The sequence below is a fragment of the Enterobacter chuandaensis genome, assembly GCF_039718975.1.
Classification (GTDB): domain Bacteria; phylum Pseudomonadota; class Gammaproteobacteria; order Enterobacterales; family Enterobacteriaceae; genus Enterobacter; species Enterobacter chuandaensis.
The window spans coordinates 4,108,651-4,166,321 of record NZ_CP097173.1; the positions used below are offsets into that span (position 1 = coordinate 4,108,651).

Below are 57,671 nucleotides of genomic sequence, written 5' to 3' on the forward strand. Positions count from 1 at the left end.
CCTAAACACAGCATTTTTACAGAATATTAGCCGTCGAGGTTAGCGAAAGCTGGCATTTGTTTTACTTTTCCGGCGCATAAAGTCAAAATTAGGAATTCGTTACGCCTCAGACCGTATGCAGTCCAGCCATTCCCGCGCGATGGACCGACAAGTATACCTGAAGAAAGGACTTTTGATGCTTTTAGCAACAGCACTGTTAATAATTGGTTTACTTCTGGTGGTCTACAGTGCTGACCGTTTAGTGTTTGCTGCATCTATCCTGTGTCGCCTGACGGGCGTCCCCCCTGTTGTCATTGGGATGACCGTTGTTAGCGTTGGCACCTCACTTCCTGAAATCATCGTCTCTGTCTCGGCGTCGCTGCATGGTCAGTTAGACCTGGCGATAGGCACTGCGATTGGCTCTAACATCGTCAATATCTTACTGATTTTAGGTCTGGCGGCACTGCTCCATCCATTTCGCGTGCATTCTGATGTTCTGCGCCGTGAATTGCCGCTAATGTTAATCGTAAGCCTGCTGGCAGGCTGCGTATTTTATGATGGCGTACTGAGCTACAGCGACGGCATTTTCCTGCTGGCGCTGGCCGTCATCTGGCTGCTGTATAGTGTTAAAATCGCCCGCCTGGCCGAAAAGCAGGGTCAGGATAGCCTGACGCGTGAGCAGGTCGCCGAACTTCCGCGCGAAGGCACGCTGCCTGTCGCTCTGCTTTGGCTTGGCGTTGCGCTGATCATTATGCCGATGGCCACGCGCATGGTTGTGGATAACGCGACGGTGCTGGCAAACTATTTCGCCATCAGTGAACTGACCATTGGCCTGACAGTGATTGCTATCGGCACCAGCCTGCCGGAGCTGGCCACCGCAATTGCCGGGGCACGTAAAGGGGAAGATGACATCGCCATTGGCAATATCATCGGGTCCAACATATTTAATATCGCCATTGTAATGGGCCTCCCAGCTCTGATAACGCCAGGACCTTTCAATCCCCTGGCGTTCTCGCGCGATTACGGGGTGATGTTGCTGGTCAGCGTGATATTTGCCCTGCTCTGCTGGCGGCGGCAACGCCAGATCGGCAAAGGCGCAGGCGCGCTGCTGACGGGTGGATTTATCGTATGGATGGCGATGCTGTACTGGCTCTCGCCTCTTCTCTCTGGGTAAACGGAAACGCATTATGTCGCAAATAGAATTGCAGCCGGGTTTTGACTTTCAGAAAGCAGGCAAAGAGGTTCTGGAGATTGAACGTGAAGGTCTGGCGCAGTTAGATCAGTATATTAATCAGGATTTTAGTCTGGCATGTGAGAAGATATTCTACTGTGCCGGTAAAGTCGTGGTGATGGGAATGGGCAAGTCCGGCCACATTGGGCGCAAAATGGCGGCAACGTTTGCCAGCACCGGAACCTCTTCCTTCTTTGTTCATCCGGGGGAAGCCGCGCACGGCGATCTGGGTATGGTCACGCCGCAGGATGTTGTCATCGCCCTGTCAAATTCTGGTGAGTCCAATGAGATCCTGGCGCTGATCCCGGTACTGAAGCGGCTGCAGGTACCGCTGATTTGCATGACCAGCCGTCCGGAAAGCAGCATGGCGCGTGCGGCCGATATTCACCTGTGCGTTAAAGTACCGAAAGAAGCCTGTCCGCTGGGTCTGGCCCCTACCTCCAGCACCACCGCCGCGCTGGTCATGGGTGATGCGCTTGCCGTCGCGTTGCTCGAAGCCCGCGGTTTTACGCCGGAAGATTTTGCGCTCTCCCACCCGGGCGGCGCGCTGGGGCGCAAGCTGCTGCTGCGGGTAAACGATATTATGCACACCGGGGATGAGATCCCTCACGTCAGTAAAGAAGCCTCTCTGCGTGATGCGCTGCTGGAAATCACCCGCAAGAATCTGGGTATGACAGTCGTGTGCGACGATCTGATGAAAATTCAGGGGATCTTCACCGATGGCGACCTGCGTCGCGTGTTCGACATGGGTGTAGATGTCCGCACGCTCGGCATTGCCGATGTGATGACGCCGGGCGGTATCCGCGTGCGTCCGGGCACGTTAGCCGTGGATGTGCTGAACCTGATGCAGTCCCGTCATATCACCTCCGTTATGGTTGCCGATGGCGACCAGTTGCTGGGTGTGGTACATATGCATGATCTGCTGCGCGCAGGCGTAGTGTAATGAAGGATAAGACAATGAGTAATGCGGGTGCATCCCTTGCAACCTGTTATGGTCCGGTCAGTACCCAGATGATGGCTAAGGCGGAAACAATTCGTCTGTTGATTCTGGATGTGGATGGGGTACTTTCCGATGGCCTGATTTACATGGGCAATAATGGCGAAGAGCTGAAAGCGTTTAACGTTCGCGACGGCTACGGTATCCGCTGTGCGCTCACCTCGGGTATTGAGGTTGCTATCATCACCGGACGGAAAGCTAAACTGGTAGAAGACCGCTGTGAAACCTTAGGCATTACCCACCTGTATCAGGGTCAATCCGATAAGATGGCGGCGTTCAACGATTTACTGGGTAAACTGGCTATCGCCCCGGAAAACGTGGCCTACGTTGGGGACGATCTGATCGACTGGCCGGTGATGGCAGAAGTGGGTCTCAGCATCGCGGTTGCCGATGCGCACCCGCTGCTGATCCCACGCGCAGACTACGTTACCCACATCAACGGTGGCCGGGGTGCTGTACGTGAAGTCTGCGATCTGCTTCTGCTGGCGCAGGGCAAGCTTGATGAGGCCAAAGGGCAATCAATATGAGTAAAACCAGACGTTGGGTTATCATTTTGCTTTCGCTTGTCGCACTGGTATTGATTGGCATGAATCTTGCCGATCGCGACGATACGCAAACGGAAGTGGTCAATAATAACGATCCAACCTATAAAAGCGATCACAGCGACACCGTGGTCTACAGCCCGGAAGGTGCGCTTAACTATCGCCTGATCGCTCAGCACGTGGAATATTTTTCTGATGATGGCGTGTCGTGGTTTACCCAACCTGTGATGACCACGTTCGATAAAGACAAAGTCCCGACGTGGTCGATTAAGTCAGATCGGGCAAAACTCACAAATGACCGTATGCTTTATCTGTATGGCCACGTTGAAGTCAACGCCCTGACCGCTGACTCGCAACTGCGGAAAATTACGACGGATAATGCCCAGATTAACCTGGTAACCCAGGACGTGACCTCGCAGGATCTGGTCACACTGTATGGCACAACATTTAATTCCAGCGGTTTAAGAATGCGCGGGAACTTACGCAGCAAGAACGCCGAGCTGATTGAAAAGGTTAGAACCTCCTATGAAATTCAAAACAAACAAACTCAGCCTTAAAGTAATTATCGCCAGCGCGATGCTGGCGGCCAGTCTCCCCGCGCTTGCTGTAACGGGCGATACCGACCAGCCGATCCATATCGAGTCCGACACCCAGTCTCTCGACATGCAGGGTAACGTCGTCACCTTCACGGGTAACGTTGTCGTGACGCAGGGCACCATCAAAATCAACGCCGATAAAGTGGTCGTGACCCGTCCGGGCGGCGAGCAGGGCAAAGAGATCATTGATGGTTATGGCAATCCGGCAACCTTCTACCAGATGCAGGACAATGGCAAGCCAGTGAAAGGCCGCGCCTCGCATATGCACTATGAGCTGGCGAAGGACCTGGTCATCCTGACCGGGAAAGCGTATCTGGAACAGCTGGACAGCAATATCACCGGTGACCAGATTACCTATCTGGTGAAAGAGCAGAAAATGCAGGCCTCCAGCGAGAAAGGCAAACGCGTAACCACCGTACTGGTTCCGTCGCAGCTGCAGGACAAAGGCAAGGGCCAGGCCCCGGCACAGAAGAAGAGTAACTAATCCGTTATGGCAACATTAACTGCAAAAAATCTCGCGAAGGCCTATAAGGGCCGCCGTGTCGTAGAAGATGTCAGTCTGACCGTCAACTCCGGCGAAATTGTTGGCCTGCTTGGCCCGAACGGTGCGGGTAAAACCACCACCTTCTACATGGTCGTAGGCATTGTGCCGCGCGATGCCGGCAACATTGTCATCGACGATGAAGACATTAGCCTGCTGCCGCTGCACGCGCGCGCGCGTCGTGGCATCGGCTATCTGCCGCAGGAAGCCTCTATTTTCCGTCGTCTGAGCGTTTTTGATAACCTGATGGCGGTCCTGCAAATTCGCGACGACCTGACCAGCGAACAGCGTCAGGATCGCGCCAACGAGCTGCTGGAAGAGTTCCACATTGAGCATCTGCGCGACAGCCTCGGTCAGGCATTGTCCGGGGGTGAACGCCGTCGTGTTGAGATTGCGCGCGCGCTGGCCGCAAACCCGAAATTTATCCTTCTGGATGAACCGTTTGCGGGCGTGGACCCGATCTCCGTTATCGATATTAAACGTATTATTGAGCATCTGCGTGACAGCGGGCTTGGCGTGTTGATCACCGACCACAACGTGCGTGAAACGCTGGCCGTATGTGAACGCGCGTATATTGTGAGCCAGGGCAATCTGATCGCCCACGGTACGCCGCAGCAGATCCTCGAAGACGATCATGTTAAGCGCGTCTATCTTGGGGAAGACTTCAGACTCTGATAGGGTAGAGGTAACGTAACGCCGAACCGGAGAAAAATGCTCTGAACATGAAGCAAGGTTTGCAATTAAGGCTCAGCCAACAACTGGCGATGACGCCGCAGCTACAGCAGGCCATTCGTCTGCTGCAACTGTCCACCTTAGAACTCCAGCAGGAGCTCCAGCAGGCGCTGGACAGCAATCCCCTGCTGGAGCAAGCCGATCTTCATGATGAGGTAGATACTCAGCAGTCACAGGATACAGAAGCGCTCGACACCGCAGATGCTCTCGAACAAAAAGAGATGCCGGACGAGCTACCGCTGGATGCCAGCTGGGATGAAATCTATACCGCTGGCACCCCTTCCGGTACGCATGCAGACTACCAGGACGATGAGCTACCGGTCTATCAGGGCGAAACCACCCAGTCGCTGCAGGATTACCTGATGTGGCAGGTAGAGCTTACCCCCTTCTCCGATACCGACCGCGCGATCGCCACGTCGATTGTCGACGCCGTTGACGACACCGGCTACTTGACCGTCACGCTGGACGACATTCTGGAAAGCATGGGCGACGAAGAGATTGAGCTTGAAGAGATTGAAGCCGTTCTTAAGCGTATCCAGCGTTTTGATCCAGTCGGCGTGGCCGCGAAAGATCTGCGCGACTGCCTGCTGATCCAGCTTTCTCAGTTCAGCAAAGAGACGCCATGGCTTGAGGAGGCGCGCTTAATCATCAGCGATCATCTGGATCTTCTCGCCAACCACGATTTCCGCTCTTTGATGCGCGTTACGCGCCTGAAAGAAGAGGTGCTGAAAGAGGCGGTGAATCTGATCCAGTCACTCGATCCGCGCCCCGGTCAGTCGATCCAGACCAGCGAACCCGAGTACGTGATCCCGGACGTGCTGGTCAGAAAACACAATGACCGCTGGATCGTTGAACTGAACTCTGACAGCATCCCTCGCCTGCAAATCAACCAGCAGTATGCCTCCATGTGCACCAGCGTGCGCAACGATTCCGACAATCAATATATTCGTAGCAATCTTCAGGAAGCGCGATGGTTGATCAAGAGTCTGGAGAGCCGAAATGATACCCTGCTCCGCGTGAGCCGCTGCATCGTCGAACAGCAGCAGGCGTTCTTTGAGCAGGGTGAAGAGTATATGAAACCGATGGTGCTGGCGGATATCGCCCAGGCCGTCGAAATGCATGAATCCACGATTTCCCGCGTCACGACGCAGAAGTATCTGCACAGTCCGCGCGGTATTTTTGAGCTTAAGTATTTCTTCTCCAGCCACGTGAATACCGAGGGTGGCGGCGAAGCCTCCTCAACGGCGATTCGTGCCCTGGTGAAGAAGTTAATCGCCGCGGAGAACCCCGCGAAGCCACTAAGTGACAGTAAGTTAACCACCATACTGTCCGATCAGGGTATTATGGTGGCACGTCGTACTGTTGCGAAGTATCGAGAGTCTTTATCCATTCCGCCGTCTAACCAGCGTAAACAACTGGTCTGACACAACCGATAAGGAAGACACTATGCAGCTCAATATCACAGGACACAACGTCGAGATTACTGAGGCCTTACGTGACTTCGTGAACGCTAAGTTCGCGAAACTCGAGCAGTATTTCGAAAGGATCAACCAGGTCTACGTTGTGTTGAAAGTGGAGAAAGTGACTCATATCTCGGATGCAACCCTGCATGTAAACGGGGGTGAACTCCATGCCAGTGCGGAAGGGCAAGACATGTACGCGGCTATCGACGGCTTGATTGATAAGCTTGCGCGACAGCTCAATAAACATAAAGATAAACTGAAACAACACTAATTGTCCGGGCAGTTAACGGGTGCAGGACGGCCTGTTGTGAAACACAACAGGCCATTTGTACAGTTAGCGCTTAGGTGAAATTATGATGAACAACGATTCCGCTCTTCAACTGAGCAATGTCCTTAACCAGGAATGTACCCGCAGTGCCGTTCACTGCCAGAGCAAAAAACGTGCGCTGGAGATCATCAGTGAACTGGCCGCAAAACAGCTGGGCCTGCCGCCGCAGGTGGTGTTCGAAGCAATTCTGACCCGTGAAAAGATGGGCAGTACCGGTATCGGCAACGGCATCGCGATCCCGCACGGCAAGCTGGAAGAGGACACCCTGCGTGCCGTCGGTGTGTTTGTGCAGCTGGAAACGCCAATTGCCTTTGATGCCATCGATAACCAGCCCGTCGATCTCCTCTTCGCGCTGCTGGTACCTGCCGACCAGACCAAGACCCATCTGCATACGCTTTCGCTGGTTGCTAAACGTCTGGCGGATAAAACCATCTGCCGTCGACTGCGCTCAGCCCAAAGTGATGAAGAGCTTTATCAAATTATCACTGAAGCAGAAGGCAATCAGGATGACGCATAACCAGGTGATGGCCTTCACATCTGTTGTCCTGAGGAGAAACGGAACATGGTGCTGATGATTGTCAGCGGACGTTCAGGGTCGGGGAAATCCGTTGCCCTGCGCGCGCTGGAAGACATGGGTTTTTACTGCGTCGATAACCTGCCGGTCGTGTTATTACCCGATCTGGCACGCACGTTAGCGGAGAGACAAACCTCTGCCGCCGTCAGTATTGACGTTCGTAACATGCCTGAATCGCCAGAGATCTTCGAACAGGCTATGAGCAACCTGCCTGACACGTTCTCGCCTCAGCTGCTGTTCCTTGATGCCGATCGCAATACGCTGATCCGCCGCTACAGCGACACCCGTCGTTTGCACCCGCTTTCCAGCAAGAATCTCTCGCTGGAGAGCGCCATCGATGAAGAGAGCGATCTGCTGGAGCCGCTGCGCTCCCGTGCTGACCTGATTGTCGACACCTCTGAGATGTCCGTTCACGAGCTGGCGGAAATGCTGCGCACCCGGCTGCTGGGCAAACGCGAGCGCGAACTGACCATGGTGTTCGAATCCTTCGGCTTTAAGCACGGTATTCCGATTGATGCGGACTATGTTTTCGACGTGCGCTTCCTGCCGAACCCGCACTGGGATCCAAAACTGCGCCCAATGACCGGTCTGGATAAGCCCGTCGCGGCGTTCCTCGACAGGCACACAGAAGTTCACAATTTTATCTACCAGACGCGAAGCTACCTTGAGCTATGGTTACCTATGCTGGAGACAAACAATCGAAGCTACCTGACGGTGGCGATTGGCTGTACCGGCGGTAAACATCGTTCGGTCTACATCGCCGAACAGCTGGCCGATTATTTCCGCTCGCGCGGGAAGAACGTTCAGTCCCGTCATCGCACGCTGGAAAAACGTAAAACATGACCGTAAAACAAACCGTTGAGATCACCAATAAACTGGGCATGCATGCGCGCCCGGCGATGAAGCTGTTTGAGCTGATGCAGGGTTTCGATGCAGAAGTGCTGCTGCGTAATGACGAAGGCACCGAAGCGGAAGCCAACAGCGTGATTGCGCTGCTGATGCTGGACTCCGCTAAAGGGCGTCAGATTGAGGTAGAAGCCACCGGTCCTCAGGAAGAGGAAGCCCTGGCGGCGGTGATTGCCCTGTTTAACGCCGGATTCGACGAAGATTAGGCCTGCTGTTCTGGCGGGTGGCGCTGCGCTTACCCGCCCTACATTAACGCATTTCTCTCCATAAACCCTTCCCCACCCAGCTGGCGCATCTGGCGCATGATCCACGCCTGACGGCTCCGCACGTACCCTGATGGGGCGCTGGCTTTAAAACGGATGGGATTCGGTAAAACAGCGGCCAATAGCGCTGCTTCTGACATGCTCAGACGGCTGGCTGGCTTATTGAAATAACGCTGCGCGGCCGCTTCCACGCCAAAAACACCGTCGCCAAACTCAGCAACGTTGAGATAAACGGTCAGAATACGCTTTTTGCTCCAGACCGTTTCCATTCCCAGGGTCAGGCCCGCTTCCAGCCCTTTTCGCACCCAGCTTCGTCCATCCCACAGGAACAGGTTCTTAGCCGTCTGCTGCGACAGCGTTGACGCACCGCGAACGCGGTTTTCGTGACGTTCGTTATGGGCCAGCGCCTTTTCAATGGCGGCCACATCAAACCCCCAGTGCTCCGGGAATTTCTGATCCTCCGCCGCGATAACCGCCAGTCCCATGAAAGGAGAAATGTCATCCATGCTCACCCAGTCAGAATGGGCGACATAGCCGAAATCACCGGAGAACCATGCGCTGAGCTGACGCTCAACCATAACGGCTGAAAACGGTACCGGCAAAATGCTGAACACGGCAAGCCCGCCTCCCCAGAACACCGCCAGGACGAGCACGATGCGCAAGAGAAGGCATTTCACCCATGCGCCTGCTGAAAACTGACGCCTCATTCCGTCAGCACCAGCACCCGGGCGACCAGCTTTTCAATGCCCACGGCAGCCTCTGCGATATTCTTCGCCAGCATATACGCGGGCGTGGTGACAATCTTGTTATCTTCATCCACCACAATGTCATCGACCGGACACGGTACGTGTTCACCGCCCATATCTTCGATAACCTCTGCGGTATCAATATCGGTCCCGATAGTCAGGCGCAGCGGGAAATCAAAAATCCTGGGCAGCATTGCCGGCGCGATGCAGATAAAGCCCAGCGGTTTTCCTGCCGCATGCATGGCCTGCGACAGCGATTTTAGATGAGGATCGATTTGACACTCCGCGCCCTGCGTAGCAAAGGTGCTGAGATTTTTGGCCGCGCCAAATCCCCCTGGCACAATGAGCGCATCAAGCTCTGAAGGGTCTGCCTGAATAAGAGGATGGATATCACCTCGCGCAATACGCGCGGCCTCAATCAGCACATTGCGCGTTTCGGCCATCGGCTCGCCGGTCAGATGGTTAATCACATCAGCCTGATTTTTGTCGGGCGCAAAACAGATAACCTCTGCTCCCTGTTTTACCAGGGCCAGCAGCGTGATTACGGCTTCATGTATTTCTGAACCATCAAAAACACCGCATCCGCTCAGGACGACACCAATCTTTTTCATCATGACAATCCTTTTCTACAACTCGCTGAAGCACATTAATAATTTTGATTAAAACGCTATGCTTCACACATTTCACTGATTCATGTAACAAACTATTTAAGATTTGCTATCTTATCTGCGTGCGGCCTAAATTTTTCAGGCGGCGCCCATTAGAAAATTACTTTAAAAAACAGGCGCAGCCACGATTTCCCTGGTGTTGGCGCAGTATTCGCGCACCCCGGTCAAGCCGGGGTCATTTTTTTCTGCCGTCCACCCAGGCTTTCAGCACCGCAACATCGTTCTGCCACTCTTGTTTCATCTCTTCAACCCAATCACCCACGTTATCTTCCCATGCTGGTAAATCAGGTGACTGAATCTGTTGGCCCAGCTGCTGCAGGTGGCGTAGCCCGACCGAACCAGCTGCACCTTTGATTTTATGCCCTTCTTCCACGATGCCCTTCTGGTCCCGCGCCGTCAGGTTTGACTCCAGCACGCTCAGATAGCCCGGCATCATTTTTTCGAACACCGCCAGACCGTCGGTAATCAGTTTCGGGCCGACCAGATCGATGTACTGCTCCAGCATCGCAGTGTCGAGTATCGTTTGGGCTTTTGCGCTATCAACAGACGTCATGGTGCTCTCCTCCTCATCCTGGGTATCCCAGAATTTCTTGATCATGGCGGTCAGAGCAGGCACCGCCAGCGGCTTACTGAGTACGTCGTCCATACCGGCATCGAGATACTCTTTTTTATCTTTCAGCACGTTTGCCGTCAGCGCCACCAGCGGCGGCAGCTCGTCGGCTGCGTACTGACGCGTCAGTTCACGCGAAATATCCAGCCCGGTCATATCCGGTAGCTGAATATCCAGCAGAACGAGGTCATATTCGCCCGGTTTAAACATCTCGAGCGCGGCCTTGCCGGTCATCGCAACATCCACGCTGTTGCCCAGTTTTTCCAGCACCGAGCGCGCGACAATCACGTTCAGCTCAATATCTTCCACCAGCAGGACGTGCAGTGCAGGCAGCGGCATATCGTCGTTTTCAAAGGTATCCTCTACCTCTTCCGCCACCGCCGGCGCATGCACCGTCAGCGTGAAGGTTGATCCTTTGCCCGGCTGGCTGGCAACGGTGATATCTCCCCCCATGCTCTTCGCCAGCCGTTTCGACACCGCCAGGCCGATGCCCGTGCCGGTAGCCGGTTTCCCGCCGTTGCTGTCCTTAACCTGGTAGTACATTGCGAAAATCTTGTCCTGCTCTTCCTGCGGAATACCAATCCCGGAGTCTTCCACCTCGAAGTGCAGCATATCGCCTTCGTCATAGCGAATACGCACCGCGACCTGTCCCTTCTGGGTAAATTTCACCGCGTTGCTGATGAGGTTCCACAAGATCTGGCGCAGGCGCGTGCCGTCAGTCACCACCTTATGCGGCAGCGGCAGGGTAGGCTCCATAACAAAACTCAGCCCCTTCTGCTGCGCCTGAAGGCCAGACAGGTTTTCCAGATCGGCAAGGAAGCTGGTGAAATCAACCGGCTGGTTATCAAGCTGAACCTTACGGCGCTCCATCTTATCCATATCAATAATATCGTTGAAGATATTACCCAACGTCACCGCCGAGACATGGATCGTTTTGAGGTATTTTTCCTGCTCTGCGGTCAGGTCGGTGTCCAGCAGAATGCGGCTCAGCCCCACAATGCCATTGAGCGGCGTACGCAGCTCGTGGCTAATGGTGGAGATAAAGGTGGTCTTGTCACGGCTGGCGCGCTCCAGCGCATCCTGATAGCGCTTACGCTCGGTGATATCGCGGCCAAAGCCCATCAGGCCGTGGCGCTTCCCGACACGGTCATAGTACGGCACCTTGCGGATCTCAAAGCAGGCTTTGCGCCCGTCCGGGTAATCCAGCCACTGTTCGTAGGTCAGCGAGACGTTATGGCGGAACACTTTTTCGTCCGTTTCCATAACCTTGGCGGCCGCCTCTTCGGAGTAAACGTCCTGCGGCTTCAGGTGAATCAACTGTTTCTCGCTTTTCCCGGTCAGCAGTTCCATCGCCCGGTTACAGCCGGAAAACTCTTTATCTTCGTTGCGGTAGAACACCAGATCCGGTGACGCATCCAGAAACGAGCGCAGGAAGGAGGATTGCTGCTCAAGCTGGATCTGCGTGACCTCGCGCTCTTTCATTTCGATTTTCAGCTGCTCCAGCGTGGCCTGACGCTCGGCTTCCGCCTTCTCACGGTCTGAAATTTCCTGGTTCAGCTGCGCAATGTTGTCTTTAAGCTGAACGTTGAGCTTCAGGTCGCGCTCGCGCATCTCCTCCAGCTTATCAACCAGTTTAGACAGACGCTGCCGGGACTCCTCCAGCTGTTCGACCACCACGGAAAGGAAATAGACCGCCCAGGGAGTAATGAGCAGGCCGAAGAAGATGGAGCGGATGACGTCGATACTCTCGACCTGACCATGCAGAACCATGGTGACGGCCATCTGCACAACAATGGCCAGCACGACCAGCGCCAGCGCAAGCAGCATGGAGAAACGCACCAGCCCAAGCTTCATCATCAGGTCGACGTAGTACTGGGCCAGCATTCGAATTTGCTTCATAGAGGATCCCTTCACGACTTTATCGCTCAATAATACTCAAATTCGAGGCGGGACGTTGAAGGTTGTGAGAAAAAGTGCGGGGTGAAACAGGAGATTAGCCTCGCTTCCGGCTAGCCGGAAGCGAGGAGAGGTCAATCAGGAGCGTTTCAGCAGCAGCCAGAGGCTGATCAGGAAGAAGCTGGCGCTCGGCAGCAGCGCACCGATAATCGGCGGGATGCCATAAACCAGCGTCAGCGGACCGAAGATCTGATCGAGCACATAGAACACAAAGCCGAAGCTAATACCGGTCACGACGCGCACACCCATCGGCACGCTACGCAGCGGGCCGAAGATAAACGACAGCGCCATCAGCATCATTACCGCCACGGACATCGGCTGGAAGATTTTGCTCCACATGTTGAGCTGATAGCGCCCGGCATCCTGCCCGCTCGACTTCAGGTACTTCACATAGTTGTGCAAGCCGCTGATGGAGAGCGCGTCAGGATCCAGCGCGACAACCCCGAGCTTATCCGGCGTGAGGTTGGTCTTCCAGGTGCCGGTCACCGTCTGTGACCCGGCGATCTGTTTTGGATCGGTCAGGTCAGATTCATCCACCTGCGACAAACGCCACTGTTTATGTTCCGCGTCAAATTTCGCAGAAGAGGCGTGTCGGACTGACTCCAGACGGCGCTGGTCGTTGAAGGCATAGATGCTCACCCCGCCCAGTTCATCATTGCCCTTTACCCGTTCGATGTAGACGAAGTTTTTACCGTCTTTCGCCCATAAACCTTGTTGAGTCGAGAGCAGTGAACCGCCGTACATTGCCTGAGCACGATAGTTACGCGCCATCTGCTCGCCCTGCGGGGCCACCCACTCGCCAATCGCCATGGTTAACAGCACCAGCGGGATCGCGGTTTTCATTACCGACAGCGCAACCTGCATGCGGGTAAAGCCCGATGCCTGCATCACCACCAGCTCGCTGCGCTGCGCTAGCATCCCCAGCCCCAGCAGCGCACCCAGCAGGGCCGCCATCGGGAAGAAGATCTGCACATCTTTCGGCACGCTGAGCAGGGTATACATCCCCGCGCCCAACGCGTCATAGCTGCCCTGCCCGGCTTTTTTCAGCTGATCGACAAATTTGATAATGCCGGATAGCGACACCAGCATGAACAACGTCATCATGATGGTGGTAAAAATGGTTTTACCGATATAGCGATCAAGAACGCCAAACGCCTGCATTAGATGGCTCCTTTACGCGAGAATCGGGCACGTATGCGGCGCACAGGCACCGTATCCCACAGGTTTAATCCCAGCGCCAGTAAGATGTACAGGCTGTTGACGAACCACGTCCAGACCATAGGATCCAGCTTACCCTTCGCGCCGTTGGAGCGAATCGAGGTTTGCAGCAGGAAGTAGACCAGGTAAAGCAGCATCGCCGGCAGCATGGAGAGCACGCGACCCTGACGCGGGTTCACCACGCTCAGCGGCACGACAATCAATGCCATCATAAACACAGTGAATACGAGCGTAATACGCCAGTGGAACTCAGCACGCGCTCTGTCGGTATCGGTGTTCCACAGCGTGCGCATATCCATTTGCTCGGTATCCGTAGGATCGAGCGCCACCGCCTGATGACCAATAATAGCCTGATAGTTCTGGAAATCCGTAATACGGAAATCGCGCAGCATCGCGGTGCCTTCAAAGCGGGTGCCTTTATTCAGCGTGACAATCTGCGACCCGTCTTTGCGCTGAGAAAGTTGGCCAGAGTCGGCAACCACCACGGACGGACGCGCGTTACCTTTAGGACGCAGCTGCGCCAAGAATACGTCGTTGAATTTACTGCCGTCAACGCTTTCAATAAACAGCACGGAGTTCCCGTCGGTCGCCTGCTGGAACTGGCCCTGCGCGAGCGCCGCCATGCCGGGGTTCGCTTTCGCTTCGGCCAGCACCTCGTCCTGGTGACGAGACGACATCGGGCCCGCCCACATCACATTCACCGCCGCAACGATGCCCGTGAAGAGCGCCAGTATCATCGCCGCCTTCACCAGTACCGCTTTGCTCAGGCCACAGGCGTGCATCACCGTGATTTCACTTTCGGTGTATAGCTTACCAAGCGTCATGAGCAGGCCGAGGAATAGACTCAGCGGCAGAATAAGCTGCGCCATTTCCGGGATCCCCAAACCAAGCAGGGAAAGCACCAGATTCGTTGGAATTTCGCCGTCAACGGCCGCACCGAGGATCTTCACCAGCTTCTGACAGAAAAAAATCAGCAGCAGGATGAAGAGGATCGCCAGTTGGCTTTTGAGCGTCTCCCGCACCAGATATCTTATGATTATCACTTTAAATACGCCCGTAAAAACCCGTCTCTTTGCTGGAAAATCGCTTGTTTCATGGCTTAAACGTCATTTATTCTCTTGAGTCGTCGAAATCATCGCTAAGATTAAAATATCCGGCGGATTCACGCTTCAGGACTTTTTCTGACGTGTCGAAACCGTAGTAACGTAAGATTAACACGAAGTCACCACAACAGCGGACATGAGTTACGAAAGGTTTCAATTCTATCTGTAGCAGCCGCCGTTGTCTTTAAGATTCAGGAGCGTAGTGCATGGAGTTCAGTGTAAAAAGCGGTAGCCCGGAGAAACAGCGGAGTGCCTGCATCGTTGTGGGCGTCTTTGAACCGCGCCGACTCTCCCCGATCGCCGAGCAACTCGATAAAATCAGTGACGGCTATATCAGCGCCCTGCTGCGCCGTGGCGAACTGGAAGGCAAACCTGGGCAGACGCTGTTACTGCACCATGTTCCAAACGTCCTGTCAGAGCGAATTTTGCTGATTGGCTGCGGTAAAGAGCGCGAGCTGGACGAGCGTCAGTATAAGCAGGTCATTCAGAAAACCATTAATACGCTGAATGATACCGGTTCAATGGAAGCCGTCTGCTTCCTGACCGAGCTGCACGTCAAAGGCCGTAACACCTACTGGAAAGTGCGTCAGGCCGTCGAAACGGCAAAAGAGAGCCTGTACAGCTTCGATCAGCTGAAGACCAACAAAAGCGAGCCGCGTCGCCCGCTGCGTAAAATGGTTTTCAACGTGCCAACCCGTCGCGAACTGACCAGCGGTGAACGTGCCATTCAGCATGGTCTGGCGATTGCCGCCGGTATTAAAGCGGCAAAAGATCTCGGCAATATGCCGCCTAACATCTGTAACGCGGCCTACCTCGCCTCTCAGGCGCGCCAGCTGGCAGATTCCTACAGCAAAAACGTCATCACCCGCGTCATCGGCGAACAGCAGATGAAAGAGCTGGGCATGCACTCGTATCTGGCTGTGGGTAACGGCTCGCAGAACGAATCCCTGATGTCGGTTATCGAGTACAAAGGCAACCCGTCCGAAGATGCGCGTCCGATTGTGCTGGTGGGTAAAGGCCTGACCTTCGATTCCGGCGGTATCTCCATCAAGCCTGCCGAAGGCATGGACGAGATGAAATACGACATGTGCGGCGCAGCGGCGGTTTACGGCGTAATGCGCATGGTCGCGGAGCTTCAGTTGCCCATCAACGTGATCGGCGTCCTGGCGGGCTGCGAAAACATGCCTGGCGGTCGCGCGTATCGTCCGGGCGACGTCCTGACCACCATGTCCGGGCAGACCGTTGAGGTGCTGAACACCGACGCCGAAGGCCGTCTGGTGCTGTGCGACGTGCTGACCTACGTTGAGCGCTTCGAGCCTGAAGCGGTGATTGACGTGGCAACGCTGACCGGTGCCTGTGTGATTGCGCTGGGCCACCACATCACCGGCCTGATGTCGAACCACAACCCGCTGGCGCACGAGCTGATCGGCGCGTCCGAACAGGCCGGTGACCGCGCGTGGCGTCTGCCGCTGGGCGATGAGTTCCAGGAACAGCTGGAGTCTAACTTTGCGGATATGGCGAACATCGGCGGTCGTCCTGGCGGGGCTATCACCGCAGGCTGCTTCCTGGCGCGCTTCACCCGCAAGTACAACTGGGCGCACCTGGACATCGCCGGCACCGCATGGCGTTCCGGTAAAGCGAAAGGCGCAACCGGTCGTCCGGTGGCGCTGCTGTCGCAGTTCCTGCTCAATCGTGCGGGTTTTAACGGCGACGAGTAAGCCAAAACGGCAGTAAACCGTAGGCCGGGTAAGGCGAAGCCGCCACCCGGCTTAAGCATTTAAAGTGAGCACAAGAAGCCCCATATATGAAGAATGCAACGTTCTACCTTCTGGACAACGACACCCATCAGGATGGCCTCAGCGCCGTTGAACAGCTGGTGTGTGAAATTGCCGCAGAACGTTGGCGCGCTGGCAAACGCGTGTTGATAGCCTGTGAAGATGAGCAGCAGGCGATTCGCCTTGATGAAGCGCTGTGGGCCCGCCCGCCGGAGAGTTTTGTGCCGCATAACCTGTCGGGCGAAGGTCCGCGCGGCGGTGCACCGGTCGAAATTGCCTGGCCGCAAAAGCGCAACAGCAGCGCGCGCGATATTCTGATTAGCCTGCGGATAGATTTTGCAGATTTTGCCACCGCTTTCACAGAAGTGGTAGACTTTGTCCCTTACGAAGAATCCTTGAAACAACTGGCGCGCGAACGCTATAAAGCGTACCGCCTGGCTGGTTTTAACCTGAATACGGCAACCTGGAAATAATGGAAAAGACATATAACCCACGCGATATCGAACAGCCGCTTTACGAGCACTGGGAACAGCAGGGCTATTTCAAGCCTAACGGCGACGAAAGCAAAGAGTCCTTCTGCATCATGATCCCGCCGCCGAACGTCACCGGCAGTTTGCATATGGGGCATGCTTTCCAGCAGACCATCATGGACACCATGATCCGCTACCAGCGCATGCAGGGCAAAAACACCCTGTGGCAGGCGGGGACTGACCACGCGGGTATCGCGACCCAGATGGTGGTTGAGCGTAAAATTGCCGCTGAAGAGGGTAAAACCCGTCACGACTACGGTCGCGAGGCGTTCATCGACAAAATCTGGCAGTGGAAGGCAGAATCCGGCGGCACCATTACCCGTCAGATGCGCCGTCTCGGCAACTCCGTGGACTGGGAGCGCGAGCGCTTCACCATGGACGAAGGCCTGTCCAACGCAGTGAAAGAAGTCTTCGTGCGCCTGTACAAAGAAGACCTGATTTACCGCGGCAAACGCCTGGTAAACTGGGACCCGAAACTGCGCACCGCCATCTCTGACCTGGAAGTGGAAAACCGCGAGTCCAAAGGCTCTATGTGGCACATCCGCTACCCGCTGGCCGACGGCGCAAAAACCGCAGACGGTAAAGATTACCTCGTGGTCGCGACTACCCGTCCGGAAACCCTGTTGGGCGATACCGGCGTGGCCGTGAACCCGGAAGATCCGCGCTATAAAGATCTGATCGGCAAATTTGTGGTGCTGCCGCTGGTGAACCGCCGTATTCCCATTGTGGGCGACGAACACGCCGACATGGAAAAAGGCACCGGCTGCGTGAAAATCACCCCTGCGCACGACTTCAACGACTATGAAGTCGGTCGTCGTCACGCCCTGCCGATGATCAACATTCTGACCTTCGACGGCGATATCCGCGAAAGCGCAGAAGTGTACGACACCAAAGGTAACGAATCCGACGTCTATTCCAGCGAGATCCCGGCGGAGTTCCAGAAGCTGGAGCGCTTTGCCGCGCGTAAAGCCATCGTAGCTGCCGTTGACGCGCTCGGCCTGCTGGAAGAGATTAAGCCTCACGATCTGACCGTGCCGTACGGCGACCGTGGCGGCGTGGTTATTGAGCCAATGCTGACCGACCAGTGGTACGTGCGTGCCGACGTGCTGGCCAAACCGGCTGTTGAAGCGGTTGAAAACGGCAGTATTCAGTTCGTGCCGAAGCAGTACGAAAACATGTACTTCTCCTGGATGCGCGACATTCAGGACTGGTGTATCTCCCGTCAGCTGTGGTGGGGTCACCGCATCCCGGCATGGTACGACAACGAAGGCAACGTCTACGTTGGCCGTAGCGAAGACGAAGTGCGTCAGGAAAACAACCTGAGCGCTGAGGTTGCCCTGCGTCAGGACGAAGATGTACTGGACACCTGGTTCTCCTCCGCGCTGTGGACCTTCTCCACCCTCGGCTGGCCAGAAAACACCGACGCGCTGCGTCAGTTCCACCCTACCAGCGTGATGGTGTCCGGCTTCGATATCATCTTCTTCTGGATTGCCCGCATGATCATGATGACCATGCACTTCATCAAAGACGAAGACGGCAAGCAGCAGGTTCCGTTCCATACCGTTTACATGACGGGGCTTATCCGCGACGACGAAGGTCAGAAGATGTCCAAGTCCAAGGGCAACGTGATCGACCCGCTGGACATGGTTGACGGTATCTCTCTGGAAGATCTGCTGGAAAAACGTACCGGCAACATGATGCAGCCGCAGCTGGCTGAGAAAATCCGCAAGCGTACCGAGAAGCAGTTCCCGAACGGGATCGAGTCTCACGGTACCGATGCCCTGCGCTTCACCCTGGCGGCGCTGGCCTCTACCGGCCGCGACATCAACTGGGACATGAAGCGTCTGGAAGGTTACCGTAACTTCTGTAACAAGCTGTGGAACGCCAGCCGCTTCGTACTGATGAACACCGAAGATCAGGACTGCGGCTTCAACGGCGGCGAGATGACCCTGTCTCTGGCGGACCGCTGGATCCTGGCGGAATTCAACCAGACGGTGAAAGCCTTCCGCGACGCGCTGGACAGCTACCGCTTCGATATTGCAGCGGGCATCCTGTACGAATTCACCTGGAACCAGTTCTGCGACTGGTACCTGGAGCTGGCGAAGCCGGTGATGAACGGCGGTTCTGAAGCGGAACTGCGCGGCACGCGCAACACACTGATTACCGTTCTGGAAGGCCTGCTGCGCCTGGCGCATCCGGTCATTCCATTCATTACCGAAACCATCTGGCAGCGCGTGAAGGTCATTGCGGGCATCAATGCCGATACCATCATGCTGCAGCCGTTCCCGGAATTCGATGCGGCTAAGGTTGATGAAGCGGCGTCCGCGGATACCGAGTGGCTGAAACAGGCGATCGTTGCGGTCCGTAACATCCGTGCTGAAATGAACATCGCCCCAGGTAAACCGCTTGAGCTGCTGCTGCGCGGCTGCAGCGATGCAGCGGTTCGTCGCGTCACCGAGAACAACACGTTCCTGAAAACCATGGCGCGTCTGGAGAGCATCACCGTGCTGCCTGCGGATGACAAAGGTCCGGTTTCCGTGACCAAAATCATCGACGGCGCCGAGCTGCTGATCCCGATGGCGGGCCTGATCGACAAAGACGCCGAGCTGGCGCGTCTGGCGAAAGAAGTGGCGAAAGTCGACGTGGAAATTGGCAAAATCGAAAGCAAGCTGGCGAACGAAGGCTTTGTTGCCCGCGCGCCGGAAGCGGTCATCGCCAAAGAGCGTGAGCGCCTGGTTGCCTTTGCCGATGCCAGGACCAAGCTAATTGAGCAGCAGGCGGTTATTGCAGCCCTGTAATGCTTTTACCCCTTACGCTTCAGGGCGTAAGGGGTTACCTTCCTGAAAACTCCTCGCTTGCACTCCCCTTTCTGCGGTGCTATTAACAGCAACAATGTGTCAATTTTTGTAATGAGTAATGCTATGAGCGTGATTACCCCGGTCGCGACGACGATGCGTCGGATCGTTGAACAGGACAACCCGGCTATCGCCGCCGTTATCCGCACCGTCTCTGCGGAGTATGGCCTGACCGCCGATAAAGGCTATACGGTTGCCGACCCAAACCTGGACGAACTTTTTCAGCTCTACAGCCAGCCGGGCCATGCCTACTGGGTCATCGAACAGGACGGTAATGTCGTGGGCGGCGGCGGCATAGCGCCACTGAGCTGCAGCGAGCCGGATATCTGCGAACTGCAGAAAATGTATTTTCTGCCGTCAGTACGCGGGCAAGGTCTGGCGAAGAAGCTGGCGCTGGTTGCCCTGGAGCACGCGCGCGATCAGGGTTTTAAACGCTGTTACCTCGAAACAACCGCCTTCCTCAAAGAGGCCATTGGCCTTTATGAACATCTGGGTTTTGAGCATATTGATGCGCCGCTGGGCTGTACCGGCCACGTTGATTGCGAAGTCAGAATGCTGAAAAGTCTGTAAGTTTTGTTCCTGCCCTCTTCTGTTAAGCGGCTGTAAACTGAATGCTCTACACTCTCAGTTCACACCACAACGGGGGAAACACGATGTCGAAGATAAAAAGCTACGCCGCACCGCAGGCGGGTGCAGAACTTGAGCTGTACGAGTACGATGCGGGCGAACTAAAAGCAGAAGACGTCGAAGTACAGGTTGATTACTGCGGGATCTGCCACTCAGATCTCTCGATGATCGACAACGAATGGGGCTTTTCCAGCTATCCGCTGGTTGCCGGGCACGAAGTGATTGGCCGTGTCGTGGCGCTCGGCAGCGCTGCGCAGGACAAAGGGCTGAAGGTTGGCCAGCGCGTGGGCATTGGCTGGACGGCACGCAGCTGCGGCCACTGTGACGCGTGTATCAGCGGCAACCAGATCAACTGCCTTGAAGGCGCGGTGCCCACCATCCTGAACAAGGGCGGTTTCGCCGACAAGCTGCGCGCCGACTGGCAATGGGTCATTCCGCTGCCGGATAGCATTGATATCGAATCAGCCGGTCCGCTGCTGTGCGGCGGGATCACCGTCTTTAAACCGCTGTTGATGCACCACGTCACCGCCACCAGCCGCGTGGGCGTGATTGGTATTGGCGGTCTGGGCCATATCGCCATCAAGCTGCTGCACGCAATGGGCTGTGAAGTCACGGCGTTCAGCTCGAACCCGGCGAAAGAGAAAGAAGTGCTGGCCATGGGTGCGGACAAAGTGGTGAACAGCCGCGATCCGGACGCACTGAACGCACTGGCTGGGCAGTTTGATCTGATTATCAACACCGTGAACGTCGATCTCGACTGGCAGCCGTACTTTGAAGCACTGGCCTACGGCGGTAACTTCCACACCGTAGGTGCCGTGATGAAGCCGCTGCCTGTTCCGGCGTTTACGCTGATCGGTGGGGATCGCAGCGTGTCAGGCTCCGCGACCGGTACACCGTACGAGCTGCGCAAGCTGATGAAGTTTGCCGGACGCACCAAAGTGGCGCCAACCACCGAGCTGTATCCGATGTCGAAAATCAACGAAGCGATCCAGCACGTGCGCGACGGCAAAGCCCGTTACCGCGTGGTGTTGAAAGCGGATTTCTGATGTGACATTGCCGGGTGGCGGCTTCGCCTTACCCGGCCTACTTTTGCTACTGCGCCAATATGTTAAACACTTCCGCTACCGCGACCGCCCCTGGGTCCATTACCCCATCCAGATTCTCTTTATTCACATACGATGAGCGCCCTGCTCCTGCTTTCGCCATTTTCGCCGTTGCTTCAGCCCCTTGCTGCGCAGCCTGTGCCGCTGACTGAAGATCGCCTTTCTGTAACGCCTCAAGCGCCGGTTGCAGCGCATCAATCAACGTACGATCGCCGAGATCTGCACCGCCATACTGCTTCATCTGCGCAAGTCCGCTCAGTAACGCATCTGGCAGAGGCTGCCCGTCTTGCAATTTTTGTCCCGCCGCCGTGAAGAAGATCGACATCAACACCCCACTCGATCCGCCCATCACCGTCGCCAGGCGCTCGCCCACCAGCAACAGCAGCTTAGACACGTCATTCAGCGGGAGAGTGCTCTCTTCCAGGCGCCGCGCAATATCCCGTGCACCTTGCGCAAACGTGGAGCCAGTATCCCCATCGCCCACTTTGGCATCCAGCGCATTCAGGCGGTTTTCAAGCTGTATGAGCGTCTTCGTCACCCGGGAAACAGACTCCTTCACCTGCGGATTGTCGGACGCGGTATATTCCACGCTATCGTGAATAGCGCTTTGCGGAACGGTACGCAGAGGGGCAAACGCCACGGGCTTCTGCCAGCCCAGCGTTTCCACCTCTTCATGCAGCGCTTTCTCGAACAGATCGTTGAGCTTTAGCAGCGTCAGAGAAAAGCCCTTCATATCCAGCGCGCTCACCAGCGGCGCAGGGCCAATCAGGTACGCAATATTCTCTTTCAGCGCCGAGTGCGCCAGCTCTTTGGTCAACAGCGCCATTTCCAGTGCCGAGACGCCGCCGAGGTTGTTAATCAGCACCGCGAAACGCCCCTCGCCCGCCTGTGCTTTGAGCGGCGTCACCAGCGTGTCGATAATGGCTTTGCTGTTTTGCGTATCAACCACCGAGGCACCCGGCTCCCCGTGGATCCCCAGCCCCAGCTCGACATGGCCCTGCTTAATGCGCCCCTCTTCATCGTCGCTGCCCGGCAGGTTACAGGTTTGCATCGCAACGCCCAGGCTCCAGAGGTTATCGCAGGCCTGTTGCGCAATATCACGCACTTCGCTCAGCGATTTACCGTGCTCTGCGGCATAACCCGCGATCTTATGCACCAGCGCCGTACCGGCAATGCCGCGCGGCTGCTTGTTGTCGGGCAGCGCAATATCATCCGCGACTATCACCATCTCTACCTTCAGGCCGTAGCGTTTGGCCTTTTCTGCCGCCAGACCAAAGTTCAGGCGATCCCCGGTGTAGTTTTTCACAATCAGCAGGCAGCCGCGGTCGCCCGTCACCGCAACGATAGCGTTCAGTACCGCATCCACGCTCGGCGAGGCGAACAGATCGCCACACACTGCCGCCGTCAGCATGCCTTTGCCGACAAACCCCGCGTGCGCCGGCTCATGGCCTGAGCCACCACCGGAGATCACCGCCACGCGGCTTTTATCCCAGTCACCGCGGGCGACGACCCTGATGGCCGGATCAATATCAAGTTTGACGAGATTCGCATGTGGCGCAGAAAGCAGTATGCCTTCAATGGCGTCGTTGACCAGCTGTTTGCGATCGTTAAAGAAGAATCTGGACATTGTTTTCCACTTTTTTATGAACCGTATGCAAAAGCATAGTCCGCGCTGGACAATGCGCCGCAAAGTCAGCAATTTACTCAACCATTTTGCCGTCAGGTTGCCTATACTCCACCCAGGACTAAGAGAGGAAGCGCATCATGAGTACACCATTGTTAATTGCCCGGACGCTGGAAAAAGAGCTGTATTTACTGCCCGCGATGGCGAACCGCCACGGTCTGATTACCGGTGCCACCGGCACAGGGAAAACAGTCACTCTGCAGAAACTGGCGGAGTCGCTTTCAGATATTGGCGTGCCGGTCTTTATGGCTGACGTAAAAGGCGATTTAACCGGTGTGGCTCAGGAGGGTACCGCTTCTGAAAAACTGCTCGAACGCCTGAAGAATATTGGCATTACGGACTGGACGCCGCACGGCAACCCGGTAGTCGTCTGGGATATCTTTGGCGAGAAAGGCCACCCGGTGCGCGCCACCGTCTCCGATCTCGGCCCGCTGCTGCTGGCTCGCCTGCTTAACCTCAACGACGTGCAGTCCGGCGTGCTGAATATTATCTTCCGTATCGCCGACGATCAGGGGCTACTGCTGCTTGATTTCAAAGATCTGCGCGCCATTACCCAGTACATCGGCGATAACGCCAAATCTTTCCAGAACCAGTACGGCAATATCAGCAGCGCTTCTGTCGGGGCCATTCAACGCGGGTTACTGACGCTGGAGCAGCAGGGCGCCGAACACTTCTTCGGTGAGCCGATGCTGGATATCAAGGACTGGATGCGCACCGACAGCAGTGGCAAAGGCATCATCAACATTCTGAGTTCAGAAAAGCTCTACCAGATGCCGAAACTCTACGCCGCCAGCCTGCTGTGGATGCTCTCCGAGCTGTACGAGCAGTTGCCGGAAGCGGGCGATCTGGAAAAACCGAAGCTGGTCTTCTTCTTTGACGAAGCACATCTGCTGTTTAACGACGCGCCGCAGGTGCTGCTGGATAAAATTGAACAGGTCATTCGTCTGATCCGCTCCAAAGGGGTTGGCGTCTGGTTTGTGTCGCAAAACCCGTCGGATATTCCGGACAACGTGCTGGGCCAGCTCGGTAACCGCGTGCAGCACGCCCTGCGCGCCTTTACGCCGAAAGATCAGAAAGCGGTAAAAGCCGCCGCGCAAACCATGCGCGCCAATCCTGCCTTTGATACCGAAGCGGCGATTCAGGCGTTAGGCACCGGTGAAGCGCTGATCTCGTTCCTGGATGCGAAAGGCAGCCCCTCCATCGTGGAGCGCGCCATGGTGATCGCACCCTGCTCGCGCATGGGGCCCGTTACCGACGATGAGCGCAACGGCCTGATTAACCACTCTCCGGTGTACGGCAAGTATGAAGACGAGGTGGATCGGGAGTCTGCGTTCGAGATGCTGCAAAAAGGGGTACAGGCGACCACCGAATCGCAGGATGCGCCACTCGCGAAGGGTCAGTCAGTCGCGGTGGATGACGGCATTCTGGGCGGGCTAAAAGACATTTTGTTTGGCACCACCGGGCCACGCGGCGGGAAACGCGACGGCGTAGTGCAGACCATGGCGAAAAGCGCCGCACGGCAGGTCACCAATCAGATTGTGCGCGGCATGCTGGGGAGTTTGCTAGGCGGCCGTCGTCGGTAGACGGGGAACCCACGGACGGCCCAGCGCCGAACCCTGTACGCCGTTTTCCTGAAGATAGCGGTCGATTTCCACCATCCCCGTCCAGCGGTTCTCGCACCAGAGCGGTGCCAGAAGCGTTGGGCGGCGGGCGCTGGCGGAGATGCGGTGGTAGACAATTTCCGGCGGCGTGTGGCGAATCATCTCCCCTGCCGTTACCGTATATTCCTCAAGCTCAATACCGCTAAACCGCCCGGCTTCCCAGGCTTTGGCCATAATGCTTCCCGTAACGATATGAAGGGGATGCAGCTTAATACCGTCCACGCCGGTTTCAACGACTTTTTCCAGCGTCTCCAGGCCGTGCTGCTGCCCTTCGCCAGGCAATCCGACAATCAGATGCGAGCAGACTTTTAACCCACGCTCGCGGGCCAGCCGCGTGGTGCGCTGGTAGCAGGCGAAATCATGGCCGCGGTTGATGCGGTGCAGGGTTTTGTCATGTGCGGTCTGCAGGCCCAGCTCCAGCCAAATCTCGTAGCCCTGCTCTTTGTACTCGCTGAGCAGATCCAGCACCGCCTCCGGCACGCAGTCCGGGCGCGTACCGACGCATAGCCCGACAATATTGGCCTGGGTGACCGCCTGCTGGTACATGGAACGCAGCACCTGCACCTCCGCCCACGTGCTGGTGTAGGCCTGGAAATAGGCCAGATACTGCTTCGCGCGGTTCACCAGGCTGGCCTGATGGGCGAGCTGTTCCACGATGGATTTATGCTGCTGGGCTTCGTCAGCAAACGACGCAACGTTACAGAAGGTGCAGCCGCCGCGCCCGATGGTGCCGTCGCGATTCGGGCAGCTAAAGCCACCGTGCAGCGTCAGCTTATGAACCTTTTGCCCGTACCGCTGCAAAAGATCCCCACCAAACATATTGACTAATTTCTGTAACTGCATAATCTGATAGACCGTCCCGAAGAAAGGGGACAAGCCTGCCATTTTTAGCCTCTGTCGGCGATGACCTGGATCAATCGCCCTGGACGGCCTTTATCTATATGAATAAATACTCAGGATTACTGCAATTTCATTCACGCTACCGGTGATTACTTTTCCTTATGTTCTGATTGTTTTTTTCATTTATAGCGGCAACACTGAAAAACAGTGATTTTATGCGGGCTTGAATACATAACCAGATTATTATTCTGCTATAAATCAGCATTTCAGCATGCTGCATCGATAATACCGCTTTCAGATAGTGAGTCAGATCACACTCCTTCACGGCTCCCCTGGCCTTTCGATGGTTATAAAAATAGTTAAATATCTTTTTAAAACAAATAGATGCCACCTCTTTAGCACATATTTGTATAAATAAGATTGCCATTTGACCTGTGTACCAATTCCCGATAAGTTGGAAATCCGCTGGAAGCTTTCTGGATGAGCGGCCTGCTCATCATATTTATGCAGTAATTGAGATTCCCTCTGAAGCAAGTCCTCAAACTTGTTTACCTGCGCGAAAGGATGAAAAAGAGGGCGAATGCGAGGTCCGCGTATGAAACGCAAACCCCGTCGCCATGCTCTTTCTGTGCCTGTGCGCCACGGTAAAGTTCAGTGGGAAGCCCGACGAGCCTGGGGAGGTTCACTGATATGTTGTACGATAAATCCCTTGAGAAGGATAACTGTGGTTTCGGCCTGATCGCCCACATAGAAGGCGAACCTAGCCACAAGGTAGTGCGTACTGCTATTCACGCACTGGCCCGTATGCAGCACCGTGGCGCTATTCTTGCCGATGGTAAAACCGGCGACGGTTGCGGCCTGCTGCTGCAAAAACCGGATCGTTTCTTCCGCATCGTGGCGGAAGAGCGCGGCTGGCGTTTAGCCAAAAACTACGCTGTCGGCATGCTGTTCCTGAATCAGGATCCTGAAAAAGCTGCCGCCTCACGCCGCATCGTTGAAGAAGAACTTCAGCGCGAAACCCTGTCGATTGTCGGCTGGCGCGATGTGCCAACTAACGAAGGGGTGCTCGGTGAAATCGCCCTCTCCTCGCTGCCTCGTATTGAACAGATTTTTGTTAACGCGCCTGCGGGCTGGCGTCCGCGCGATATGGAACGCCGTCTGTTTATTGCCCGTCGCCGCATTGAAAAACGCCTTCAGGACGATAAAGAGTTCTACGTCTGTAGCCTCTCTAACCTGGTGAACATCTATAAAGGTCTGTGTATGCCGGCTGACCTGCCGCGCTTCTACCTGGACCTGGCTGACCTGCGTCTGGAATCGGCCATTTGCCTGTTCCACCAGCGCTTTTCCACCAACACCGTGCCACGCTGGCCGCTGGCGCAGCCGTTCCGCTACCTGGCGCACAACGGCGAGATCAACACCATCACCGGTAACCGCCAGTGGGCACGCGCCCGTACCTATAAGTTCCAGACTCCGCTGATCCCTGACCTGCACGATGCCGCGCCGTTCGTGAACGAAACCGGCTCTGACTCCAGCTCCATGGATAACATGCTGGAACTGCTGCTGGCGGGCGGTATGGACATCGTGCGCGCCATGCGTCTGCTCGTGCCACCAGCATGGCAGAACAACCCGGACATGGACCCTGAACTGCGCGCGTTCTTCGACTTTAACTCCATGCACATGGAACCGTGGGACGGCCCGGCGGGTATCGTCATGTCCGACGGTCGCTTCGCTGCCTGTAACCTGGACCGTAACGGCCTGCGTCCGGCGCGCTACGTCATCACCAAAGACAAACTCATCACCTGCGCCTCTGAAGTTGGGATCTGGGATTACCAGCCTGACGAAGTGGTTGAGAAAGGCCGCGTTGGCCCGGGCGAGCTGATGGTTATCGACACCCGCGGCGGCCGTATTCTGCATTCCGCTGAAACCGACAACGATCTGAAGAGCCGCCATCCGTATAAAGAATGGATGGCGAAAAACGTGCGTCGTCTGGTGCCGTTTGAGGATCTGCCGGACGAAGAAGTGGGCAGCCGCGAGATGGACGACGATACGCTTGCAAGCTTCCAGAAACAGTTTAACTACAGCGCGGAAGAGCTGGACTCGGTTATTCGCGTACTGGGTGAAAACGGCCAGGAAGCGGTCGGCTCGATGGGTGACGATACCCCGTTTGCCGTGCTCTCCAGCCAGCCGCGCATTATTTACGACTACTTCCGCCAGCAGTTCGCGCAGGTCACTAACCCGCCAATCGATCCGCTGCGTGAAGCCCACGTAATGTCGCTGGCAACCAGCATCGGCCGCGAGATGAACGTCTTCTGCGAAGCCGAAGGCCAGGCGCACCGTCTGACCTTTAAATCGCCGATCCTGCTGTACTCTGATTTCAAACAGCTCACCACCATGACCGAGGAGCACTACCGCGCCGACACGCTCGACATTACGTTCGACGTGACCGAAGCGAGCCTCGAAGAGACGGTGAATGCGCTGTGCGACAAAGCCGAGCAGATGGTGCGTAACGGTACCGTGCTGCTGGTGCTGTCCGACCGTAATATCGCGAAAAACCGTCTGCCGGTACCTGCCCCGATGGCGGTTGGCGCTATCCAGACGCGTCTGGTCGATAAGAGCCTGCGCTGCGACGCCAACATCATTGTGGAAACCGCCAGCGCCCGCGACCCGCACCACTTCGCCGTGCTGTTAGGCTTTGGTGCGACGGCGATCTACCCGTACCTGGCCTACGAAACGCTGGCCCGTCTGGTGGACACCCGCGCCATCGACAAAGACTACCGTGCCGTGATGCTGAACTACCGTAACGGCATCAACAAAGGCCTGTACAAGATCATGTCCAAAATGGGCATCTCGACCATTGCCTCCTACCGCTGCTCGAAGCTGTTTGAAGCGGTCGGCCTGCACGACGACGTGGCGAACCTCTGCTTCCAGGGCGTGGTCAGCCGCATAGGCGGGGCCGGTTTTGCTGACTTCCAGCAGGATCTGGTGAACCTGTCAAAACGCGCCTGGCTGGCACGTAAGCCGCTGGATCAGGGCGGTCTGCTGAAATACGTTCATGGTGGCGAGTATCACGCCTACAACCCGGACGTGGTGCGCACGCTGCAGCAGGCGGTGCAGAGCGGCGAATACAGTGATTACCAGCAGTACGCAGAGCTGGTGAACAACCGTCCGGCGGCGACGCTGCGCGACCTTATTGCCCTCAATCCGGGCGATGAAGCGGTCAGCATTGACGACGTTGAGCCTGCGTCCGAACTGTTCAAACGCTTCGATACCGCAGCGATGTCCATCGGCGCGTTGAGCCCGGAAGCCCACGAAGCGCTGGCGGAAGCCATGAACAGCATCGGCGGTAATTCCAACTCCGGCGAAGGCGGCGAAGATCCGGCACGTTACGGCACCAACAAAGTGTCCCGTATCAAGCAGGTGGCATCCGGTCGCTTTGGCGTAACGCCTGCGTACCTGGTCAACGCCGACGTGATTCAGATTAAAGTCGCTCAGGGTGCTAAACCGGGCGAAGGCGGTCAGTTGCCGGGTGATAAAGTTACCCCATACATCGCCAAACTGCGCTACTCCGTACCGGGCGTGACGCTGATCTCCCCGCCGCCGCACCACGATATCTACTCTATCGAGGATCTGGCGCAGCTGATTTTCGACCTGAAACAGGTCAACCCGAAAGCGATGATCTCCGTGAAGCTGGTTTCCGAACCGGGCGTCGGCACTATCGCTACCGGCGTAGCGAAAGCCTATGCGGATCTCATCACCATCGCCGGCTACGACGGCGGCACCGGCGCAAGCCCGCTCTCGTCCGTGAAATACGCGGGCTGCCCGTGGGAGCTTGGCCTGGTGGAAACCCAGCAGGCGCTGGTCGCTAACGGTCTGCGCCACAAGATCCGTCTGCAGGTGGACGGCGGCCTGAAAACCGGCCTCGACATCATCAAGGCAGCGATCCTCGGCGCGGAAAGCTTCGGCTTCGGTACCGGCCCGATGGTTGCGCTCGGCTGTAAATACCTGCGTATTTGCCACCTGAACAACTGCGCAACCGGCGTTGCAACCCAGGACGAGAAGCTGCGTAAGAACCACTATCATGGCCTGCCGTTCAAGGTGACCAACTACTTTGACTTCATCGCCCGTGAAACCCGCGAGCTGATGGCGCAGCTGGGCGTGAAGCGTCTGGTAGACCTGATTGGCCGCACCGACCTGCTGAAAGAGCTGGAAGGCTTCACGGCGAAGCAGCAGAAGCTGGAGCTGAGCAAGCTGCTGGAAACCGCGCAGCCGCATCCTGGCAAAGCGGTCTACTGCACCGAAAACAACCCGCCGTTCGATAACGGCGTGTTGAACGCGCAGCTGCTGCAGCAGGCGAAGCCGTACGTGGACGACAAGCAGAGCAAAACGTTCTGGTTTGATATCCGCAACACCGACCGTTCCGTGGGCGCGTCGCTCTCTGGCTACATCGCGCAGACGCACGGTGACCAGGGGCTGGCAGCGGATCCGATTACCGCGCACTTCAGCGGTACCGCGGGTCAGAGCTTCGGCGTATGGAACGCAGGTGGCGTTGAGCTGTATCTTACCGGCGATGCCAACGACTACGTCGGCAAAGGCATGGCGGGCGGTTTGCTGGCGGTGCGTCCTCCGGTCGGCTCAGCCTTCCGCAGCCATGAAGCGAGCATTATCGGTAACACCTGTCTCTACGGCGCGACCGGTGGTCGTCTGTTCGCCGCAGGTCGTGCGGGCGAGCGTTTTGCGGTGCGTAACTCCGGTGCGATCACCGTGGTGGAAGGCATTGGCGATAACGGCTGTGAATACATGACGGGCGGGATTGTTTGCGTTCTGGGTAAAACCGGCGTGAACTTTGGCGCAGGCATGACGGGCGGTTTTGCGTACGTCCTGGATGAAGACGGTGAGTTCCGCAAACGCGTGAACCCGGAGTTGGTGGAAGTGCTGGACGTTGATACGCTGGCCATCCACGAAGAACACCTGCGCGGTTTGATTACCGAACACGTGCAGCATACCGGTTCTTCGCGCGGCGAAGAGATCCTGGCGAACTGGCCGGCGTTCTCTGCGAAATTCGCGCTGGTTAAGCCGAAGTCCAGCGATGTTAAAGCCCTGTTGGGTCACCGTAGTCGTAGCGCAGCAGAGCTGCGCGTGCAGGCGCAGTAAGGAATTCAGATGAGCCAGAACGTATACCAGTTTATCGACCTGCAGCGTGTTGATCCGCCAAAGAAACCGCTGAAGATCCGCAAAATTGAATTTGTTGAAATCTACGAGCCGTTTTCAGAAGGCCAGGCCAAGGCACAGGCAGACCGCTGCCTGTCCTGCGGTAACCCTTACTGCGAATGGAAATGTCCGGTACATAACTACATCCCGAACTGGCTGAAGCTCGCCAACGAGGGGCGTATTTTTGAAGCCGCCGAGCTGTCTCACCAGACCAACACCCTGCCGGAAGTGTGTGGCCGCGTGTGCCCTCAGGACCGTCTGTGCGAAGGCTCCTGTACGCTGAACGACGAGTTCGGCGCGGTGACCATCGGCAACATCGAGCGCTATATCAATGATAAAGCGTTCGAGATGGGATGGCGTCCGGATATGACCGGCGTGCGTCAAACCGACAAACGCGTGGCCATCATCGGTGCGGGCCCGGCGGGCCTGGCCTGTGCTGACGTGCTGACCCGCAACGGCGTGAAGGCGGTGGTTTTTGACCGTCATCCGGAAATCGGCGGTCTGCTGACCTTCGGCATCCCGGCGTTCAAGCTGGAAAAAGAGGTCATGACCCGTCGCCGTGAAATCTTCACCGGCATGGGCATTGAGTTCAAACTGAACGTGGAAGTGGGCCGCGACGTGCAGCTCGACGACCTGCTGAAGGATTACGACGCCGTGTTCCTGGGCGTTGGCACCTATCAGTCCATGCGCGGCGGTCTGGAGAACGAAGACGCGCCGGGCGTTTATGATGCCCTGCCGTTCCTGATTGCCAACACCAAGCAGATCATGGGCTATGGCGAAACGGCCGATGAGCCATACGTCAGCATGGAAGGCAAACGCGTGGTGGTGCTGGGCGGCGGTGATACCGCGATGGACTGCGTGCGTACGTCCATTCGTCAGAATGCGGCGCACGTCATCTGCGCCTACCGTCGTGACGAAGAGAACATGCCGGGCTCTAAGCGCGAAGTGAAAAACGCGCGTGAAGAGGGCGTGGAGTTCCAGTTCAACATCCAGCCTCTGGGTATTGAAGTGAATGCCAACGGTAAAGTGAGCGGCGTGAAGATGGCGCGCACGGAGATGGGCGCGCCGGATGCAAAAGGCCGTCGTCGCGCGGAGATCGTCGCAGGCTCTGAGCATGTGATCCCGGCCGATGCCGTGGTGATGGCGTTTGGTTTCCGCCCTCACAGCATGGAGTGGCTGGCGAAGCACAGCGTGGAGCTGGATTCACAGGGCCGCGTAATCGCGCCAGAGGGCAGCGATAACGCATTCCAGACCAGCAACCCGAAAATCTTTGCCGGTGGCGATATCGTTCGCGGTTCTGACCTGGTGGTGACGGCGATTGCCGAAGGGCGCAAAGCCGCAGATGGTATACTGAACTACCTGGAAGTATAAAAAAACAGGCCCGATTGGGCCTGTTTTTTATTTCACGACGCGAAGAGCCGGACGGCCACCGCGCGGTGGCGGATCGTCATCAGGATCGTTGTCGTCCTCACGATCGGGCTTGTCGCCATCAATTACAGACATTACCGTTTCGCTTTCGCTGGCGGTGATGCCTTCATCATCATTCAGGCTGGCAACATCTTCATCGTATGCCGCTTCCGGCTCAAACATGGTACCCGCACCGTTTTCACGCGCGTAGATTGCCAGCACCGCAGCCAGTGGTACGGAAACCTGACGCGGCACGCCGCCGAAACGCGCGTTAAAGCGCACTTCGTCGTTTGCCAGTTCCAGGTTGCCCACCGCACGCGGTGCAATGTTCAGTACGATCTGTCCGTCACGCGCGTATTCCATCGGCACCAGCACGCCCGGCAACGTCACATCCACAACCAGGTGCGGCGTGAGCTGGTTATCCAGCAGCCATTCATAGAAGGCGCGCAGCAGATACGGACGGCGTGGGGTAAGTTGTGACATTTCCACAGTCATTAGCCTCGGCCGAGACGCATTTCACGTTCCGGTTCAGTTAAAGATGCCAGGAAAGAGTCGCGCTCAAATACGCGAGTCATGTAGCCTTTCAGCTCTTTCGCGCCTGGGCCGCTGAACTCTACGCCCAGGGTTGGCAGACGCCACAGCAGCGGAGCCAGGTAGCAATCAACCAGGCTGAACTCATCGCTCAGGAAGAACGGTTTCTGACCAAACACAGGGGCAATTGCCAGCAGCTCTTCACGCAGTTGCTTACGCGCAGCGTCGGCTTCGGAAGCGGAGCCGCTGGTGATGACGTTCATCAGCGAGTACCAGTCTTTTTCGATACGCTGCATGTACAGGCGGCTTTCACCACGCGCAACAGGGTAAACAGGCATCAGCGGCGGATGCGGGAAACGCTCATCCAGGTATTCCATAATGATACGGGATTCCCACAGGGTCAGCTCGCGATCCACCAGCGTCGGTACGCTTTGGCTCGGGTTGAGATCGATCAGATCCTGAGGCGGGTTATCCTTTTCCACATGCTCGATCTCAAAACTGACACCCTTCTCGGCCAGCACGATACGAACCTGATGGCTATAAATGTCAGTAGGACCAGAAAACAGCGTCATTACCGAACGTTTGTTGGCAGCGACAGCCATGAAAACCTCCAGGTATATTCAGAATTTTTACTGCTACCAGCCCAACAGGGGCCAGCCAGATGTTGTATCGCCCATCCCAGAGAAGACACATTGTTCAAGAATCGAACAAAAAGCGAGTATTCACCGATATTTGGGCAGAAAATTGGATGATAGTTTACCAGATTTTGATGGCTTTGTGGTGAGGGGATTCTGGAAATGTGGAAAAAGAGAAGATATATGAAATGTTACTGTGGATAACCTGCGCATTATCCATAAAAAAACCCGCCGAAGCGGGTTTTTCGCCAATCGTTCTGCGTAAGCAGAATGGATTAACGTTTGGAGAACTGTGGACGACGACGTGCTTTACGCAGACCCACTTTCTTACGTTCAACTTGACGAGCGTCACGAGTAACGAAGCCAGCTTTACGCAGTTCAGAACGCAGGGATTCGTCGTACTCCATCAGAGCGCGGGTGATACCGTGACGGATCGCACCTGCCTGACCGGAGATACCACCACCTTTAACGGTGATGTACAGATCCAGTTTTTCTACCATATCAACCAGTTCCAGCGGCTGGCGAACTACCATGCGGGCAGTTTCGCGACCGAAGTATTGTTCCAGAGAACGCTGGTTGATTACGATTTTACCACTGCCCGGTTTGATGAAAACGCGAGCTGCGGAACTTTTGCGGCGACCAGTGCCGTAGTATTGATTTTCAGCCATTGCCTATAATCCCGATTAGATGTCAAGAACTTGCGGTTGCTGTGCCGCGTGGTTGTGCTCGTTGCCTGCGTAAACTTTCAGTTTACGGAACATAGCACGACCCAGCGGGCCTTTTGGCAGCATGCCTTTAACCGCGATTTCAATCACACGCTCAGGACGGCGGGCAATCATCTCTTCAAAGGTCGCTTCTTTGATACCACCGATGTGGCCGGTGTGGTGGTAGTACATTTTGTCAGTACGCTTGTTGCCGGTAACAGCAACTTTGTCAGCGTTCAGAACGATGATGTAATCACCGGTATCAACGTGCGGAGTGTATTCCGCTTTATGCTTACCGCGCAGGCGACGAGCCAGTTCAGTAGCCAGACGGCCCAGAGTTTTACCGGTCGCGTCAACAACATACCAGTCGCGCTGTACGGTTTCTGGTTTAGCTGTAAAAGTTTTCATTAAAAGCTTACCCAAATAATAAGTTACACGTTGGTGAACACCCAAACGTTTAGTCAGTTGAGGTTCACACGACAAAGTCCGGCAAACCTACCCCTTCGAATAGCACATGCCGACACATAGAAAGTTTCGGGAAAAAAACCTTCTCGTAACGTGGGGTCGCAAGATTATAGAGAAGTTGAGGTCAAAGATCGACCCTTAAATGTGATTTGGAATGGGTTTTTCGGGGGACGAGTTTGTGCGGTCTGATGCCCTCCCCCCCAGCCCCTCTCCCACAGGGAGAGGGGGGCATTTATCGCATATGTTCCAGCTTCAGGTATTCCTCGCTCTGCATCTCCTGCAGGCGCGAGAGGCAGCGCTGGAACTCAAACTTCAGCCGCTCGCCCTGGTAGATCTCGTATAAAGGCACCTCGGCGCTGACCACCAGCTTGACGTGGCGCTCGTAAAACTCATCCACCAGCGCAATGAAGCGCCGCGCTTCACTTTCCATCAGCCGCGTCATCACCGGCACATCCAGCATCATCACGGTGTGGAACAGGCGTGAAAGCGCAATGTAGTCATGCTGGCTGCGGGCATCCACGCAGAGCGTCGCAAAAGAGACCGCCAGCGTTTGGTTTTCTACACCAAGGGTGGGCAACGGACGATGGTTAATCTCCAGCGTCGGTGCGTTATCCCGTTTTGCGCCCGCCAGCGCCAGCCAGAGTTTATCCATCTCGCGGGTGGTGTCGGCGTTTAACGGCGAAAGCCACAGGTGCGCCTGCGTTAACGTGCGCAGACGGTAATCAACACCCGCGTCGACATTCATGATGTCGCAGTGCTGCTTGATGGCATCGATGGCGGGCAGGAAGCGCGCCCGCTGCAGGCCGTTGCGATAGAGTTCATCTGGCGGGATATTCGACGTGGCAACGAGCGTGATCCCGCGGGCAAACAACGCCTTCATCAGGCCGCCTAACAGCATGGCGTCGGTGATATCAGAAACAAAAAACTCATCGAAGCAGAGCACGTCCGTTTCCGCCTTGAACCTGTCGGCCACAATCTCCAGCGGATCGCTTTTGCCCTGCAGCGCGGTTAGCTCCTCATGCACCCGGAGCATAAACCGATGGAAGTGCAGGCGCTGTTTACGCGCGCCCGGCAGGCTGAGATAAAAGAGATCCATCAGCCAGGTTTTTCCGCGCCCGACGCCGCCCCACATATATAAACCGTGCACCGGCGCGTGGGCCTGCGGTGCTTTTTTGCCGAGCAAGCGTCCAAATACGGCCTTGAGCCCACCACTTTGTTCTATTTCATCGGGTTTTGCCGTGAGTTCCTGATAAATCGTCTCCAGACGGTTTACCGCCTCACGTTGAACGTCATCCGGTTGGTGCGTACCCTCGCTAAGGGCCAGTTGATATCGCGATGCAGGGGACAGGTTTTGCATAATCTTATTGTTATTCCTTCAATTAACGCTCACCGGCAGGCGTGACTGGTGAAAAAAAGGCCGTTCTACACTACGCGATGATACGTCAGGATTCCACTTCTGCGGAAATAGCGGTTATAGTGGCATTATCAGGCACAGGCAGGAGCCGAGCCAACACCCTACGGAACAACAAGACAACGGGAGAAGTTCATGACCTGGGAATATGCGCTAATCGGTTTAGTCGTCGGCATCGTGATCGGTGCTGTGGCCATGCGTTTCGGTAACCGCAAATTGCGTCAGCAGCAGTCACTGCAGTACGAACTGGAAAAGAATAAAGCAGAGCTGGAAGAGTATCGCGAAGAGCTGGTCAGCCACTTTGCCCGTAGCGCCGAGCTGCTGGACAACATGGCGACCGACTACCGTCAGCTGTATCAGCATATGGCGAAAAGCTCCAGCAGCCTGCTGCCGGAAATGACAGCGGAAACTAACCCGTTCCGTAACCGTCTGGCAGACTCAGAGGCCGGTAACGATCAGGCGCCGGTCCAGATGCCACGCGACTACTCTGACGGCGCGTCCGGCCTGCTGCGCGGTGGCGCAAAACGCGATTAATCGCACAACGTGAATATATTTTACGGGCGCATCTCTTGCGCCCGTCCTTTCTTCCCGTCCCCAGCTATTATTTAGTCAAACACCTCATTGTTCAGCGTTATAAAATTCAATAACATCATCATGATTGTGGGTCGTTCTTCTTTCATTCCAGGATACGAGAGTCAGCATCAATGAAGAAAAAAAACCAGCTGTTGAGCGCTTTAGCGTTAAGTGTCGGGTTATCTCTCTCGGCATCCTACCCTGCCGGTGCGGCGCTACCTTCGCAGGTGCCGGGACAGGCAGCCATTCCAAGCCTCGCGCCAATGCTGGAAAAAGTGTTGCCCGCGGTCGTGAGCGTTCAGGTAGAAGGCACGGCGGTGCAAAGCCAGCGCGTACCGGAAGAACTGAAAAAATATTTTGGCGATGAGTCCCCCAACCAGCAGGCTCAGCCTTTTGAAGGCCTGGGTTCTGGCGTCATCATTGATGCGGCTAAAGGCTATATTCTGACCAACAATCATGTCATCAGCCAGGCCGATAAAATCAGCGTTCAGCTGAACGATGGCCGCGAATTTGACGCTAAACTGATTGGCGGCGATGACCAGAGCGACATTGCGCTGTTGCAGGTGCAGAACCCAAGCAACCTGACCCAGATTGCCATTGCGGATTCCGACAAACTGCGCGTCGGTGATTTTGCCGTTGCCGTGGGCAACCCCTTTGGTTTAGGGCAAACCGCCACCTCCGGTATTATCTCGGCGCTGGGGCGTAGCGGCCTGAATCTGGAAGGGCTGGAAAACTTCATCCAGACCGATGCCTCAATCAACCGTGGGAACTCTGGCGGAGCGTTACTCAACCTTAACGGCGAGCTGATCGGCATTAACACGGCGATTCTGGCGCCGGGCGGCGGCAGCGTTGGGATCGGCTTTGCTATCCCGAGCAATATGGCACAAACGCTGGCGCAGCAGCTTATCCAGTTCGGCGAAGTCAAGCGTGGGTTGTTGGGTATTAAAGGCATGGAGATGAGCGCGGATATCGCGAAAGCGTTCAATATCAACGTGCAACGCGGTGCGTTTGTCAGCGAAGTGCTGCCAAACTCCGGCTCGGCAAAAGCAGGCATCAAATCGGGCGATGTGATCGTCAGCCTTAACGACAAGCCGCTGAGCAGCTTTGCTGAGCTGCGTTCGCGTATCGCCACCACCGAACCGGGGGCCAAAGTGAAGCTGGGCCTGATCCGTGACGGTAAGCCGCTGAACGTCGAAGTAACGCTCGACAAGAGCACCTCGTCCTCTGCCAGTGCGGAGCTTATCGCCCCGGCGCTGCAGGGAGCAACGCTAAGCGACGGGCAGTTGAAAGACGGTACGAAAGGCATTCGCATCGACACCGTCGAGAAGAGCAGCCCTGCCGCTCAGGCCGGATTGCATCAGGAAGATGTGATCATTGGCGTGAACCGCAATCGCGTGCAGTCCATTGCCGAACTGCGCAAGGTGCTGGAGAGTAAACCGGCGGTCATTGCCCTGCAGGTCATGCGTGGCAATGAGTCAATCTACATTCTGTTGCGCTAAGCATTTGCGATCCCGGACATCACCGCTGCGTGTGATGTCCGGATAACTCATGTTATGCTGCAAATCGTTCCTTTTTTCACGACACGCGCATCATGCTTTTAAAGCTCTTACGTTCCATTGTCATCGGTTTGATTGTCGCTGGCCTGCTGCTGCTGGCGATGCCGTCTTTGCGTCAGTTTAATAAGCTGTCAGCACCCCAGTTCGACAGCACGGATGAAACGCCAGCGACCTATAACCAGGCCGTTCGCCGCGCCGCCCCTGCCGTGGTTAACGTGTATAACCGCGGCCTCAATAGCTCAGCGCATAACCAGCTGGAGATCCGCACCCTCGGTTCCGGGGTGATTATGGACGAGCGCGGCTACATTATTACGAACAAACACGTGATCAACGATGCCGACCAGATCATCGTCGCCCTGCAGGATGGCCGCGTGTTTGAGGCGTTGCTTGTAGGTTCAGACAGCCTGACCGACCTGGCCGTCCTGAAGATTAACGCCACGGGCGGCTTGCCGGTCATTCCGATCAACCGTAAACGCACGCCTCATATTGGTGATGTCGTCCTGGCAATCGGTAACCCTTATAACCTCGGCCAGACGATTACCCAGGGGATTATCAGCGCAACCGGCCGCATTGGCCTCAACCCGTCAGGGCGGCAGAACTTCCTGCAGACGGATGCGTCAATCAACCACGGTAACTCCGGTGGCGCGCTGGTCAACTCGTTGGGCGAACTGATGGGCATTAATACCCTCTCGTTCGATAAAAGTAACGATGGCGAGACACCGGAAGGAATCGGCTTTGCTATTCCGTTCCAGCTGGCGACCAAGATTATGGATAAGCTGATCCGCGACGGACGCGTGATCCGCGGCTATATCGGTATCGGCGGGCGCGAAATTGCACCGATGCATACTCAGGGCGGCGGTATCGATCAGATTCAGGGTATTGTGGTCAACGAGGTGGCACCGGGCGGTCCGGCGGCAAACGCGGGGATTCAGGTCAACGATGTCATTGTGTCGGTCAACGGCACGCCAGCGGTCTCTGCGCTGGAGACAATGGACCAGGTGGCCGAAATTCGCCCTGGCTCTATCATCCCTGTTGAGGTCATGCGCAACGATAAGAAAATGACGCTGCATGTGACGATTCAGGAATACCCGGCAACAAACTAACAGCCATAAAAAAACCGAAGCCAGTAAGTGCTTCGGTTTTTTTTGCCGGGTGGCGCTTCGTTTTACTTGTTAACGAACTCTTCGCCCAGGGTGATATCTTTCTTCAGCGTGTCCAGCATGCCTTCCATCGCGTTTTGTTCAAACGCGCTCAGCGTACCGATAGACTTACGCTCTTCGATACCGTTTTTGCCCAGCAGCAGCGGCTGAGAGAAGAAGCGGGCATGTTCGCCGTCGCCTTCAACGTAAGCGCATTCAACAACGCCTTTCTCGCCCTGCAGGGCGCGAACCAGTGACAGACCGAAACGTGCAGCCGCCTGGCCCATAGACAGGGTTGCAGAACCGCCACCCGCCTTCGCTTCCACCACTTCGGTGCCCGCGTTCTGGATACGTTTGGTCAGGTCAGCCACTTCCTGCTCGGTGAAGCTCACGCCCGGGATCTGCGACAGCAGAGGCAGAATGGTCACACCAGAGTGGCCACCGATAACCGGCACTTCCACTTCTGTTGGCTGTTTGCCTTTCAGCTCAGCAACGAAGGTGTTGGAACGGATGATATCCAGCGTGGTCACGCCGAACAGTTTGTTTTTGTCGTACACACCCGCTTTCTTCAGCACTTCTGCTGCGATAGCAACGGTGGTGTTCACCGGGTTAGTGATGATACCGATGCATGCTTTCGGGCACACTTCAGCGATCTGCTGCACCAGGTTTTTCACGATGCCCGCGTTGACGTTGAACAGGTCTGAACGATCCATGCCTGGCTTACGCGCCACGCCTGCAGAAATCAGCACCACATCAGCGCCCTGCAGCGCAGGACGTGCATCTTCACCGGAGAAACCTTTGATTTTTACAGCGGTCGGGATGTGGCTCAGGTCAACCGCCACACCTGGGGTTACCGGAGCAATATCGTACAGGGAGAGTTCTGAGCCTGAAGGCAGTTGGGTTTTCAGTAGTAGGGCAAGCGCCTGGCCGATACCACCAGCAGCGCCGAGGACTGCGACTTTCATCCTAAACTCCTTATTATGGTTAACTTAAGTATCTGTAAATCCGTTGCCGCGACCTTAAATCAGCATGTCTTTAATTACAATTTTCGAAGCTAAAGAATTTGAGGTCACACGACTTTATCTCTCACCAGAAAGCTATCTGATGACAGATGGCAACGAATTAAGAGGTGGTTACAATACACCCTGCCACGCCACCAAAACAACATCATTTTGATAACATTTAATTTACTTTTAAGCTTATTTGCATCGCGTGACCCAGGCATGTTTTCTGATAACGAAATCTGATAAAATCACTCCCTTTCATAACATTATTTCAGCCTGGCGCTGAGTAGATAATTTGCATAAAAATTCATCCACATGCATAATAATGTTGTTTCTATCGTCCATTTCCGGGTGACTTATGCGAAGCTCGTCTAAGCAAGAAGAATTAGTAAAAGCCTTTAAGGCGCTACTTAAAGAAGAGAAATTCAGTTCTCAGGGAGAAATTGTTCAGGCGCTGCAGGAACAAGGCTTCGATAACATCAACCAGTCGAAAGTCTCCCGCATGTTAACCAAGTTTGGCGCGGTGCGTACCCGCAACGCCAAGATGGAGATGGTCTATTGCCTGCCGGCAGAACTTGGCGTGCCGACCACCTCCAGCCCGCTCAAGAATCTGGTTCTGGATATCGACTATAACGACGCCGTTGTGGTCATCCACACAAGCCCGGGTGCCGCGCAGCTGATTGCCCGCATGCTGGACTCGTTGGGTAAAACGGAGGGGATCCTCGGCACCATCGCCGGTGATGACACCATCTTTACCACACCGGCCAGCGGCTTCTCCGTGAAAGATCTCCACGAAGCGATTCTGGTTCTGTTCGAACAGGAACTGTAATCCCCTCTCCCCGCGGTTCCGCTGCGGGGATCGTTCTGCTCTCACCCTGTTTTCCCTTCTATTCGTCTGCCTCTTGCTTTGACAAATAGTGCTTTTTACTGCCCATTAACATTCACACAGTGAATGCCAAATCAAAAAATCGCACAAAAAATCAAAATAGCATATCCATATGATTTTCTTAGACATAGCACCTCTGAGTGAACAAATAACAGCCAATTTTATGCAATTTGGTTATAAAAAAGAGCGTAGTTAACACGTAATAACAAAGGAAACCATTAGCCTGGTATTAATTTTTACCGTTATTAGTGTATACTTGATTTTGTGATGAGGGTCACGAAACAAGACCCCACTAAAAAATTCGACGAGGTAAGAATCATGAAAATCAAAACTACTGTAGCGGCGCTGAGCGTCCTGTCTGTCCTGTCCTTCGGTGCTTTCGCGGCTGATGCTATTAATGCTGACCAGGCGCAATCCCGTGAGGCAATCGGTACGGTTTCTGTCGGCGCTGTTGGCACGTCTCCAATGGACATGCATGAGATGCTGAACAAAAAAGCGGAAGAAAAAGGTGCGTCATCCTATCGCATCATCGAAGCACGTTCCGGTGACCACTGGCACGCCACCGCCGAGCTGTACAAATAAGTTTTAGTAATCACTGAAGACGTAATTCTCCACTCAACGGCACCAGGCATAAAAATAGCAGTTCAACCCTTCTCGCCGTTGAGCAAAAAACCTGTTCAGGAGTAAAAACTATGAAAACCAAATTGATCATCGCAACCCTGGGTCTGGCATCCGTTCTCTCTTTCGGCGCAAGCGCAGCCGTACAGCAAGTTAATGCCGATCAGGCACAAAATCTGCAGCGTATGGGCAGCGTCTCCGTCACGTCTGTCACCGGCTCCCCGATGGACATTCGTCAGGAACTGGCCGCCAAAGCTGAGAAAGCGGGCGCCAGCAGCTATCGCGTCACCGAACTGAATCAGGGCGACCACTGGCATGCCACGGCTGAACTGTATAAATAAACCCTCGTCGTATCTCATCATACGACTTGCCCCTGGCCTTCTGGTCAGGGGCTTTTTTTGTGCTTAATCAGTGGCGCGCATTGAAACGCAGCTGTCCTTCCAGCTCTTCTTCCGCTTCATCGAAGAGTAATATCAGCGCGCCGAAACGTCTGCGCAACTTATCGGGCAGATGGATAAACTCAATCTCCAGCGGTAGCGGCAGCATGCTGCCGGTGACCACGTCCCACAGCGTATCCAGATTCGTCACGCTTTCCCGTTCAAGATCAAACGCCCGGATAAATTCCCGATAGAAGTCTTCCTGACTGTCGATCTCGTCAAAATCAAAGGTATAGGTTTTCATTGCCAGCCACCCAGTCCAGGCGGGCGGCAGATGCCGCCCTGTCTATTATAATCCCCCGATATGCAGGGTTTTAACTTCCAGATACTCTTCCAGCCCCAGCACGGATCCCTCACGTCCAAGACCGGACTCTTTTATGCCGCCGAAAGGCCCCAGTTCGGTGGAAACGGCGCACTCGTTAATACCAATCATCCCGCTCTCAATGGCCTGTGAAACGCGGAAAACCCGGGAAAGGTTCTGGGTGTAGAAGTAAGCCGCCAGCCCGTAAGGCGTGTTATTCGCGCGCTGGATGACTTCATCTTCCGAGGTGAAGCGGAAACACGCCGCAACCGGGCCAAACGTCTCTTCTTCTGCCAGCTTCATGCCTTCGTGACAGTCGCCCAGCACGGTTGGCATCCAGAAATTACCGCCCAGCGGATGGGGTTTGCCGCCCGCCAGCACGGTCGCCCCTCGTGCGACCGCATCTTCAACATGCTCACGGACCTTGTCGACCGCGGCGGATTCAATCAGCGGCCCGACGACGACGCCGTCCTCAAGGCCATTCCCCACCTTAAGGGCATTAACCGCATCAGCGAGCTTATTCACAAACTTGTCGTAGACGGTTTCCTGAATGTAGAAGCGGTTCACGCTGACGCAGACCTGCCCCGCATTGCGGAATTTATTGGCGATCGCGCCTTTTACCGCAGCCTCGATGTCCGCATCCTCAAAGACGATATACGGGGCATTTCCCCCCAGCTCCATCGAGACTTTTTTCATGGTTTCTGCGGCGTTGCGCACCAGCGTTTTGCCGACGGAGGTCGAACCGGTAAAGGAGATTTTACGCACGTCGTGGCTGGCCATGATCGCATCGCTGATTTCATGGGTATTTCCGGCCACCGCGTTGAGCACGCCATCCGGCACGCCCGCCTGTTTTGCCAGCGTCAGCAGCGCAAAGGCGCTGAGCGGCGTGTTGTTGGCCGGTTTGATCACCCCGGTGCACCCGGCTGCCAGCGCCGGACCTAATTTACGGGTGAGCATCGCCATCGGGAAGTTCCACGGCGTGATGGCCGCGACGACGCCGATGGGTTCACGGGTCGCCAGAATGCGCGAGCCGGGCTTGATCGGCGGAATAATTTCACCGTTCGCGCGCTTGGCCTCTTCGGCAAACCACTGGATAAAGCTGGCAGCGTACTCCACTTCCCCTTCCGCTTCTTTCAGGGGCTTACCCTGCTCGGTGGTCATTAACCGCCCGAGCCAGCTTTTATTCTCAATAATCAGTTCGTACCAGCGGTACAGAATGGCCGAACGCTCTTTTGCGGTTTTGGCACGCCATGCCGGGAAGGCTTTGGTGGCCGCTGCGATAGCTTCTTCGGTTTGCGCTTTACCCGCTTTCGCAACTTTAGCGATGACCTCACCGGTCGCGGGGTTCAGCACATCAAACGTTGTGTCCAGCGTTTTCCAGATGCCATTGACCAGATAACCGGTCTGAAAAAGGGTGTTGTCCTGAAGCGCCTGAGTCGTCATGTGTCCTCCCTTCCTGAATGTAAGTACGTGCTGGAATAAGTATAGCCACAAAAAAACCGGCGCTTTTGGCGTCGGTTTTTTTACGTCGGTCAGTTATCCGTAAGGGCATTCTGATAGCGATGCAGCATAAACACCAGCCGCCCTACCGGCTCGGTCACCTGAGGCGGAGCCTCCCAGTGCTTGAGTTTTTCCTGATAGATATCGAGCTCTTCAAGCAGTTGAGTAAAGTAACGACGGCGTTTGTCATCACTGCTGGCGGAAAGCACATGGTCGGCGGTGCGACGCAGCTGGCGGTGGAAAGCCGACAGATCGTCGTTAATCGGTACCGGCGCGTTACGCAGACGCTGGTGCGCAATAATCATGGTTAATGCCAGGCGGAACTTCGCAATGTCGCCCGGGAACTTGTTCAGCAGTAAAAACAGCTGCTGGTAGAGCGCGGGCAGGTGGTTCTCTTTACGGCGCGCGGTATTGGTGGTCATCGACGATACGGCCGCCGACACGAACTGGTTCAACAATACGCGGCCCGTTCTTGCCTGCGAGTTATCCCGTACCAGCAGAATCACCATCATCGCCAGGAAGCAGCCCACCAGCTGACCCAGCGCGCTGTCGAGGAACTGGCTGAAATGGAAGGTCATCGGGTTATCCAGCACGATGATGTTGATCGTACTCGCCAGCGCCCCCAGCGATCCCAGGCGGCGCTTTTGCACTTCAATGCCGATAAAGAACGCCATCACCGCCAGGCTGATACAGAGCAGCAGCATGCTCTGTTGCGTCGAGGGGATGATGACCAGGAAATAGAGCGCGCCTATTGGCAGAGCGGCAATGGTGCCGTAGAGGAAATCAATGGCGACCATGCGCGGGTTAGGCAGACGCATCGCCAGTGCGGTCACGACGGCAATCATCACCATCGCGCCGCTGCCGGACGTCCAGCCCGTCCACAGCCAGAACAGCGTGCCGAGCATGCAGGCAAGCGTCGTACGCCAGAAGTTGACCATCGCGTGATGACGCTCGGCAGATTCCGCCTTGATCACCACTTCCCCCTGGAGCACCTCTTCTTCCGCCGCGCTGATTTTGGTGTTGCCGATCACGCCGCGCTTAAGCAGCAGATAACGCGTTGCGGCCCCGACCCAGGTGTAGATCGTCACCGGGGTATCGCGTTCCCCGGTCCAGGCAATCACCCTACGCATTCGCTTAAGCTGCTTATGCACGTCCTGCACCGTCTCCACCGGCTCGGCAAACAGCTCGCGGAATGTATCAGTGACCGCTTCCGGGCGGGTGTTCTGGATAAGATAGGTTTCGCACGCCTGGGTAATCAGCGTTAAGGAGACGGTATTCAGAGCCTTAAGACGACGATTCGCCCGTGCCCAGCGCGATGACTCCATATTAAGATTGCTGCGCATTCCTTCCAGCGCCTGCGTACGACGAACCAGCCCGCTCCAGGCTTTGTCCACCTCTTCGCTGTCGCCGTGTTTAATGCAGAGCTGCATCAGTTGATACTGGGCAACCATCAGCGCGTCCAGCGCGCGATCCACCTCTTGCTTGATCGAGCGTGGGGAGAAAAGCAAATCTGCCACGATCGCACAGACAATACCAATCACAATCTCGCTGCAGCGCTCTACGGCAAACTGCGGCGCGAGCAGCGGTTCGCTTTGGATGGTGATAACAATAATCAGCGCGGTATAGCCCGCCAGCCCCCAGGCGTAGGAGTTCTCGACTTTCACCAGAGATGAAATCCAGGTGCAGAAGCCCGCCCAGATACAGCACACCATCAGCATCAGCAGCGGCGTGCGGATCATCAGAATAATAATGGTCAGCGCCGCAAAACAGCCGATAAAGGTCCCGATGATACGCAGCATCCCGCGATAGCGGATCGCGCCAGAGTAAGGTTCTCCACCCGCAGCGAAGGCAGGGCCCGCAGCGACAATCGCAGCGGTGAGCACTGCCCAGCGAGGAGTTTCCAGCTGGAAGTGAAAGCCGACGAACAGCGCCAGGACAATGGCACACGCCAGCTTAACGGCGAAGCGAATGTGCTGGCTGGCGATGGAAAAGATACCCATGACGATTAACCAAACTCGCGCAGGCGATGGGCAATCTTACGGAAGAGGGAGTCCTGGCTGGCATCCCGATCTTTTTCACCGGTAATCACCACCGTCGCCGTGGTCCCCGCTGGCCACAGGTTGCCCTGCTGTTCATCGAGATGAATACGCACCGGCACGCGCTGGGCCAGACGCACCCACTCGAGATTGGAATCCACCGTCGCCATCCCTTTTGCATCGTTAGAGCTGCTGGAGTTGGTCACCCCTGCGGCGACGCTGTCGACGGTGCCTTTAAAGACGCGGTTACTGCCAAGCGGCGTGATTTCTGCGCGATACCCAGGACGCACGCCCTCCAGCTTGGTCTCTTCCATATAGGCGAGCACGTAGAAGGAGTTCTGCTTAACCAGCGCCACGGCGGTTGAGCCACGGGTAATGAACTCCCCGGCATAGACGTTGAGGTTGGTCACCCAGCCATCGGACGGCGCGCGGATTACGGTACGCTCCAGGTCGAGCTTCGCCAGATCGCGCGTTGCCTGCGCTTTCGCCAGCTGGTGCAGCACGGTTTGCAGCACGTTGTTGGACTGGTCAATCTCTTCACGGGACATGGCCTGAACGCCCAGCTGGTTGCGGCGGCCAGCCTCACGGCGTTTCTCCGCGGCCAGCGCCTGGTAATAGGCCACGTCCGCTTCCGCCTCCTCCAGCGCCTTCTGATAACGAGGCTGGTCGATAGTGAACAGCACCTGATCTTTCTTCACCAGCTGGTTATCGTGAACGTTAACTGCCGTGATAAGACCGGCCACGTCGGGTGCGATAGCAACAACGTCGGCGCTAAAACGCGCGTCACGCGTCCACGGTGATTCAGTGTAATAAACCCAGGCGCGGAAAATAGCGATGAACGCGAGGATAACCAGCGCCATGGTAATGGCGGTGCGGGAGATTTTTCTTGTTAGCGTTTTCACATCAACCTCAGACAAACATGCGCGATATCAGGTAAAACAGGCAGCAATACAGCGCGGTATTGAACAATGCAGGGTGCCAGACGAAATCGTAGATCCCGGTCGGGACCAGCACCTTGCGCACCAGCCAGAAGATCGCCAGTGATAAAAGAAGCTCGAAAAATATCGGTGGGAACGACAGACCGAACACCACGATAACGGGAAACAGACTCATGTTGACCTTGATAAGAGAGAGTGCAGGCTTCAGAATTTTTAAGCGCACGCCATCGCGGGAGAGCAAGAAACGCCGGGCGAGAATGGCGCAGCCGTTATGTAATTAATAATATATTAACGTAACTGTTATGCTGTTATCTATCATATGTGATCTAAATCACTTTTAAGCCAGAGTGAACAATGGAACGTTTAAAACGCATGTCCGTCTTCGCCAAAGTGGTTGAACTCGGCTCATTTACTGCCGCGGCGCGCCAGCTTCAGATGAGCGTCTCTTCCATCAGCCAGACGGTATCCAAACTGGAAGATGAACTGCAGGTTAAGCTGCTCAACCGCAGCACCCGCAGCATTGGGCTGACGGAAGCCGGTAAAATTTACTATCAGGGCTGTCGCCGCATGCTGCATGAAGTGCAGGATGTCCACGAACAGCTTTATGCGTTCAACAACACGCCTATCGGCACGCTGCGCATAGGGTGTTCTTCAACTATGGCACAAAATGTTCTCGCTGCCATGACGGCGGAAATGCTGAAGGAGTATCCGGGCTTGACGGTGAATCTGGTGACGGGGATACCTGCGCCGGATCTGATCGCAGACGGGCTGGACGTGGTGATCCGCGTCGGCGCGTTGCAGGACTCCAGCCTGTTCTCGCGTCGGCTGGGCAGCATGCCGATGGTGGTCTGCGCCTCGAAGAGCTATCTGGCGCAGTACGGTGTGCCGGAGAAACCTGCCGATCTCGCTAACCACTCGTGGCTGGAGTACAGCGTCCGCCCCGATAATGAATTTGAGCTGATTGCCCCGGAAGGGATCTCTACCAAACTGCTGCCAGAAGGCCGCTTCGTCACCAACGATCCGATGACCATTTCGCGCTGGCTGGTGGCCGGCGCCGGGATCGCCTACGTGCCGCTGATGTGGGTGATCAATGAGATCAACAGCGGCGTGCTGGAGATCCTCTTCCCGCGCTACCAGTCCGATCCGCGTCCAGTCTATGCCCTGTATACCGAAAAGGACAAGCTGCCGCTGAAGGTGCAGGTCTGTATTAACTATCTGACGGACTATTTTGTGGAAGTGGCGGAGCTGTTTCAGGGGATGCGGGGGAGAAGGAAAGAGTAGGCTTTCACCTCACCCTAACCCTCTCCCCAACGGGGAGAGAGCCGGGATGAGGGGGGAAAATTACGCCGTGCCGCCCACCGTCAGGTTATCAACCTTCAGCGTTGGCTGACCCACGCCAACCGGCAGACTCTGGCCTTCTTTACCGCAAACACCCACGCCGTTATCCAGCTTCAGATCGTTACCGACCATGGAAATCTGCTGCATGGCCTCAATGCCGGAGCCAATCAGGGTTGCGCCCTTCACCGCTTTGGTCACCTTGCCCTTCTCAATCAGGTACGCTTCTGAGGTGGAGAAGACAAATTTACCGGAGGTGATGTCCACCTGGCCGCCGCCAAAGTTTGGCGCGAAGATACCGTAATCCACGGATTCGATAATCTCCTGCGGCGTGGATTTGCCCGGAAGCATATAGGTGTTGGTCATGCGCGGCATCGGCAAGTGCGCGTAGGATTCACGACGGCCATTGCCCGTTGGCGCAACGCCCATCAGACGCGCGTTGAGTTTGTCCTGCATGTAGCCTTTCAGCACGCCGTTTTCGATCAGCACGTTGTACTGGCCTGGCGTACCTTCATCGTCGATAGAAATCGAGCCGCGGCGGTCAGGCATGGTGCCATCATCCACTACGGTACACAGCTCAGAGGAGACGAGCTGCCCGATCTGACCGCTGAATACGGACGTTCCGCGACGGTTGAAATCACCCTCCAGACCGTGGCCCACCGCCTCGTGCAGCAGCACGCCAGGCCAGCCTGCGCCCAGCACCACCGGGAATGTCCCGGCCGGGGCCGCGACGGCATTCAAATTCACCAGCGCCATGCGCACGGCTTCTTTAGCCCACGCGTCAGCGCGCGCTTCGCCGTCAACGTCGCCCAGGAACCAGTCATAGCCGAAACGACCGCCGCCGCCGCTTGAGCCGCGCTCGCGTTTGCCGTTGTCGTCAACCTGCACGCTGATGGAAAGTCGTACCAGCGGTCGGACGTCGGCAGCAAGAGTGCCGTCCGTTGCCGCCACCAGAATCAGTTCATACACGCCGCTCAGGCTGGCGGAAACTTCCTGCACGCGTTTGTCGGCGGCGCGCGCCACTTTGTCCACGCGACGCAGAATGTCCAGCTTCTCTTCGCGGCTCATGCTCTGCAGCGGGTCGATGCTGGTATAAAGCGCGGAATGCTGCACTTCGCCCAGGGTTTTTACGCGGCCATCGCCCGCATCACGCACAATGGTACGCGCGGCCTGCGCGCTCTGCTCAAGCGCGGCAAGGCTAATCTGGTCTGCATAGGCAAAACCGGTTTTTTCGCCGCTGATGGCGCGCACGCCAACGCCCTGGTCGATGTTATATGAGCCATCTTTGATGATGCTGTCTTCTAAAACCCAGGATTCGTGATAGCTCGACTGGAAATAGAGATCGCCGTAGTCGAGACGGCGTTCGGTCAGTTGACCAAGAATGGAGAACAGGTCCTGATGGCTCAGGCCGTTCGCTGCGAGCAAATGTTCACTTACCAGGTTCAGACTCATCGTATTGCTACTCGTTCGTTGCCGCCCGTGGCGGTATAAAGATCGTATTTATTGAGAGTGAGGCAATTACCTGCCCACGTCAAATCATTGCTTAGCATCTTTGCGCGGCTGGCGCAGCACCTCGTTAATCTGCGGTTTATCCACCGGACCGGTAATGCGGTAGCGCAGAATGGAGACCTTACTCCACAGCGGCCCCAGCACTTTACTGGCGGCAAATACCGCCGCACCGACAATCGGGTTCACCACAAAGGCCGCCGCCACGCCCACGCTCGCGGAAATTTCCGGCGCCACCACGGCTTCCATATCCAGCTCACGACGCACGAGGTTGACCGAGCCTTTCATGGCGATGTCCGCTTCCAGGCCGTCCACCAGCGTGTCGTCCGTATGCATAACCCCATCCTTGATCCACGCCGTACTGCGGATGGAATCATAGTAGAAACCTTCGCTGAAGGTGTCGCTGAAATCGAAGCGCAGCTTGCGAAGCAGCGCATCAAAACTCAACAGGCGCAGGATCTGCCCGGCACGCCCCGTGCTGACGTCGGCGATTTCACCTTTGCCAAAGTGGGTTTTCAGAATGCCGTTCAGGGATGCTTCGTCCGGCGTCCACGGCGCGGCACGCCAGTGAAGATCGTAATTAACGTTAAACGAGGAGCCGCGCAGCGGCGTGCTGATGCCAAAGAAGTTGGCCGCCGCATCCAGCTTGTTGCCTTTAATGTCGCCCTTCAGGGATGTGCGCTGCTCGCCCGGGTTATTTACCCATTCCCCGCCCGCCGTCATGCGGCCAAATCCGGTATCGATCAATCCGCCGGAGAGCTTGAGCGTATTCCCCTGGATGGCAAAATCACCGTCGATGCGGCCATACTTTTGCCCCCACAGCCAGCACTCCGCGCAGCGCAGCTGGAGATCGGGCCAGCCGCTAAAATCGACGCGGGAAGTGTTACTCAGCGGCGAGGCATTCGCCGGTTTATCTTTACTCGCGGCGGCCGGGTTGTAGTAGAGATAGCGGATCGCTGCCTGCCACGGCGCGTGATTGCGCATGGTCAGCGAGCCGTTGATCTCCCTGCCCTGGGCCTCCACTTTTGAGCCGTTAGCGGTTGGCTGGGAGACAATGCTCAGGTTATTCCACTGTTGCCCGCCCAGCATCAGCGACGGCGTGCGTACGGTAATGGTCTGCGGGAACTGGGCGGCCTCATCAACGTTTTGCCCAACGCCTTTCTGGAACAACGCCAGCCACTCCGCACCGTCCATCGGCGGGAGATTCAGCTCAACGCCCGCATGCTCAGGCAACGGCGGCGTGGTTTTACTGTCCGTCGTCCAGATAGCTTTGTCGAGGGTAAGCTTGCGGTTAAGCAGCCAGCGGCTGTTGAAGTGGTTCGTCCCGCCCGCGCTTCCGGTCAGCGCGAAGCTGTTGAGGTTGCCATCGACGTTCAGCTTCACCGGCAGTGCCTGGCCGGCCTGTTTATCCAGCGGTGCGGGCAGCTGGCTTTGAAGATTTTTCAGGTCGCCCGTGATGTCGACCTTATACTGCGCACCCGCGTGGTACGGCAGGTCTATTGCCACTTTCCCCTGCCAGGCGACCGCGCCGTCCACTGAGGACGCGACAGGCTTCGGCAGGACGTCCATGCGCGCTGGCTGCCAGTTGCCGTCCAGATTAACGGCCACCTGATAAGCCTTTTGCCCCTCGGTTGTCGAGAAGTCGATATTCACGGGCTGATTAAACCAGCTGGCGGTCAGCGGCTCACTTTTCAAATTCCCATTCACAAAGCTGAACTGTCCGCTGAGGTTTTTCAGGGTGCTATCAAGCGGTTTAACGTACAGGCTGTTGTTCTTCAGACGGACATCACCTTTGGCGGTGGTCATTTCACCGTCCAGCGGGATATCAAGATGTAAGCGAGCATTCACATCGCCATCAAGCTGGAGTTGCTGAAGCGTTGCTGCCAGCGACTCTTTCAGCGGCGTATCCTCAAAGTACAGCCCCACCGCGTTGCCCGGGCCGTTGATATCAGCATCAATCAGCAGCTTCTCTTTGGAGTAGTCCGGGATGTTGGCCGTCAGGTTGCTGGCCGTCACGCCGCCCAGCGCAACGTTGTCTGCCTTCATCCACAACCCGTCGTTGAGGAAGTTAAGCTCGATATCCAGGTTTTTCAGCGCGGGCCAGCCCGGCTGGAATGCGAAGGTGGCGTCGTGCAGCGGCACCAGCACCTGGAACTGCCCCTCATTATGTTTGTACGGGAAAAGATGCGGGTTACCGCCGTAGACCAGCGTGGCGTTATCCGCCTGACCGCCCTGAATCGCGCCGCTCAGATAGTCGACCAGCGCTTTCCCCATCAGGTTTTCCGGGAAATAGCGCCAGGCCTGCGAGCCGTCATCGGTACTGATCCCGGCCAGAATGCCCAACCACGGCTCGTCACCCTGCGGTTGCAGATAGCGGAAGTCTCCCCGCGCGCGTACCGCTTTGGCTTTGACGTCGATATGGCGACCATCAAGCTGGAAGCCCTTATCGTTACGGAGCCAGTTAAGCACCGCGCTGCCCTGTTCAATTTCCAGCGGCGCGCGGAAGACCGTCTCGTAAGGCATTTTAGCATCGTGCATATCGACCGTCAGCCTGCCGTTCTCCACGCTGCCTTCCAGCTTGCCGCTAAAATGCTCCGCGCCCGGCAGCATCTTCCACTGCCTCCAGGCAAGATCTTTCCATGTTGCCAGGAAACGCGTTTTTTCCGTCGCCTGCAGCGGGATATCCAGCGCCAGAGAATCAATCTTTCCGCTCGGCTGTGTCGCCAGCCAGATTTCCCCGAGATCGGGAGAGAGCTTTGCCGCCATGGAGCGCAGGCCTTCAATGGCCGCCAGATCCAGGTTGCTGGCGCGAATGCGCAGCTCGTCGCTGCGTTTACTGGCTGCGCCGCCCACGTCCTGTTCCGGCATCCAGGCCAGCGTCAGCGCACCGCGCGGCCACGGCTTGCCGTCCATCGTGATGCGCGTATCCGGGATGGCGAACTGCCAGCCCTCTTTCTCCTGCGTCACGTGCGCGGTGAGGTTATCGACGGAAAGCTGATGCTGCTGTTTTTCGCCCTTCCAGCTTGCGCCCCCCTGCTTCAGCCAGATATCGCCGCTGGCAAATTTCCCTTTCGTCAGGGTCATCCAGCCCTCGAGGCTGAAACGAGCGGTTTCCAGCTGCATGTTTTGCTGCAGCCAGTCGCCGAGCCAGGGTTTCACATCCACATCGTCGGCCTGCAGCCAGACTTTGCCGTTGTTTAACAGGCCGTCATCGTCCCGCAGATCCATGCGCACCTGCATGACGCCGTGCTGGCCGTTCAGGCTGGAAAGATTGACCTGCCCCTCGGCGCGGTGTCGATCCTTGCCGTTAAGCCAGGTCAGCTGTGGGATGGCCAGTTCAGCGCGCTGGCCGGAAAGGGTAATAAAGCTCACTTCGCTGTCGCGTAGATCGAAATGATCGAACTGACGGAGGAAGAGATCGCTAAAGCGGTTGGCTTCCAGGCCCTGATTGTTATCACCGCCCGTCAGCGGCGTATTGGTCAGAAACTGAAGTTGATAAAAGGTGAGATCGCGAAACTGCCAGCGCAGATGCAGCAGGCTTTGCCAGACGTCCAGCGCCAGGGTTACGCGTTTGATTTTGAGATGACCGCCATCTTTCAGGCTGGCGTTGATGTCACGGACATCGAGCGTCGGGCCAAAGTTCTGCCAGCTGGCGCTAACCTGGCTTACGTCCACCGGCACGCCGGTGGTGGATTCGATTTTCGCCAACAGCTGTGGACGCCAGCTGTCCAGATGCGGCAAAACGAGGCGTAGCCCGCTCACGAGCAACGCGACAATCACGACCAGCGTTGCCCCTGCAAGCAATAAAATCCCCGGCAATCGCCTCACGCATCTCTCCTTGTCAGCTTTCGTCACGCAGCGTACTGCGTCTTACATCATCACAACGTCGAACTGCTCCTGGTTATAGAGCGGTTCAATTTGTACTTTTACCTGTTTGCCGACAAAGATTTCCACTTCCGCCAGCGCGTGCGACTCTTCGCCTTTCAGCGCTTCAGCCACCGCAGGGGAAGCATAGACCAGAAAACGATCGGAGTCGTAGGCATGATGAACACGGACGATTTCACGCATAATTTCGTAGCAGACGGTCTCAACCGTCTTTACCGTTCCGCGTCCATGGCAGGTTGGGCATTCATTACACAGCACATGCTCAACGCTTTCACGGGTACGCTTGCGCGTCATTTCCACCAGGCCCAGCTGTGAGAAACCGTTGATGCTGGTTTTCACGCGATCTTTACTTAGCGCCTGCTCCAGCGAGTGCAGCACGCGGCGGCGATGGTCTTCATTGCTCATATCGATGAAGTCGATGATGATAATGCCGCCGAGGTTGCGCAGACGAAGCTGGCGCGCAATCGCCTGCGTGGCTTCGATGTTGGTATTGAAGATGGTGTCATCCAGATTGCGATGGCCGACAAACGCGCCGGTATTGATATCGACGGTGGTCATCGCTTCGGTCTGATCGATGATCAGATACCCGCCAGACTTCAGCTCAACCTTACGCTCCAGGGCTCGCTGGATCTCGTTTTCGACATCATAGAGATCGAAGATCGGCTGACGCCCGGTGTAATGCTCCAGCAGGCCAGGCATTTCCGGGATGTACTCGGCGGTAAACTCCAGCAGCGCTTCATACGTCAGACGAGAGTCCACGCGAATACGGTCGAGCTGCGCATCGGCAAAATCACGCAGCACGCGCTGCGCCAGCGCCAGCTCCCCATACAGCTGGTAGCGGGTCTGGTTGCGTTTTTTACGCTCCATCACTTTGGTCCAGACGCGCTTCAGGTATGCCGCATCTGACGCCAGGTCTTCTTCGCTGATCCCTTCCGCGGCGGTACGGATAATAAATCCGCCCTGTTCATCGCAGTAAGCGCTGACCACTTTCTTCAGACGCTCGCGCTCGCTTTCGCTTTCAATACGTTGGGAAACGCCCACGTGCGACGCGCCGGGCATAAAGACCAGATAGCGGGAAGGTAAGGTGATGTCGGTGGTCAGACGGGCACCTTTGGTGCCAAGGGGATCTTTCACCACCTGCACCATTAAGTCCTGGCCCTGACGCACCAGCTCGGAAATGTCGCGCACGGCAAACTGTTTTTGCTCTTCGCCCGCGACGCACTCGGTGTGCGGCATGATATCGGAGGCATGTAAAAATGCCGCCTTATCCAGTCCAATATCTACAAAAGCCGCCTGCATACCCGGCAGTACACGACTGACACGACCTTTGTAGATATTGCCTACTATTCCGCGCCGCGCTTCACGCTCAATATGAATTTCCTGAAGAATGCCACCATCAATATAGGCCACACGGGTTTCCGATGGCGTTACGTTTACCAACAATTCAGCCGTCATAATTATCCCTTCCCTCACGCAGTGAGTTAAAATTGCTCAGCAACTCATACGTTTCCACCAGCGGTAAGCCGACTACGGCGTGATAGCTGCCATTAATCTTCCTGACAAAACAGCCACCCAACCCTTGAATACCGTATGCACCTGCTTTATCCATCGGTTCACCGCTGGCAATGTAAGCGGCGATCTCATCGTCGGTAAGTACTCTGAACGTCACGTCCGTCACCACCAGGCAATCCAGCACGTTTTGGCTGTCAGCCAGCGCGACGGCAGTCATCACCTGATGCGTTTGCCCGGACATTTTGCGCAGCATGCGCTCCGCATGTTCGGCGTCGCGCGGTTTCTCAAGCACTTCACCGTTAAGAATAACGATGGTATCTGCCCCCAGCACGGGGAGATCGCGTGGCACGCTGGCGACGCCAGCCTGCGCTTTCTCGCGCGCCAGACGAGAGACGTACTGCTGAGCACTTTCGCCCTCAGCACGTTTTTCTTCAATGCCGGTCACGATGCGTTCAAAAGAGACCCCTAACTGCGTCAGGAGCTCCTGACGGCGCGGGGAGCCGGAAGCGAGATACAAAGACGTCATAGAAACCTTTTATTGCACAGCAAACTGCTGGCGAACCTTACGCATCAGCAGGAATAACCATGGCCAGAGCACACCGTTTACTACACTACTCCAGAACACTTCCGGTCGGAAAGAGACGTTGATCACTAAAAACTCTGCCCAGAAAACAACGATATCCGCGGCAAGCGACAACAGCATCACCACCAGCGCCTGTTGCCAGAGCGCAAGGTTCCGGAAGAGCTGGAATTTAAGTGCGACAAGATACGCGATAATGCTCATGGATAATGCGCGTACGCCAAGCGTAGAACCGCTAATGAGATCCAGTATGGCACCCATCACAAATCCCGTGCCGACATTTACGCGGTGCGGCAGAGCAAGGATCCAGTAAAGTAAAATGAGCAGAACCCAGTTTGGCCGGAAAACGAGAATGTCATCCGGCCAGGGCATAATCTGCAGCAACAGTGCAATGAGGAATGAGAGCCAGATGACCCAGCGTCCCTGGCTACGATAGCTTGCCACTACTGCCCTCCCGAAGAGAGTTTAGGCGGTGGCGGCGCATCAGGCAGCGGCTGCGTTAATCCTGTTGCCGGCGCGGGCACTGGCGCTGGCGGCCCCATGGAGTCCGCTGGCGGAAGAACCTGCGGCATCATCTGCATCAGACGTTCATTCGCCACGCGATGCACCTCTTCAGGCGTCATCGGGTTTGCACCGTTACGATCGGCTCCCCAGAGCAGCAGCAGATAGCGCAGACGCTGTAAACCAGCGGTTGGACGCGCCTGAATTACGGTATAGGCACGCTGAGTATCCAGCTTCACCGACGAGACCACGGCAACCGGGTAGCCTTCCGGGAAGCGTCCACCCAGACCGGACGTCACCAGCACGTCACCGACGCGGATGTCCGTATTAGCAGGCAGATGTTCCAGCTGCAGATCGTCTGTGCAGCCGTTACCGGCCGCAATCACGCGGATGTCGTTACGCAGAACCTGGATCGGCAGCGCGTGAGTGGCATCGCAAATCAGCAGCACGCGGCTGGTCAGTTTGGCCACTGCGACAACCTGGCCTACTACGCCTTTATCGCTGATGACGGGCTGACCTTCATACACCCCGTTCACGCTGCCTTTGTCGATCACAACCTGATCGCTGTAAGGGTCGTTCACGGTGGAGATCACCTGCGTGACCATCTTCTGCTCATCCTGACGCAGCGGCGAGCCGAGCAGTTCACGCAGACGCGCGTTTTCCTGCTTATATTGCCCCAGCATCAGCAGTTCGCTGTTTTTCAGCAGCAGTTCCTGGCGTAATGCCCGGTTTTCGAGTTCGAGCTGGTCTCGTGAAGACAGCGTTTGAGAAACGGAGTCGAGCAGTTCACGGGGACCATTTGATATAAAGTAGAAAGGACTGACGGCGGTATCCATGTACGTTCGGATCTGGCTGAACGTACCGAGGCGGCTATCGGCAATAATGACGCCAAGCGCAACCAGAACCGCCAGAATGAGGCGAAACTGTAGCGATGGGCCACGGCTAAAAATTGGCTTCATAGGCTATGCGTATTCTCGTGTCAGAGAGAAAGGGTAGCGATACGCTACCCTTTCACAATGACTACTCTTCGCTGAACAAGTCGCCGCCGTGCATGTCGATCATTTCCAGCGCCTTGCCACCACCGCGGGCGACGCAAGTCAGTGGATCTTCTGCAACTACGACAGGAATACCTGTCTCTTCCATTAACAGGCGGTCGAGGTTACGCAGCAGCGCACCACCACCGGTCAGAACCATACCGCGTTCGGAGATATCGGATGCCAGTTCTGGCGGGCACTGTTCCAGCGCAACCATCACCGCGCTCACGATGCCGGTCAGCGGTTCCTGCAGCGCTTCCAGAATTTCGTTGGAGTTCAGGGTAAAGCCGCGTGGAACACCTTCAGCCAGGTTACGGCCACGCACTTCGATCTCGCGCACTTCATCGCCCGGATACGCAGAGCCGATTTCGTGTTTGATGCGCTCTGCAGTCGCTTCACCGATCAGAGAGCCGTAGTTACGGCGCACGTAGTTAATGATCG

52 protein-coding genes (1 of these 52 running past the window's edge) are annotated in these 57,671 nt (G+C 56.2%); 26 read left to right on the forward strand and 26 right to left on the reverse strand.

Annotated elements, in window-relative coordinates:
* Window positions 1–175: 175 nt before the first annotated feature.
* The 11 genes from MX657_RS19775 (at window position 176) to npr (ending at window position 8,095) form a co-directional block, all read left to right on the forward strand.
* Window positions 176–1,153 carry a calcium/sodium antiporter gene (locus tag MX657_RS19775; protein WP_080328325.1) on the forward strand — a complete coding sequence of 326 codons (978 nt, stop codon included), beginning with the start codon at window positions 176–178 and terminating at the stop codon, window positions 1,151–1,153.
* 13 nt (window positions 1,154–1,166) lie between these two features.
* A complete protein-coding gene (kdsD, locus tag MX657_RS19780) occupies window positions 1,167–2,153 on the forward strand; it encodes an arabinose-5-phosphate isomerase KdsD (RefSeq protein WP_028014567.1) in 987 nt (328 codons plus the stop codon).
* A gap of 14 nt (window positions 2,154–2,167) precedes the next feature.
* Entirely contained in the window at window positions 2,168–2,734 is a 567-nt protein-coding gene (gene kdsC / locus MX657_RS19785; protein WP_080328326.1) for a 3-deoxy-manno-octulosonate-8-phosphatase KdsC, read from the forward strand.
* A complete protein-coding gene (gene lptC, locus MX657_RS19790; protein ID WP_080328327.1) occupies window positions 2,731–3,306 on the forward strand; it encodes an LPS export ABC transporter periplasmic protein LptC in 576 nt (191 codons plus the stop codon). Before kdsC ends, lptC begins: the two co-directional genes overlap by 4 nt.
* Window positions 3,275–3,829 carry a lipopolysaccharide ABC transporter substrate-binding protein LptA gene (gene lptA, locus MX657_RS19795; protein ID WP_119916485.1) on the forward strand — a complete coding sequence of 185 codons (555 nt, stop codon included), beginning with the start codon at window positions 3,275–3,277 and terminating at the stop codon, window positions 3,827–3,829. Before lptC ends, lptA begins: the two co-directional genes overlap by 32 nt.
* Window positions 3,830–3,835: 6 nt before the next feature.
* Window positions 3,836–4,561, forward strand: a complete 726-nt coding sequence (gene lptB, locus MX657_RS19800) for an LPS export ABC transporter ATP-binding protein (RefSeq protein ID WP_080328329.1) — start codon at window positions 3,836–3,838, stop codon at window positions 4,559–4,561.
* Between the two features lie 47 nt (window positions 4,562–4,608).
* Window positions 4,609–6,042, forward strand: a complete 1,434-nt coding sequence (gene rpoN, locus MX657_RS19805; RefSeq protein WP_346806522.1) for an RNA polymerase factor sigma-54 — start codon at window positions 4,609–4,611, stop codon at window positions 6,040–6,042.
* Between the two features lie 22 nt (window positions 6,043–6,064).
* Window positions 6,065–6,352, forward strand: a complete 288-nt coding sequence (gene hpf / locus MX657_RS19810) for a ribosome hibernation promoting factor (RefSeq protein WP_014171818.1) — start codon at window positions 6,065–6,067, stop codon at window positions 6,350–6,352.
* Window positions 6,353–6,434: 82 nt separating this feature from the next.
* Window positions 6,435–6,926: a PTS IIA-like nitrogen regulatory protein PtsN gene (gene ptsN, locus MX657_RS19815; protein WP_008501443.1), complete on the forward strand. Its 492-nt coding sequence runs from the start codon at window positions 6,435–6,437 to the stop codon at window positions 6,924–6,926.
* A gap of 45 nt (window positions 6,927–6,971) precedes the next feature.
* Entirely contained in the window at window positions 6,972–7,826 is an 855-nt protein-coding gene (rapZ, locus tag MX657_RS19820) for an RNase adapter RapZ (protein WP_008501442.1), read from the forward strand.
* Window positions 7,823–8,095: a PTS phosphocarrier protein NPr gene (gene npr, locus MX657_RS19825; RefSeq protein ID WP_003861872.1), complete on the forward strand. Its 273-nt coding sequence runs from the start codon at window positions 7,823–7,825 to the stop codon at window positions 8,093–8,095. The genes rapZ and npr overlap by 4 nt, the downstream gene beginning before the upstream one ends.
* A gap of 38 nt (window positions 8,096–8,133) precedes the next feature.
* Here npr and mtgA read toward each other — a convergent pair whose 3' ends face one another.
* From mtgA to MX657_RS19855, 6 genes are all read right to left on the reverse strand, one after another.
* The gene (gene mtgA, locus MX657_RS19830) at window positions 8,134–8,859 is read right to left on the reverse strand and encodes a monofunctional biosynthetic peptidoglycan transglycosylase (protein WP_346806526.1); all 726 of its coding nucleotides are present in this window, start codon (window positions 8,857–8,859) and stop codon (window positions 8,134–8,136) included.
* Window positions 8,856–9,509, reverse strand: a complete 654-nt coding sequence (gene elbB / locus MX657_RS19835; protein ID WP_346808580.1) for an isoprenoid biosynthesis glyoxalase ElbB — start codon at window positions 9,507–9,509, stop codon at window positions 8,856–8,858. The genes mtgA and elbB overlap by 4 nt, the downstream gene beginning before the upstream one ends.
* A 232-nt stretch (window positions 9,510–9,741) precedes the next feature.
* Window positions 9,742–12,075: an aerobic respiration two-component sensor histidine kinase ArcB gene (gene arcB / locus MX657_RS19840; protein WP_080328333.1), complete on the reverse strand. Its 2,334-nt coding sequence runs from the start codon at window positions 12,073–12,075 to the stop codon at window positions 9,742–9,744.
* A gap of 135 nt (window positions 12,076–12,210) precedes the next feature.
* Window positions 12,211–13,293, reverse strand: a complete 1,083-nt coding sequence (lptG, locus tag MX657_RS19845) for an LPS export ABC transporter permease LptG (protein WP_080328334.1) — start codon at window positions 13,291–13,293, stop codon at window positions 12,211–12,213.
* Window positions 13,293–14,393, reverse strand: a complete 1,101-nt coding sequence (lptF, locus tag MX657_RS19850; RefSeq protein WP_080328335.1) for an LPS export ABC transporter permease LptF — start codon at window positions 14,391–14,393, stop codon at window positions 13,293–13,295. The genes lptG and lptF overlap by 1 nt, the downstream gene beginning before the upstream one ends.
* A gap of 63 nt (window positions 14,394–14,456) precedes the next feature.
* Entirely contained in the window at window positions 14,457–14,501 is a 45-nt protein-coding gene (locus tag MX657_RS19855) for a hypothetical protein (protein WP_217480452.1), read from the reverse strand.
* A 158-nt stretch (window positions 14,502–14,659) separates the two neighbouring features.
* On the opposite strand from MX657_RS19855, the gene pepA reads away from it, so the two are divergent.
* The 5 genes from pepA to ahr all read left to right on the forward strand — a co-directional run bounded on the left by pepA (window position 14,660) and on the right by ahr (window position 21,286).
* Window positions 14,660–16,171 (forward strand): leucyl aminopeptidase, encoded by a 1,512-nt coding sequence (pepA, locus tag MX657_RS19860; protein WP_010436084.1) that lies wholly within the window; start codon window positions 14,660–14,662, stop codon window positions 16,169–16,171.
* 86 nt (window positions 16,172–16,257) lie between these two features.
* On the forward strand, window positions 16,258–16,701 hold the full coding sequence (holC, locus tag MX657_RS19865) for a DNA polymerase III subunit chi (RefSeq protein ID WP_008502815.1): 444 nt from the start codon (window positions 16,258–16,260) through the stop codon (window positions 16,699–16,701).
* Window positions 16,701–19,556: a valine--tRNA ligase gene (locus MX657_RS19870; RefSeq protein WP_346806530.1), complete on the forward strand. Its 2,856-nt coding sequence runs from the start codon at window positions 16,701–16,703 to the stop codon at window positions 19,554–19,556. Before holC ends, MX657_RS19870 begins: the two co-directional genes overlap by 1 nt.
* Window positions 19,557–19,679: 123 nt before the next feature.
* Entirely contained in the window at window positions 19,680–20,183 is a 504-nt protein-coding gene (locus tag MX657_RS19875; RefSeq protein ID WP_119916491.1) for a GNAT family N-acetyltransferase, read from the forward strand.
* Between the two features lie 83 nt (window positions 20,184–20,266).
* Complete coding sequence (gene ahr / locus MX657_RS19880; RefSeq protein ID WP_219366500.1) at window positions 20,267–21,286, forward strand: NADPH-dependent aldehyde reductase Ahr; 1,020 nt, start codon at window positions 20,267–20,269, stop codon at window positions 21,284–21,286.
* Between the two features lie 46 nt (window positions 21,287–21,332).
* Here ahr and MX657_RS19885 read toward each other — a convergent pair whose 3' ends face one another.
* Complete coding sequence (locus MX657_RS19885; RefSeq protein ID WP_346806533.1) at window positions 21,333–22,970, reverse strand: dihydroxyacetone kinase subunit DhaK; 1,638 nt, start codon at window positions 22,968–22,970, stop codon at window positions 21,333–21,335.
* Between the two features lie 137 nt (window positions 22,971–23,107).
* Between MX657_RS19885 and MX657_RS19890 the strand changes: the two genes are divergently transcribed.
* Entirely contained in the window at window positions 23,108–24,610 is a 1,503-nt protein-coding gene (locus MX657_RS19890) for a helicase HerA-like C-terminal domain-containing protein (RefSeq protein WP_346806535.1), read from the forward strand.
* On the opposite strand, the gene MX657_RS19895 is transcribed toward MX657_RS19890, so the two are convergent.
* Window positions 24,590–25,531 carry a TIGR01212 family radical SAM protein gene (locus MX657_RS19895; RefSeq protein WP_346808581.1) on the reverse strand — a complete coding sequence of 314 codons (942 nt, stop codon included), beginning with the start codon at window positions 25,529–25,531 and terminating at the stop codon, window positions 24,590–24,592. The two genes, MX657_RS19890 and MX657_RS19895, sit on opposite strands and share 21 nt — an antisense overlap.
* Window positions 25,532–26,218: 687 nt before the next feature.
* Here MX657_RS19895 and gltB point away from each other — a divergent pair.
* Together gltB and MX657_RS19905 are read left to right on the forward strand one after the other, a co-directional pair.
* On the forward strand, window positions 26,219–30,679 hold the full coding sequence (gltB, locus tag MX657_RS19900) for a glutamate synthase large subunit (RefSeq protein WP_119916495.1): 4,461 nt from the start codon (window positions 26,219–26,221) through the stop codon (window positions 30,677–30,679).
* Window positions 30,680–30,688: 9 nt separating this feature from the next.
* Window positions 30,689–32,107, forward strand: coding sequence for a glutamate synthase small subunit (locus tag MX657_RS19905; protein ID WP_119916496.1), 1,419 nt, complete (start codon window positions 30,689–30,691; stop codon window positions 32,105–32,107).
* A gap of 27 nt (window positions 32,108–32,134) precedes the next feature.
* On the opposite strand, the gene sspB is transcribed toward MX657_RS19905, so the two are convergent.
* The 5 genes from sspB to zapE all read right to left on the reverse strand — a co-directional run bounded on the left by sspB (window position 32,135) and on the right by zapE (window position 35,835).
* Window positions 32,135–32,632, reverse strand: a complete 498-nt coding sequence (gene sspB, locus MX657_RS19910; protein ID WP_119916520.1) for a ClpXP protease specificity-enhancing factor — start codon at window positions 32,630–32,632, stop codon at window positions 32,135–32,137.
* 5 nt (window positions 32,633–32,637) lie between these two features.
* Window positions 32,638–33,276, reverse strand: coding sequence for a stringent starvation protein SspA (sspA, locus tag MX657_RS19915; protein WP_014885418.1), 639 nt, complete (start codon window positions 33,274–33,276; stop codon window positions 32,638–32,640).
* Between the two features lie 308 nt (window positions 33,277–33,584).
* A complete protein-coding gene (rpsI, locus tag MX657_RS19920) occupies window positions 33,585–33,977 on the reverse strand; it encodes a 30S ribosomal protein S9 (protein WP_003860436.1) in 393 nt (130 codons plus the stop codon).
* Between the two features lie 15 nt (window positions 33,978–33,992).
* Window positions 33,993–34,421 carry a 50S ribosomal protein L13 gene (gene rplM / locus MX657_RS19925; RefSeq protein WP_003860434.1) on the reverse strand — a complete coding sequence of 143 codons (429 nt, stop codon included), beginning with the start codon at window positions 34,419–34,421 and terminating at the stop codon, window positions 33,993–33,995.
* A gap of 289 nt (window positions 34,422–34,710) precedes the next feature.
* A complete protein-coding gene (gene zapE, locus MX657_RS19930) occupies window positions 34,711–35,835 on the reverse strand; it encodes a cell division protein ZapE (RefSeq protein ID WP_346806540.1) in 1,125 nt (374 codons plus the stop codon).
* Window positions 35,836–36,024: 189 nt separating this feature from the next.
* Between zapE and zapG the strand changes: the two genes are divergently transcribed.
* The 3 genes from zapG to degS all read left to right on the forward strand — a co-directional run bounded on the left by zapG (window position 36,025) and on the right by degS (window position 39,121).
* Window positions 36,025–36,423, forward strand: coding sequence for a Z-ring associated protein ZapG (zapG, locus tag MX657_RS19935; RefSeq protein ID WP_010436126.1), 399 nt, complete (start codon window positions 36,025–36,027; stop codon window positions 36,421–36,423).
* Window positions 36,424–36,593: 170 nt separating this feature from the next.
* Window positions 36,594–37,961, forward strand: a complete 1,368-nt coding sequence (gene degQ / locus MX657_RS19940) for a serine endoprotease DegQ (RefSeq protein ID WP_080328345.1) — start codon at window positions 36,594–36,596, stop codon at window positions 37,959–37,961.
* A 92-nt stretch (window positions 37,962–38,053) separates the two neighbouring features.
* Window positions 38,054–39,121 (forward strand): outer membrane-stress sensor serine endopeptidase DegS, encoded by a 1,068-nt coding sequence (degS, locus tag MX657_RS19945; protein WP_080328346.1) that lies wholly within the window; start codon window positions 38,054–38,056, stop codon window positions 39,119–39,121.
* Window positions 39,122–39,183: 62 nt separating this feature from the next.
* Here the strand turns inward: degS and mdh are convergent, their stop codons facing one another.
* On the reverse strand, window positions 39,184–40,122 hold the full coding sequence (gene mdh, locus MX657_RS19950; protein ID WP_014885422.1) for a malate dehydrogenase: 939 nt from the start codon (window positions 40,120–40,122) through the stop codon (window positions 39,184–39,186).
* Between the two features lie 397 nt (window positions 40,123–40,519).
* Here mdh and argR point away from each other — a divergent pair, with 397 nt between their 5' ends.
* From argR to yhcN (MX657_RS19965), 3 genes are all read left to right on the forward strand, one after another.
* Window positions 40,520–40,990: a transcriptional regulator ArgR gene (argR, locus tag MX657_RS19955; protein ID WP_008502836.1), complete on the forward strand. Its 471-nt coding sequence runs from the start codon at window positions 40,520–40,522 to the stop codon at window positions 40,988–40,990.
* A gap of 375 nt (window positions 40,991–41,365) precedes the next feature.
* Window positions 41,366–41,629, forward strand: coding sequence for a peroxide/acid stress response protein YhcN (gene yhcN / locus MX657_RS19960; RefSeq protein ID WP_014885423.1), 264 nt, complete (start codon window positions 41,366–41,368; stop codon window positions 41,627–41,629).
* 110 nt (window positions 41,630–41,739) lie between these two features.
* A complete protein-coding gene (gene yhcN / locus MX657_RS19965) occupies window positions 41,740–42,006 on the forward strand; it encodes a peroxide/acid stress response protein YhcN (protein WP_014885424.1) in 267 nt (88 codons plus the stop codon).
* A 67-nt stretch (window positions 42,007–42,073) separates the two neighbouring features.
* Here yhcN (MX657_RS19965) and MX657_RS19970 read toward each other — a convergent pair whose 3' ends face one another.
* The 5 genes from MX657_RS19970 to aaeX form a co-directional block, all read right to left on the reverse strand.
* Window positions 42,074–42,346 carry a barstar family protein gene (locus MX657_RS19970; RefSeq protein ID WP_028014596.1) on the reverse strand — a complete coding sequence of 91 codons (273 nt, stop codon included), beginning with the start codon at window positions 42,344–42,346 and terminating at the stop codon, window positions 42,074–42,076.
* 45 nt (window positions 42,347–42,391) lie between these two features.
* Window positions 42,392–43,846, reverse strand: a complete 1,455-nt coding sequence (locus MX657_RS19975) for an NAD-dependent succinate-semialdehyde dehydrogenase (protein WP_346806543.1) — start codon at window positions 43,844–43,846, stop codon at window positions 42,392–42,394.
* An 89-nt stretch (window positions 43,847–43,935) separates the two neighbouring features.
* The gene (gene aaeB / locus MX657_RS19980) at window positions 43,936–45,903 is read right to left on the reverse strand and encodes a p-hydroxybenzoic acid efflux pump subunit AaeB (protein ID WP_346806545.1); all 1,968 of its coding nucleotides are present in this window, start codon (window positions 45,901–45,903) and stop codon (window positions 43,936–43,938) included.
* 5 nt (window positions 45,904–45,908) lie between these two features.
* Window positions 45,909–46,841 (reverse strand): p-hydroxybenzoic acid efflux pump subunit AaeA, encoded by a 933-nt coding sequence (aaeA, locus tag MX657_RS19985; protein WP_080328379.1) that lies wholly within the window; start codon window positions 46,839–46,841, stop codon window positions 45,909–45,911.
* A 7-nt stretch (window positions 46,842–46,848) separates the two neighbouring features.
* Window positions 46,849–47,052 carry a p-hydroxybenzoic acid efflux pump operon protein AaeX gene (gene aaeX, locus MX657_RS19990; RefSeq protein ID WP_003860416.1) on the reverse strand — a complete coding sequence of 68 codons (204 nt, stop codon included), beginning with the start codon at window positions 47,050–47,052 and terminating at the stop codon, window positions 46,849–46,851.
* A gap of 179 nt (window positions 47,053–47,231) precedes the next feature.
* Between aaeX and aaeR the strand changes: the two genes are divergently transcribed.
* Window positions 47,232–48,158: an HTH-type transcriptional activator AaeR gene (gene aaeR, locus MX657_RS19995; RefSeq protein WP_080328349.1), complete on the forward strand. Its 927-nt coding sequence runs from the start codon at window positions 47,232–47,234 to the stop codon at window positions 48,156–48,158.
* A gap of 60 nt (window positions 48,159–48,218) precedes the next feature.
* Here the strand turns inward: aaeR and tldD are convergent, their stop codons facing one another.
* From tldD to mreB, 7 genes are all read right to left on the reverse strand, one after another.
* Window positions 48,219–49,664, reverse strand: a complete 1,446-nt coding sequence (tldD, locus tag MX657_RS20000) for a metalloprotease TldD (protein ID WP_080328350.1) — start codon at window positions 49,662–49,664, stop codon at window positions 48,219–48,221.
* Between the two features lie 84 nt (window positions 49,665–49,748).
* A complete protein-coding gene (gene yhdP, locus MX657_RS20005; protein WP_346806549.1) occupies window positions 49,749–53,546 on the reverse strand; it encodes an AsmA2 domain-containing protein YhdP in 3,798 nt (1,265 codons plus the stop codon).
* A gap of 42 nt (window positions 53,547–53,588) precedes the next feature.
* Window positions 53,589–55,058 (reverse strand): ribonuclease G, encoded by a 1,470-nt coding sequence (rng, locus tag MX657_RS20010; protein WP_008502847.1) that lies wholly within the window; start codon window positions 55,056–55,058, stop codon window positions 53,589–53,591.
* A complete protein-coding gene (locus MX657_RS20015; protein WP_346806551.1) occupies window positions 55,048–55,641 on the reverse strand; it encodes a Maf family protein in 594 nt (197 codons plus the stop codon). The genes rng and MX657_RS20015 overlap by 11 nt, the downstream gene beginning before the upstream one ends.
* 9 nt (window positions 55,642–55,650) lie before the next feature.
* Window positions 55,651–56,139: a rod shape-determining protein MreD gene (gene mreD / locus MX657_RS20020; RefSeq protein WP_014071997.1), complete on the reverse strand. Its 489-nt coding sequence runs from the start codon at window positions 56,137–56,139 to the stop codon at window positions 55,651–55,653.
* A complete protein-coding gene (gene mreC, locus MX657_RS20025) occupies window positions 56,139–57,155 on the reverse strand; it encodes a rod shape-determining protein MreC (protein WP_032650442.1) in 1,017 nt (338 codons plus the stop codon). Before mreC ends, mreD begins: the two co-directional genes overlap by 1 nt.
* Before the next feature lie 61 nt (window positions 57,156–57,216).
* Window positions 57,217–57,671, reverse strand: the 3' portion of a protein-coding gene (gene mreB / locus MX657_RS20030) for a rod shape-determining protein MreB (protein WP_000913396.1). 589 nt of this gene lie beyond the right edge of the window; 455 of the gene's 1,044 nt are visible here — the last part of the coding sequence; its start codon lies beyond the right edge, outside the window — the gene reads right to left on this strand; it ends in the stop codon at window positions 57,217–57,219.

What these genes read in the sequence shown, in the direction of transcription:
- aaeR (WP_080328349.1), top strand. Translation starts at nt 47,232, where the DNA reads ATGGAACGTTTAAAACGCATGTCCGTCTTCGCCAAAGTGGTTGAACTC.
- degS (WP_080328346.1), top strand. Translation starts at nt 38,054, where the DNA reads ATGCTTTTAAAGCTCTTACGTTCCATTGTCATCGGTTTGATTGTCGCT.
- MX657_RS19885 (WP_346806533.1), bottom strand. Translation starts at nt 22,970, where the DNA reads ATGTCCAGATTCTTCTTTAACGATCGCAAACAGCTGGTCAACGACGCC.
- sspA (WP_014885418.1), bottom strand. Translation starts at nt 33,276, where the DNA reads ATGGCTGTCGCTGCCAACAAACGTTCGGTAATGACGCTGTTTTCTGGT.
- gltB (WP_119916495.1), top strand. Translation starts at nt 26,219, where the DNA reads ATGTTGTACGATAAATCCCTTGAGAAGGATAACTGTGGTTTCGGCCTG.
- MX657_RS19775 (WP_080328325.1), top strand. Translation starts at nt 176, where the DNA reads ATGCTTTTAGCAACAGCACTGTTAATAATTGGTTTACTTCTGGTGGTC.
- MX657_RS19975 (WP_346806543.1), bottom strand. Translation starts at nt 43,846, where the DNA reads ATGACGACTCAGGCGCTTCAGGACAACACCCTTTTTCAGACCGGTTAT.
- MX657_RS19870 (WP_346806530.1), top strand. Translation starts at nt 16,701, where the DNA reads ATGGAAAAGACATATAACCCACGCGATATCGAACAGCCGCTTTACGAG.
- holC (WP_008502815.1), top strand. Translation starts at nt 16,258, where the DNA reads ATGAAGAATGCAACGTTCTACCTTCTGGACAACGACACCCATCAGGAT.
- rapZ (WP_008501442.1), top strand. Translation starts at nt 6,972, where the DNA reads ATGGTGCTGATGATTGTCAGCGGACGTTCAGGGTCGGGGAAATCCGTT.
- lptB (WP_080328329.1), top strand. Translation starts at nt 3,836, where the DNA reads ATGGCAACATTAACTGCAAAAAATCTCGCGAAGGCCTATAAGGGCCGC.
- elbB (WP_346808580.1), bottom strand. Translation starts at nt 9,509, where the DNA reads ATGAAAAAGATTGGTGTCGTCCTGAGCGGATGCGGTGTTTTTGATGGT.
- yhcN (WP_014885423.1), top strand. Translation starts at nt 41,366, where the DNA reads ATGAAAATCAAAACTACTGTAGCGGCGCTGAGCGTCCTGTCTGTCCTG.
- rng (WP_008502847.1), bottom strand. Translation starts at nt 55,058, where the DNA reads ATGACGGCTGAATTGTTGGTAAACGTAACGCCATCGGAAACCCGTGTG.
- MX657_RS20015 (WP_346806551.1), bottom strand. Translation starts at nt 55,641, where the DNA reads ATGACGTCTTTGTATCTCGCTTCCGGCTCCCCGCGCCGTCAGGAGCTC.
- MX657_RS19890 (WP_346806535.1), top strand. Translation starts at nt 23,108, where the DNA reads ATGAGTACACCATTGTTAATTGCCCGGACGCTGGAAAAAGAGCTGTAT.
- yhcN (WP_014885424.1), top strand. Translation starts at nt 41,740, where the DNA reads ATGAAAACCAAATTGATCATCGCAACCCTGGGTCTGGCATCCGTTCTC.
- aaeX (WP_003860416.1), bottom strand. Translation starts at nt 47,052, where the DNA reads ATGAGTCTGTTTCCCGTTATCGTGGTGTTCGGTCTGTCGTTCCCACCG.
- mdh (WP_014885422.1), bottom strand. Translation starts at nt 40,122, where the DNA reads ATGAAAGTCGCAGTCCTCGGCGCTGCTGGTGGTATCGGCCAGGCGCTT.
- rplM (WP_003860434.1), bottom strand. Translation starts at nt 34,421, where the DNA reads ATGAAAACTTTTACAGCTAAACCAGAAACCGTACAGCGCGACTGGTAT.
- zapE (WP_346806540.1), bottom strand. Translation starts at nt 35,835, where the DNA reads ATGCAAAACCTGTCCCCTGCATCGCGATATCAACTGGCCCTTAGCGAG.
- MX657_RS19895 (WP_346808581.1), bottom strand. Translation starts at nt 25,531, where the DNA reads ATGCAGTTACAGAAATTAGTCAATATGTTTGGTGGGGATCTTTTGCAG.
- rpoN (WP_346806522.1), top strand. Translation starts at nt 4,609, where the DNA reads ATGAAGCAAGGTTTGCAATTAAGGCTCAGCCAACAACTGGCGATGACG.
- mtgA (WP_346806526.1), bottom strand. Translation starts at nt 8,859, where the DNA reads ATGAGGCGTCAGTTTTCAGCAGGCGCATGGGTGAAATGCCTTCTCTTG.
- aaeB (WP_346806545.1), bottom strand. Translation starts at nt 45,903, where the DNA reads ATGGGTATCTTTTCCATCGCCAGCCAGCACATTCGCTTCGCCGTTAAG.
- kdsD (WP_028014567.1), top strand. Translation starts at nt 1,167, where the DNA reads ATGTCGCAAATAGAATTGCAGCCGGGTTTTGACTTTCAGAAAGCAGGC.
- npr (WP_003861872.1), top strand. Translation starts at nt 7,823, where the DNA reads ATGACCGTAAAACAAACCGTTGAGATCACCAATAAACTGGGCATGCAT.
- lptC (WP_080328327.1), top strand. Translation starts at nt 2,731, where the DNA reads ATGAGTAAAACCAGACGTTGGGTTATCATTTTGCTTTCGCTTGTCGCA.
- mreC (WP_032650442.1), bottom strand. Translation starts at nt 57,155, where the DNA reads ATGAAGCCAATTTTTAGCCGTGGCCCATCGCTACAGTTTCGCCTCATT.
- argR (WP_008502836.1), top strand. Translation starts at nt 40,520, where the DNA reads ATGCGAAGCTCGTCTAAGCAAGAAGAATTAGTAAAAGCCTTTAAGGCG.
- MX657_RS19970 (WP_028014596.1), bottom strand. Translation starts at nt 42,346, where the DNA reads ATGAAAACCTATACCTTTGATTTTGACGAGATCGACAGTCAGGAAGAC.
- MX657_RS19875 (WP_119916491.1), top strand. Translation starts at nt 19,680, where the DNA reads ATGAGCGTGATTACCCCGGTCGCGACGACGATGCGTCGGATCGTTGAA.
- zapG (WP_010436126.1), top strand. Translation starts at nt 36,025, where the DNA reads ATGACCTGGGAATATGCGCTAATCGGTTTAGTCGTCGGCATCGTGATC.
- pepA (WP_010436084.1), top strand. Translation starts at nt 14,660, where the DNA reads ATGGAGTTCAGTGTAAAAAGCGGTAGCCCGGAGAAACAGCGGAGTGCC.
- tldD (WP_080328350.1), bottom strand. Translation starts at nt 49,664, where the DNA reads ATGAGTCTGAACCTGGTAAGTGAACATTTGCTCGCAGCGAACGGCCTG.
- lptA (WP_119916485.1), top strand. Translation starts at nt 3,275, where the DNA reads ATGAAATTCAAAACAAACAAACTCAGCCTTAAAGTAATTATCGCCAGC.
- degQ (WP_080328345.1), top strand. Translation starts at nt 36,594, where the DNA reads ATGAAGAAAAAAAACCAGCTGTTGAGCGCTTTAGCGTTAAGTGTCGGG.
- ahr (WP_219366500.1), top strand. Translation starts at nt 20,267, where the DNA reads ATGTCGAAGATAAAAAGCTACGCCGCACCGCAGGCGGGTGCAGAACTT.
- ptsN (WP_008501443.1), top strand. Translation starts at nt 6,435, where the DNA reads ATGATGAACAACGATTCCGCTCTTCAACTGAGCAATGTCCTTAACCAG.
- hpf (WP_014171818.1), top strand. Translation starts at nt 6,065, where the DNA reads ATGCAGCTCAATATCACAGGACACAACGTCGAGATTACTGAGGCCTTA.
- kdsC (WP_080328326.1), top strand. Translation starts at nt 2,168, where the DNA reads ATGAGTAATGCGGGTGCATCCCTTGCAACCTGTTATGGTCCGGTCAGT.
- rpsI (WP_003860436.1), bottom strand. Translation starts at nt 33,977, where the DNA reads ATGGCTGAAAATCAATACTACGGCACTGGTCGCCGCAAAAGTTCCGCA.
- arcB (WP_080328333.1), bottom strand. Translation starts at nt 12,075, where the DNA reads ATGAAGCAAATTCGAATGCTGGCCCAGTACTACGTCGACCTGATGATG.
- lptG (WP_080328334.1), bottom strand. Translation starts at nt 13,293, where the DNA reads ATGCAGGCGTTTGGCGTTCTTGATCGCTATATCGGTAAAACCATTTTT.
- MX657_RS19905 (WP_119916496.1), top strand. Translation starts at nt 30,689, where the DNA reads ATGAGCCAGAACGTATACCAGTTTATCGACCTGCAGCGTGTTGATCCG.